Source organism: Streptomyces sp. NPDC017890 (genome assembly GCF_044328675.1).
In the GTDB taxonomy this organism is placed as follows: domain Bacteria; phylum Actinomycetota; class Actinomycetes; order Streptomycetales; family Streptomycetaceae; genus Streptomyces.
The window spans coordinates 7410-62914 of record NZ_JBIRHU010000025.1 but is presented as its reverse complement, the minus strand read 5'-3'; the positions used below and the strand labels follow the sequence as shown (position 1 = coordinate 62914).

51 protein-coding genes, 4 pseudogenes and 1 CRISPR repeat array are annotated in these 55505 nt (G+C 68.4%); of the genes and pseudogenes, 26 read left to right on the top strand and 29 right to left on the bottom strand.

The window, feature by feature from the left end; translation table 11 throughout:
• The first annotated feature begins 189 nt into the window (after positions 1–189).
• The 9 genes and pseudogenes from ACH4F2_RS28930 (at position 190) to ACH4F2_RS28890 (ending at position 5951) form a co-directional block, all read left to right on the top strand.
• Positions 190–1059, top strand: coding sequence for an acetaldehyde dehydrogenase (acetylating) (locus ACH4F2_RS28930; protein ID WP_398135695.1), 870 nt, complete (start codon positions 190–192; stop codon positions 1057–1059).
• A 14-nt stretch (positions 1060–1073) separates the two neighbouring features.
• Positions 1074–2099: a 4-hydroxy-2-oxovalerate aldolase gene (dmpG, locus tag ACH4F2_RS28925; protein WP_398135694.1), complete on the top strand. Its 1026-nt coding sequence runs from the start codon at positions 1074–1076 to the stop codon at positions 2097–2099.
• Positions 2096–3166, top strand: a complete 1071-nt coding sequence (locus ACH4F2_RS28920; RefSeq protein ID WP_398135693.1) for a beta-ketoacyl-ACP synthase III — start codon at positions 2096–2098, stop codon at positions 3164–3166. Before dmpG ends, ACH4F2_RS28920 begins: the two co-directional genes overlap by 4 nt.
• Positions 3163–3393 carry an acyl carrier protein gene (locus ACH4F2_RS28915; RefSeq protein WP_398135692.1) on the top strand — a complete coding sequence of 77 codons (231 nt, stop codon included), beginning with the start codon at positions 3163–3165 and terminating at the stop codon, positions 3391–3393. The genes ACH4F2_RS28920 and ACH4F2_RS28915 overlap by 4 nt, the downstream gene beginning before the upstream one ends.
• 7 nt (positions 3394–3400) lie before the next feature.
• On the top strand, positions 3401–4246 hold the full coding sequence (locus tag ACH4F2_RS28910) for an HpcH/HpaI aldolase/citrate lyase family protein (protein WP_398135691.1): 846 nt from the start codon (positions 3401–3403) through the stop codon (positions 4244–4246).
• The gene (locus ACH4F2_RS28905) at positions 4243–4773 is read left to right on the top strand and encodes a MaoC family dehydratase (RefSeq protein WP_398135690.1); all 531 of its coding nucleotides are present in this window, start codon (positions 4243–4245) and stop codon (positions 4771–4773) included. Before ACH4F2_RS28910 ends, ACH4F2_RS28905 begins: the two co-directional genes overlap by 4 nt.
• Before the next feature lie 9 nt (positions 4774–4782).
• Positions 4783–5433 (top strand): GNAT family N-acetyltransferase, encoded by a 651-nt coding sequence (locus tag ACH4F2_RS28900; protein WP_398135689.1) that lies wholly within the window; start codon positions 4783–4785, stop codon positions 5431–5433.
• A pseudogene (locus ACH4F2_RS28895) lies at positions 5367–5570 on the top strand (spore coat protein); the annotation flags it as partial. The gene ACH4F2_RS28900 and the pseudogene ACH4F2_RS28895, both read left to right, overlap by 67 nt.
• 48 nt (positions 5571–5618) lie before the next feature.
• The gene (locus ACH4F2_RS28890; protein WP_398135742.1) at positions 5619–5951 is read left to right on the top strand and encodes a sterol carrier protein domain-containing protein; all 333 of its coding nucleotides are present in this window, start codon (positions 5619–5621) and stop codon (positions 5949–5951) included.
• Between the two features lie 109 nt (positions 5952–6060).
• A CRISPR array of direct repeats spans positions 6061–6577; the repeat unit is 29 nt; unit sequence GGGACCATCCCCGCGGGTGCGGGGAGCAG.
• Positions 6578–6851: 274 nt separating this feature from the next.
• Here the strand turns inward: ACH4F2_RS28890 and ACH4F2_RS28885 are convergent.
• From ACH4F2_RS28885 to ACH4F2_RS28870, 4 genes are all read right to left on the bottom strand, one after another.
• Positions 6852–8678, bottom strand: a complete 1827-nt coding sequence (locus tag ACH4F2_RS28885; RefSeq protein ID WP_398135688.1) for a hypothetical protein — start codon at positions 8676–8678, stop codon at positions 6852–6854.
• Positions 8675–10249: a hypothetical protein gene (locus ACH4F2_RS28880; protein ID WP_398135687.1), complete on the bottom strand. Its 1575-nt coding sequence runs from the start codon at positions 10247–10249 to the stop codon at positions 8675–8677. Before ACH4F2_RS28880 ends, ACH4F2_RS28885 begins: the two co-directional genes overlap by 4 nt.
• Positions 10246–10668, bottom strand: coding sequence for a hypothetical protein (locus ACH4F2_RS28875; protein ID WP_398135686.1), 423 nt, complete (start codon positions 10666–10668; stop codon positions 10246–10248). The genes ACH4F2_RS28880 and ACH4F2_RS28875 overlap by 4 nt, the downstream gene beginning before the upstream one ends.
• Before the next feature lie 304 nt (positions 10669–10972).
• Positions 10973–11155 (bottom strand): hypothetical protein, encoded by a 183-nt coding sequence (locus ACH4F2_RS28870; protein WP_398135685.1) that lies wholly within the window; start codon positions 11153–11155, stop codon positions 10973–10975.
• Between the two features lie 958 nt (positions 11156–12113).
• Between ACH4F2_RS28870 and ACH4F2_RS28865 the strand changes: the two genes are divergently transcribed.
• Together ACH4F2_RS28865 and ACH4F2_RS28860 are read left to right on the top strand one after the other, a co-directional pair.
• Positions 12114–13007, top strand: coding sequence for a DUF1963 domain-containing protein (locus ACH4F2_RS28865; protein ID WP_398135684.1), 894 nt, complete (start codon positions 12114–12116; stop codon positions 13005–13007).
• Between the two features lie 139 nt (positions 13008–13146).
• Positions 13147–13899 (top strand): transposase family protein, encoded by a 753-nt coding sequence (locus ACH4F2_RS28860; RefSeq protein WP_398135683.1) that lies wholly within the window; start codon positions 13147–13149, stop codon positions 13897–13899.
• A gap of 516 nt (positions 13900–14415) precedes the next feature.
• Here the strand turns inward: ACH4F2_RS28860 and ACH4F2_RS28855 are convergent.
• The 5 genes from ACH4F2_RS28855 to ACH4F2_RS28835 form a co-directional block, all read right to left on the bottom strand.
• A complete protein-coding gene (locus ACH4F2_RS28855) occupies positions 14416–15003 on the bottom strand; it encodes an AAA family ATPase (protein WP_398135682.1) in 588 nt (195 codons plus the stop codon).
• A 699-nt stretch (positions 15004–15702) separates the two neighbouring features.
• Positions 15703–16149 (bottom strand): DoxX family membrane protein, encoded by a 447-nt coding sequence (locus ACH4F2_RS28850; protein ID WP_398135681.1) that lies wholly within the window; start codon positions 16147–16149, stop codon positions 15703–15705.
• A 128-nt stretch (positions 16150–16277) separates the two neighbouring features.
• A complete protein-coding gene (locus ACH4F2_RS28845; protein WP_398135680.1) occupies positions 16278–16934 on the bottom strand; it encodes a lytic polysaccharide monooxygenase in 657 nt (218 codons plus the stop codon).
• A gap of 84 nt (positions 16935–17018) precedes the next feature.
• Complete coding sequence (locus tag ACH4F2_RS28840; protein ID WP_398135679.1) at positions 17019–17465, bottom strand: DoxX family protein; 447 nt, start codon at positions 17463–17465, stop codon at positions 17019–17021.
• Between the two features lie 108 nt (positions 17466–17573).
• Positions 17574–19916 (bottom strand): family 49 glycosyl hydrolase, encoded by a 2343-nt coding sequence (locus ACH4F2_RS28835; protein ID WP_398135678.1) that lies wholly within the window; start codon positions 19914–19916, stop codon positions 17574–17576.
• An 856-nt stretch (positions 19917–20772) separates the two neighbouring features.
• Here ACH4F2_RS28835 and ACH4F2_RS28830 point away from each other — a divergent pair.
• From ACH4F2_RS28830 to ACH4F2_RS28810, 5 genes are all read left to right on the top strand, one after another.
• A complete protein-coding gene (locus ACH4F2_RS28830) occupies positions 20773–21957 on the top strand; it encodes an ROK family protein (RefSeq protein ID WP_398135677.1) in 1185 nt (394 codons plus the stop codon).
• 83 nt (positions 21958–22040) lie between these two features.
• Positions 22041–23780, top strand: a complete 1740-nt coding sequence (locus tag ACH4F2_RS28825; protein WP_398135676.1) for an alpha-glucosidase — start codon at positions 22041–22043, stop codon at positions 23778–23780.
• A 43-nt stretch (positions 23781–23823) separates the two neighbouring features.
• Positions 23824–25140 (top strand): extracellular solute-binding protein, encoded by a 1317-nt coding sequence (locus tag ACH4F2_RS28820; RefSeq protein ID WP_398135675.1) that lies wholly within the window; start codon positions 23824–23826, stop codon positions 25138–25140.
• Positions 25141–25249: 109 nt separating this feature from the next.
• Positions 25250–26143 carry a carbohydrate ABC transporter permease gene (locus ACH4F2_RS28815; RefSeq protein WP_398135674.1) on the top strand — a complete coding sequence of 298 codons (894 nt, stop codon included), beginning with the start codon at positions 25250–25252 and terminating at the stop codon, positions 26141–26143.
• Positions 26144–26145: 2 nt separating this feature from the next.
• Entirely contained in the window at positions 26146–27069 is a 924-nt protein-coding gene (locus ACH4F2_RS28810; protein ID WP_398135673.1) for a carbohydrate ABC transporter permease, read from the top strand.
• A gap of 106 nt (positions 27070–27175) precedes the next feature.
• Here ACH4F2_RS28810 and ACH4F2_RS28805 read toward each other — a convergent pair whose 3' ends face one another.
• Positions 27176–27448 carry a hypothetical protein gene (locus ACH4F2_RS28805; protein ID WP_398135672.1) on the bottom strand — a complete coding sequence of 91 codons (273 nt, stop codon included), beginning with the start codon at positions 27446–27448 and terminating at the stop codon, positions 27176–27178.
• Between the two features lie 822 nt (positions 27449–28270).
• On the opposite strand from ACH4F2_RS28805, the pseudogene ACH4F2_RS28800 reads away from it, so the two are divergent.
• Both ACH4F2_RS28800 and ACH4F2_RS28795 read left to right on the top strand, forming a co-directional pair.
• Positions 28271–28764 (top strand): annotated as a pseudogene (locus ACH4F2_RS28800) (IS5 family transposase); the annotation flags it as partial.
• 103 nt (positions 28765–28867) lie between these two features.
• Positions 28868–29632: an SAM-dependent methyltransferase gene (locus tag ACH4F2_RS28795; RefSeq protein WP_398135671.1), complete on the top strand. Its 765-nt coding sequence runs from the start codon at positions 28868–28870 to the stop codon at positions 29630–29632.
• 97 nt (positions 29633–29729) lie between these two features.
• Here the strand turns inward: ACH4F2_RS28795 and ACH4F2_RS28790 are convergent, their stop codons facing one another.
• The 3 genes from ACH4F2_RS28790 to ACH4F2_RS28780 all read right to left on the bottom strand — a co-directional run bounded on the left by ACH4F2_RS28790 (position 29730) and on the right by ACH4F2_RS28780 (position 33485).
• Positions 29730–30488, bottom strand: a complete 759-nt coding sequence (locus tag ACH4F2_RS28790) for a MerR family transcriptional regulator (RefSeq protein ID WP_398135670.1) — start codon at positions 30486–30488, stop codon at positions 29730–29732.
• Between the two features lie 697 nt (positions 30489–31185).
• Positions 31186–32325: a ParB/RepB/Spo0J family partition protein gene (locus ACH4F2_RS28785; protein ID WP_398135669.1), complete on the bottom strand. Its 1140-nt coding sequence runs from the start codon at positions 32323–32325 to the stop codon at positions 31186–31188.
• Positions 32322–33485: a ParA family protein gene (locus tag ACH4F2_RS28780; RefSeq protein WP_398135668.1), complete on the bottom strand. Its 1164-nt coding sequence runs from the start codon at positions 33483–33485 to the stop codon at positions 32322–32324. Before ACH4F2_RS28780 ends, ACH4F2_RS28785 begins: the two co-directional genes overlap by 4 nt.
• Before the next feature lie 672 nt (positions 33486–34157).
• Between ACH4F2_RS28780 and ACH4F2_RS28775 the strand changes: the two genes are divergently transcribed.
• Positions 34158–34613: a DUF6228 family protein gene (locus ACH4F2_RS28775; protein ID WP_398135667.1), complete on the top strand. Its 456-nt coding sequence runs from the start codon at positions 34158–34160 to the stop codon at positions 34611–34613.
• Entirely contained in the window at positions 34610–35110 is a 501-nt protein-coding gene (locus ACH4F2_RS28770; RefSeq protein ID WP_398135666.1) for a hypothetical protein, read from the top strand. Before ACH4F2_RS28775 ends, ACH4F2_RS28770 begins: the two co-directional genes overlap by 4 nt.
• 328 nt (positions 35111–35438) lie before the next feature.
• Here the strand turns inward: ACH4F2_RS28770 and ACH4F2_RS28765 are convergent, their stop codons facing one another.
• Complete coding sequence (locus ACH4F2_RS28765) at positions 35439–35756, bottom strand: hypothetical protein (protein WP_398135665.1); 318 nt, start codon at positions 35754–35756, stop codon at positions 35439–35441.
• A gap of 2 nt (positions 35757–35758) precedes the next feature.
• The gene (locus tag ACH4F2_RS28760) at positions 35759–36244 is read right to left on the bottom strand and encodes a MarR family transcriptional regulator (protein WP_398135664.1); all 486 of its coding nucleotides are present in this window, start codon (positions 36242–36244) and stop codon (positions 35759–35761) included.
• Between the two features lie 1384 nt (positions 36245–37628).
• Here ACH4F2_RS28760 and ACH4F2_RS28755 point away from each other — a divergent pair.
• Together ACH4F2_RS28755 and ACH4F2_RS28750 are read left to right on the top strand one after the other, a co-directional pair.
• Positions 37629–37786 (top strand): annotated as a pseudogene (locus ACH4F2_RS28755) (ISL3 family transposase); the annotation flags it as partial.
• Positions 37734–38606, top strand: coding sequence for an alpha/beta fold hydrolase (locus tag ACH4F2_RS28750; RefSeq protein WP_398135663.1), 873 nt, complete (start codon positions 37734–37736; stop codon positions 38604–38606). The pseudogene ACH4F2_RS28755 and the gene ACH4F2_RS28750, both read left to right, overlap by 53 nt.
• Positions 38607–38838: 232 nt before the next feature.
• Here the strand turns inward: ACH4F2_RS28750 and ACH4F2_RS28745 are convergent, their stop codons facing one another.
• The 3 genes from ACH4F2_RS28745 to ACH4F2_RS28735 all read right to left on the bottom strand — a co-directional run bounded on the left by ACH4F2_RS28745 (position 38839) and on the right by ACH4F2_RS28735 (position 40972).
• Positions 38839–39198, bottom strand: coding sequence for a hypothetical protein (locus tag ACH4F2_RS28745; protein WP_398135662.1), 360 nt, complete (start codon positions 39196–39198; stop codon positions 38839–38841).
• Between the two features lie 971 nt (positions 39199–40169).
• Positions 40170–40493, bottom strand: coding sequence for a replication initiation protein, RepL2 (locus ACH4F2_RS28740; RefSeq protein ID WP_398135661.1), 324 nt, complete (start codon positions 40491–40493; stop codon positions 40170–40172).
• A complete protein-coding gene (locus ACH4F2_RS28735; protein ID WP_398135660.1) occupies positions 40493–40972 on the bottom strand; it encodes a MarR family transcriptional regulator in 480 nt (159 codons plus the stop codon). Before ACH4F2_RS28735 ends, ACH4F2_RS28740 begins: the two co-directional genes overlap by 1 nt.
• A gap of 697 nt (positions 40973–41669) precedes the next feature.
• Between ACH4F2_RS28735 and ACH4F2_RS28730 the strand changes: the two are divergent.
• Positions 41670–42116, top strand: a pseudogene (locus ACH4F2_RS28730) (IS5 family transposase); the annotation flags it as partial.
• A gap of 34 nt (positions 42117–42150) precedes the next feature.
• Here the strand turns inward: ACH4F2_RS28730 and ACH4F2_RS28725 are convergent.
• Both ACH4F2_RS28725 and ACH4F2_RS28720 read right to left on the bottom strand, forming a co-directional pair.
• Positions 42151–42666, bottom strand: coding sequence for a DinB family protein (locus ACH4F2_RS28725; RefSeq protein WP_398135659.1), 516 nt, complete (start codon positions 42664–42666; stop codon positions 42151–42153).
• A gap of 323 nt (positions 42667–42989) precedes the next feature.
• Positions 42990–44285 (bottom strand): helix-turn-helix domain-containing protein, encoded by a 1296-nt coding sequence (locus ACH4F2_RS28720; protein ID WP_398135658.1) that lies wholly within the window; start codon positions 44283–44285, stop codon positions 42990–42992.
• Between the two features lie 186 nt (positions 44286–44471).
• Here ACH4F2_RS28720 and ACH4F2_RS28715 point away from each other — a divergent pair, with 186 nt between their 5' ends.
• Both ACH4F2_RS28715 and ACH4F2_RS28710 read left to right on the top strand, forming a co-directional pair.
• Positions 44472–44936, top strand: a complete 465-nt coding sequence (locus tag ACH4F2_RS28715; protein ID WP_398135741.1) for a hypothetical protein — start codon at positions 44472–44474, stop codon at positions 44934–44936.
• A gap of 105 nt (positions 44937–45041) precedes the next feature.
• Complete coding sequence (locus ACH4F2_RS28710; protein WP_398135657.1) at positions 45042–45752, top strand: class I SAM-dependent methyltransferase; 711 nt, start codon at positions 45042–45044, stop codon at positions 45750–45752.
• A 434-nt stretch (positions 45753–46186) separates the two neighbouring features.
• On the opposite strand, the gene ACH4F2_RS28705 is transcribed toward ACH4F2_RS28710, so the two are convergent.
• On the bottom strand, positions 46187–46657 hold the full coding sequence (locus ACH4F2_RS28705) for a hypothetical protein (protein WP_398135656.1): 471 nt from the start codon (positions 46655–46657) through the stop codon (positions 46187–46189).
• Positions 46658–47476: 819 nt separating this feature from the next.
• Here ACH4F2_RS28705 and ACH4F2_RS28700 point away from each other — a divergent pair.
• On the top strand, positions 47477–47725 hold the full coding sequence (locus ACH4F2_RS28700) for a hypothetical protein (protein ID WP_365424050.1): 249 nt from the start codon (positions 47477–47479) through the stop codon (positions 47723–47725).
• Between the two features lie 128 nt (positions 47726–47853).
• Here ACH4F2_RS28700 and ACH4F2_RS28695 read toward each other — a convergent pair whose 3' ends face one another.
• The 8 genes from ACH4F2_RS28695 to ACH4F2_RS28660 all read right to left on the bottom strand — a co-directional run bounded on the left by ACH4F2_RS28695 (position 47854) and on the right by ACH4F2_RS28660 (position 55376).
• On the bottom strand, positions 47854–48327 hold the full coding sequence (locus ACH4F2_RS28695) for a DUF4158 domain-containing protein (RefSeq protein ID WP_398135655.1): 474 nt from the start codon (positions 48325–48327) through the stop codon (positions 47854–47856).
• A 265-nt stretch (positions 48328–48592) separates the two neighbouring features.
• A complete protein-coding gene (locus ACH4F2_RS28690) occupies positions 48593–49177 on the bottom strand; it encodes an NADPH-dependent FMN reductase (protein WP_398135654.1) in 585 nt (194 codons plus the stop codon).
• 700 nt (positions 49178–49877) lie between these two features.
• A complete protein-coding gene (locus tag ACH4F2_RS28685; RefSeq protein ID WP_398135653.1) occupies positions 49878–50339 on the bottom strand; it encodes a hypothetical protein in 462 nt (153 codons plus the stop codon).
• 107 nt (positions 50340–50446) lie between these two features.
• Entirely contained in the window at positions 50447–51484 is a 1038-nt protein-coding gene (locus ACH4F2_RS28680; protein WP_398135652.1) for a hypothetical protein, read from the bottom strand.
• A 44-nt stretch (positions 51485–51528) separates the two neighbouring features.
• A complete protein-coding gene (locus tag ACH4F2_RS28675; protein WP_398135651.1) occupies positions 51529–52545 on the bottom strand; it encodes an NAD-dependent epimerase/dehydratase family protein in 1017 nt (338 codons plus the stop codon).
• Complete coding sequence (locus tag ACH4F2_RS28670; protein ID WP_398135650.1) at positions 52542–52991, bottom strand: type II toxin-antitoxin system RatA family toxin; 450 nt, start codon at positions 52989–52991, stop codon at positions 52542–52544. Before ACH4F2_RS28670 ends, ACH4F2_RS28675 begins: the two co-directional genes overlap by 4 nt.
• Before the next feature lie 57 nt (positions 52992–53048).
• Positions 53049–54218 (bottom strand): acyl-CoA dehydrogenase family protein, encoded by a 1170-nt coding sequence (locus tag ACH4F2_RS28665; protein ID WP_398135649.1) that lies wholly within the window; start codon positions 54216–54218, stop codon positions 53049–53051.
• Positions 54219–54590: 372 nt separating this feature from the next.
• Positions 54591–55376, bottom strand: a complete 786-nt coding sequence (locus ACH4F2_RS28660) for an ABC transporter permease (RefSeq protein ID WP_398135648.1) — start codon at positions 55374–55376, stop codon at positions 54591–54593.
• Positions 55377–55505: the final 129 nt, after the last annotated feature.

The window sequence follows — 55505 nt, the reverse complement described above, 5'->3', positions numbered from 1 at the left end:
GGCCTCACCTCTCCACGTGCATCACCTCTCCACGTGCATCACCTCTCCACGTGCATCACCTCTCCATGTGCCTCACCTCTCCACGTGCATCACCTCTCCACGTGCATCACCTCTCCACGTGCATCACCTCTCCATGTGCCTCACCTCTCCACGTGCATCACCTCCCCACCCGAACGAAGGAGCGGGCCGATGGCTGCTGATGAACAGCGTCTGCGTGTCGCCGTGCTCGGCGCGGGCCTGATCGGGATCGACCTCGTCGACAGGATCCGTCGGTCGAGGAAGCTGGAACTGGCCCTGGTGGCGGGCCGCGACCGGGACAGCCTGGGCCTGCGCCGGGCGGCCGAGAAGGGCCATCCGACCACGGCCGGCGGGATCCGCACCGTGGTGGAGGCGGGGCCCTTCGACGTGGTCTTCGACGCCACCAACGCCGAGAGCCACGCCGAGCACTGGGTGGCGCTGCACCCCACCGGAGCGACCCTGATCGACCTGACCCCGACGGGTCTCGGCGCGGCCTTCGTGCCTGGCGTCGACAGCGGCCCGCCGGCGGTCCACCGGCACCTGAACCTCGTCAGCTGCGGCGGGCAGGCTGCCATCCCGGTCCTGCACGCCGTCTCCCGTCACTGCGCCCCCACGTACATCGAAGTGGTCTCCACGGCGGCGAGCGCAAGCGCCGGCCGGGCCACCCGCCTGAACCTCGACCAGTACATCTCCACCACCGCTGCCGCGATCCGGACCTTCACCGGCACCCGGGACGCGAAGGTGATGGTCAATCTCAGCCCCGCCCGGCCCGCCCCGCCTTTCCGGGTGGCCATGACCGTCCTCGCGGACGGCATCCGTCCCGCACCGGTCCGCACGAGGATCGCGGCCGCGGCCCGGGCCGTGCGTACCTACACGCCCGGGTTCAAGGTGACCTCGCTCGCCGTGGACCCGGGCCGGATCTCGGTCGCCGTGGAGGTGACCGCCTCCGGCGGCCGCCTGCCCCGCCACGCCGGAAGCGTCGACATCATCAACGCCGCCGCCGTCCTGCTCGCCGAGCAGTCGGCCGCCGCCTCCCGATGAAGGGAACCCCGCCCATGGACACCAGCTCGCGCCAGCGGCCCCGGATCCTCCTGCACGACCCGACCCTGCGCGACGGCCACCACGCGGTCGGCCACCGGCTCGACGCCGACCAGCTGCGTGTCTACGCCGCCGCCGCGAACGCCGCCGGAGTGCCGGTGGTGGAGGTCGGCCACGGCAACGGCCTGGGCGCCTCCAGCCTCCAGATCGGCCGCGCCGCCCTCGACGACGCCACGATGCTCACCACCGTCCGTGAGGCTCTCACCTCGTCGCGGATGGGCGTCTTCATGGCCCCCGGCTGGGGCACCTCCGACGATCTGGCGGCGGCCGTCCACCACGGCGCCGACGTCGTACGCATCGCCGCGCACTGCACCGAGGCCGATGTCACCGAACGCCACCTCGGTGTCGTCCGCGACCTCGGAGCCGAAGCCCAGGGCGTCCTGCTCATGAGCCACATGACCGGTCCCGGCGAGCTCGCCGAACAGTGCGCTTCGATGGTGAGGTTCGGCGCCCAGGCCGTCGGCGTCATGGACTCCGCCGGCCACTACCTCCCGACCGACGTCACCGAGCGCGTGCACGCCATCGCCGACGCCGTCGACGTGCCGGTGATCTTCCACGGCCACAACAACCTGGGCCTGGCCGTGGCGAACAGCCTTGCCGCCGTGGACGCCGGGGCGTCAGTCATCGACGCGACCGCCCGCGGGTTCGGCGCCGGGGCCGGGAACACTCAGCTCGAAGTCCTCGTGGCCGTCCTCGAGCGCCGTGGCGTCGAGACCGGCATCGGCCTGCGCGAAGTCCTGGCCGCCGCCGACATCGTCGCCGACCGCCTCATGAAGGACCCGCCGTCCATCGACTCGATCGCCGTGGCCGGCGGGCTGGCCGGGGTGTTCTCCGGCTTCAGGCGGCCCGTCCTCCAGACCGCCCGTGCCGAAGGGGTCGACCCCGTCGACCTGCTCATCGCCCTCGGCGAGCGACAGGTCGTCGCCGGGCAGGAAGACCTGATCGGCGACGTCGCCCGGCAGCTCAAGGCGGCCACCCGATGACCGCCGTCCCCGGAGGTGCGGGGTGCGCGGCCGTCATCTGCGGAGTCGGCGCAGCGCTGCCCCCGCACGTCGTCTCCAATGCCGACCTGACCGCGCGTCTGGACACCACGGACGAGTGGATCCGCTCGCGGACCGGCATCATCCGGCGGCACGTCGCCGGGGCGGACCTGTCCACGACCGACCTCGCCGTCCGGGCCGCCGCCCAGGCTCTCGCCGTCCGAGCCGCCGCCCAGGCCCTCCCCGTCCGAGCCGCCGCCCAGGCCCTCGCCGACGGCGAACCGGACACGGTGGACGCCCTGGTGGTGGCCACGACCACCCCGGACCGCTGCTGTCCGGCCACCGCCCCCGTCGTCGCCGCCCGGCTCGGGTTCACCGGCATCCCCGCCCACGACCTCGCGGCAGGCTGCACCGGCTTCCTCTACGCCCTCGCCACCGCGGCGGGGTTCATCGCCGCCGGCACCGCCCGGACCGCCCTGGTCGTCGGCGCCGACCGCCTCGCCACCCTTCCCGCCCCCGAGGACCGCACGACCGTCCCGCTGTTCGGCGACGGCGCCGGAGCCGTGCTGCTGCGCCGCGGAAGCCCGGACGAGTACGGGGCGCTCGGGCCTGTGGTGCTGGGCAGCGACGGCACCGGAGCAGAGCTGATCCGGGCTTCCCGCCCTGGCACCCTGCGCATGGAGGGAGCCGATGTCTTCCGGCACGCGGTCGACCGCATGTCCACCGCCTCCCGCGAGGCCGCCACCGCCGCCGGCTGGGAACTCGGCGACGTCGACCGCCTGGCCCCGCACCAGGCCAACGGCCGCATCACGTCGTTCGTCGCCCGCCGACTCGGCGTCCCCGACGACCACCGGCTCGGCAACGTGGGCGAGGTCGGCAACACCGGCGCCGCGTCCGTCCCCCTGCTCCTCACCCACTCCACCGCCGACGGCCGCCTCAAGCCTGGCCACCGCACCCTGCTCACCGCGTTCGGCGCCGGACTGGCCTGGGGCGCCGTCGCCCTCACCTGGCCCGACCTCTCCCCAACACGTCCTCCGGGCTACGCGTCCTCCGGATGGAGCCGAACATGACCGGTGACCTCATCAGTCTCCTGATCCACGACCTCGGGCTGCCCGCCGACCGGCTCACCGACGACGCCGGCCTCGACCACGCGGGGTTCGACTCCCTCGCCGTCGTCGAGCTGTCCGTCCTCCTGGCCGACCGCTTCGGAATCGACGTCAGCGACAGCGACATCAGAAACGCCGCGACCCTCGGCCGGCTCGACCTCCTCATCACCAGCAGGCGCAGCGGAAGGTGACCACCCCATGACCAGCACCAGCCATCGGCCCGGACGGGCCTGGCTCATCACCCCCGGACTGCGCGACGACCGTTTCGCCGGCGCGCAGGAGTCCGGCGCCGCGGTCGCCGTCGTCGACATCGAGGACTCCGTCGCCCCGGCCGACAAGCAGATCGCCCGCACCGCCTGCGAAGCGTTCTTCACCCTCCCCGACCCGCCGTGCACCCTCGGCATCCGGATGAACAGCCTCACGACGCTCGACGGCATCAAGGACCTCGCCGCCCTCGCCGCCTACACCGACCGGCCCGACCTCGTCGTGGTCCCCAAGGTGGAATCCCCCCGCGACATCGACATCGTCGCCGCCGCACTCGACACCGACGGCTACACCCCCGACATCTGGGCGCTGATCGAGAGCCCCCGGGCCTTCGACACCCTTTCCGCGATCACGCGCGCGCCCCGGCTCGGCGGTGTCATCTTCGGCTCCGCCGACTACGCCGCCTCCGTCCACTGCGGTCTGGGCTGGGACGCCCTCCACTACGCCCGCTCGGCCCTCGTCAACGCGGCCACCGCCGCGAACATCCCCGCCATCGACGCCCCCACCTGGGAACTCGACAACCCCGATGCTCTACGCCGTGACGCCGAGCGGGCCAAGGAACTCGGCTTCCACGGCAAGGGCTGCGTCCACCCCCGCCACGTCGAGGTGATCAACGACGTCTTCACCCCCTCTGCCGAGGAGCTCGCCCAAGCCCGCGCCGTCATCGCGGCCGCCGACGCCGGCGGCGGAACGGTGACCAGCGTGAACGGACAGATGCGCGGCACCCCCTTCTTCAACGCCGCCCGCGCGCTCGTCGCCGAAGCGGACCGTACGACATGACCTCCGACCCGCCCCACGGCTACCGCCGGATCGGCACCGACCGGATCCGCGAAAACGTCGGCCTCTCCTATCCCGAGCTCGCCCCCGGCCTGGTCATCGAGCACCGGCCCGGCCGGACCGTCACCGAACTCGACAGCCTCCTCGGCGCCGCCCTGAGCGGCAATGTCGCTCCCCTCCACACCGATGCCCACTACAGCAGCCAGACCCGGTGGGGCCGCCTCCTGGTCTGCTCCGGCGTCACCCTCAACCTCGTGGCCGGTATGACCGTCCGCAGCGTCAGCGGCCTGACCATCGCCAACCTCGCCGTGGACCAGGTGCACTTCACCGCACCGGTCCACATCGGCGACACCCTGTACGCCGAGACACAGATCCTCGCCCGCCGGGCATCCGAAAGCCGCCCCGACACCGGGGTCATCACCTGCCGCACCACCGCCCACAACCAGGTCGACACCAGCGTCCTGGCCTTCGACCGCACCTTCCTCGTCCCCCTGGACGCCGACGCCGCCCGCGACGCCACCCACTACTGAAGGCGGACCATGAACCAGCAGCTGACCTTCGCCCCGGCCGACGACGGCCTGTGGGAGCAGTACGACCGGCTCGCCACCCGCGCCTACGGCCACCCCGTCGGCGACATCACCCACCTGCGCGAACACGCCGACCTCCAGGTCGCCGTCCGCGGCGGCCGGGTCGTCGCCGGCGGCCTCGGCCTCCTCGTCGACCAGTTCTTCGGCGGCGCCCCCGTCCCCAGCGCCTGCCTCGGCGACGGATGTGTCGCCCCCGAGGAACGCGGCGACCGCCTGGCCACCGACATGGCCACCGAACGACTGCGCCCCCTGATCGAGCGCGGAGCGGTGATCTCCGCGATCGTGACCTCTTCCACCGGCTACGCCCGCCGCCTCGGCTGGGAAGCCCCCACCGGCGTCCTCGCCTGGACGGTGGCCACCGACGACCTCAAACGAAGCTTCACCAGTGGCGACTTCCAGGTCGAACACGGACCGGCCGACGAAGCCGAAGCCCTCCAACGCGACCTCGCCCGCCAGTGGAACGGCCCCGTCTGCCGGCCCCCTGGTGGACCCGGTGGAAGCAGGCCAAAAGCAACCTCACCACCTACCGTTTCACCCGGCCCGGCCACCCCACCACCGGCCTGCTCAGCCTCACCACCGAACGCCACGAACGCCACGGCATGAACCTGACCGTCCACGACTTCTGGGCCGCCGACCGGCCCACCGCCGCCGCCGTTCTCGCCTTCCTGGGCCGCCACAACACCCGCACCCGCACCACCCACTTCCGGCGCGGCGCCCTCCCGCCCTACCCCACCCTCCTCCACGGACTGCGCCACCACCGAACAACCGCCGAAGCCTGGCACCCCTGGATGCTCCGCATCCTCGACGTCCCTGAGGCCATCCGGCTCCGCGGCTGGCCGGGCGACCTCACCACCGCCGTACCGGTCGAGATCGAGAACGAGACAGGCGACTGGGACCGGTGGATGCTCCGAATCAAAACCGGAGCGGCAGAGATCGTCCCCACCCACGTCGAGGGACAGGTGACCTTCACACGGCGCCAGCTCGCGGTCTGGTACGCCGGCGGCTACCGGTCCACCACCTCGGCCCGAATGGCCGGAGTCCACGCCGTATCGGAGAAGGCACTCGCGACCCTCCTCCGCAGCACGACACAGCTCGAGCCCTGGCTACCCGACCACTTCTAACCGATCCCCCTGCAGATCGCGGACCGAGATGACGAACCCGGGAGATGACCAGCCACGGCACCGGACACTGCTGGAATTCTCCGCCGAGGAGTCCGCCACCCAGCGCACGAGGCCCATCCCCGCGGGTACGAAAAGCAGACGGGCCACAGGCCGACCGGACGGCCACCGTTGGGACCATCCCCGCGGGTGCGGGGAGCAGTCCAGGCCGAGCGCGAGCTTCGCCTGAACCTCGGCACCATCCCCGCGGGTGCGGGGAGCAGGCCGGGGACGTCCTCGGCCTGGTCCTCGTGGAGGGACCATCCCCGCGGGTGCGGGGAGCAGTCGGGCGGCACGAAGGCGCCCCCCGTGGTCCCGGGACCATCCCCGCGGGTGCGGGGAGCAGGCGTTGTCGCCGAGCGCGCCGAAGTCGCGGACGGGACCATCCCCGCGGGTGCGGGGAGCAGAGCCAGCAGGTTCCCCCGCGGAAGTTGCCGCTGGGACCATCCCCGCGGGTGCGGGGAGCAGGTCACCGGCATCCCCGGGGTGCGGTCGCGCTCGGGACCATCCCTGCGGGTGCGGGGAGCAGGGTGGCCGCAGTGCTGCGCGCGACAACCGCGAGGGACCATCCCCGCGGGTGCGGGGAGCAGACTGTTTGACCTGCGAGTTTATAACCGCAGAGGCGTGTTTTCAGTTACTTTTACAGATTCCGACAAATAGAGCATAAGGCGATGTGAACCCGTAGGCCTGAACGAGGAGATGTGGTGACAGGAGGACAACGGAGTACCGCAGCGGCGGCGGAGCGTGGCCATCCCCGAACTCCGCTCGCCCTGTTCAACGGGCCATGGCCGCCGTCCCGCAGCGAGACCGGCTCGCGCGGCCTGCAACCGGTCTCACGGTGATGGGCCGCTGCCCTGTCCGTGGTCATTGCGGGCATCGAAGCGCGGGCGCCGGACGTGCTGCTGTCGCGGACCACATTGCCGACGCCGTCGGAGCGATGGCTTCGGGGGACGGCGCGGCCGTCTGCGGGCCGCGCATCCGATGGAGTGCGTGGCCGGTGAGTCCGGGCGGCAGGGTGACCGCGAGCCGTCCGCCGTGGTGCTCGGCCAGCGTGGCGACGGACCGCAGGGCGTCCACATCTGCTGTGGCGAAGCGGGCGGGCTGCCCGGCCATGGCCCGCTGGGCGTTCGCGGCCTCGGCCCGCTCCACCAGGATCTGTGCGTTGCGGCCGACGTCGCCGTAGGGGCCGGCCGCCGTGCCGGGGCCGTCGGGCAGGTCTGCGGCGGGCAGCCGCTGCCATGCCTGCCGGAAAGCAGCCACCCTGGGGTGCTCCGAGGACGCGGTCAGTTCCCGGCCCATGGGCGTTTCCCGCCACGCCTGGAAGGCCTCGGCAACCTCCCGGGAGGCGTGCGCGGCCTCCCCCTGCGTCGAGTACGGGACCGGTGCACCGGTCCGCAGGGTGGTGTGCAACTGCCGCACTTCGGAGGCGATGCCGTCGACGGCGGCGTCGGAAGCCGGGTGGTCGGGGCGCGGGATGCCGGGGTTGCTGTAGGCGAGGGCTGCGTCGCCGAGTTTGAGCAGGGCCTCGGCGGTGGGCAGGTCGCCGCCGCGGGGGCCGCGGTGTACCCGGTCGGCGAGAGCCAGCGCGCAGTTGCCGATCGCTGTGGCGGTGCGGAGGGAGACCGTACGCCAGAAGCCCTGTACGCGAAGGTCGGTGCGCAGTTGGCCGAAGTACTCGCCCGCCTGTTCGCAAAGCACGTTCCACAGGTGGGTGGTGGCGCCCCGGACGTTCTGCAGTCGCTGCCATTCCGGGAAGTCCCGCAGAGCGGCGGCGTGGGTGTCGGCCTGTCGCAGGGCCGCGTCGACCGGCCCCGGATCGCGCCGGGAGTGCACGGGGCCGTCGAGGCCGGCCGGGGCGGGCGCCGTCTGCCGTTCGCCGTCGGCTCGGGGAGCGGGCACGGCCCGCCGCCATTGTTCCTCCAGCTCGCGCAGCGGCACGTCGACGGCTTCGAGCAGATCCTCGACCGTGCCGTGTTCGGGCGGGACGGTGTCGACCCAGGCGTTCGCAACGGTGGAGGTGAAGGCCTGCCGGAGATCGACGGGTTCGTAGGCGTCGGCTCCCGGGACGGCCGGGCCGCTCTCGGAGGGAACTTTCGCGGGCGTCTGTGTCCCAGGGGCCGGGGCCGGGGACGTCTTGAGCCGCCACTGCGGGACACCGTAGGCGTCGTGGAGGATTCCGCCCTCCTTGCTCCAGCTACCGGTCGGCAGGTCGGTGCCGGCCCACAGCGGCAGGTCCCGCTCTTCCCGGGAGGGCGCGGCCGCGGCCCGGGCCAGTGCGCGGTCCCGCAGCGAGTTGCTCCGTTCCGCCGGTGTCGGCGGCTTCGCCCGGTCTCCGGGCCGATTCTCCGGCCGTGCCCGGAGCAAGGCGGCCTCGGCGATGTCCCGCAGGTGTTCGCCACCGGTGGCGACGGGGTCGGGAACCGCCTCTTCGCCGGACGGCTCCGGCGCCGCCTCGGCGTCGGGCGTGGCGAGTTGCCGGGCTTCCTCTTTCGTGGGTGCCGGGGCGCGCTCGGCGCTCCCCTCCTCGACGGTGGCCTCGATCCGCTGCCGTACGTGCACGGACTCGTCGGCCGGGTCGGCCGGCGGGTGCGGCGGCTGCTGCCGTTCGTCACGGAGCAGGACGGCGGAGCCGAGCCGGGAGGCGGGAGAACCGTTGGCCCCCGCAGCGAAGTGGCGCGGACTTCGGCTCACAGGCGGGCACCCCTCCCGAGCGCGGCCGGCGCAGGCATGGCGGGCCCTCGCTCGATCACGCCCCGCGCCGCGGGGGCCGCGGCGGGGACCGGGGCCCAGGTCCGGGCGGTGATGTGGCGGTGAGCCGCCGCGTCGAGGACGGCGCGGCGGGTGTCCATGCCGATGGCCGGAGCGGTGGACAGCAGGCTCTGCGCTGCGGCCTGTTGGGCGGCGCAGACTTGCTGGAACGGAGTGCGGAGGCGATCCAGTTGATGGTCGTGGAGCTGGTAGAAGCGGTACGGGTGGCCGACGGGATGGTGTTCGGGGGCGTCGGTGAGCAGGCGGTGTTCGATGGCCGTCACGGCCTGGGGTGCGGCCACCGCGATCCGCCAGTCGGCGACGGTGAGGCGGTACACGGTCTGAGCCAGTTCGGCGACGCCTCCAGCGTCGGCCACGATCTCGGGTGCCGGCCGTGTCCGGGGCGGGCCGCTCGCGGAGGCGGGGTCCCAGTCGGCGCCGAAGAGGAGCCGTCCCGCGCGGAGGACTGATGCGCGTGCGATCTCCACAGCCGGGTGCGGAGCCGTTCCCCGCGGCATGCGGGAGATCTGGCCTCGGCGCACCATCTCGTAGCTCGGCCGGGGCAGCGGGGGACGGATCCGGGGGTCGTCCACGTCCACGACGCGGTCCCAGCGCTCCTGGACCTCTCTCCATGCTCGGCCGGCGCTGCGGAAGGCGTCCGCGCATCTTCTGAGCGACGTGCCCTCCTCCTTCGGTGCCTCGGTGGCGGCCTGCATCAGGAGCCGCCCGGCGAGCATGGTGCCCAGGGACCGCCACCGGATGATCGACTGCAGGTCGGATCCGCTGAGGGGCTGACCGGAACGGCCGTGGAGAGTCTCGTAGGCAGCGCGGGAGAGCTGCTCGCAGTCGTCCCGGATCCGGTCGGCGGCCTGGGTGAGCGGGTCGGTGGGGAGGGCGGGGACCGGAATGACCGGGAGAGCCTGAGGGAAGGCGGCCAGCGCCGGATCCGCGTCGGCGCTGTGGTGCCGGGCCTGAACCGACGCGTACTGCAGGGAGGCGTGAGCGGTCTGGAGCCTGACCGAGGCGTTGCGGTGGTCGAGTCCCTGGTTGACGGTGTGCAGGATCCGGCTCGTGGAATGGAGAATCCTGGAGGCGTGGCGCAGGTGGTACGCCTGTGCGGAGCGTGTGGTGAAGGCGAGCGCGTACGGGGTGACCGGAGCACCGGTGCCGTCGCGGTGTCCGCGGATCAGGTCGATGACCGCTCCGCCGGCCTGCACCGCGGTACCGAGCATGCCGTCGTTCGCCGCGCTGTCCGGGGTGACCGGCGGCAGCCAGCGGGCGGCACCGGCGAGCGCGCGTCGGGCGTGGCGGAGGTGGAGGAAGGTGTCGCCGGCGGCTGCGTCGAGAGGGTCCCCCGGCTGGCCGAGTAAAAGGTGTACGTGCCCGACCAGAGTGTCGAGCTGTCTGATCGCGAGGGCGTGTGCGAAGACGTCGTCTCCGGGCAGAGTCTCGGACGTGACTCGTTCGAGGCGGTGGTGAAGGACGTCGTAGAGCTCTCCGAGCGTGACGGTCATGAGGTCCCGTCACCGTCCTGCCGGACGGTCATGAGGAGATTCGCGGCGGCTGCCGCGTGACCGGCCGTGAGGTTGAGCTGCTCCGCGTCGTCCGCGCATTCCGGTACGGAAGCCAGCCGGCGCAGGGCCACGTCGACGTGGCGCAGCAGCGCCCCGTACGGCTCGAGCCCGGTTCTGCCGGGGGACGCGGCCGGAGTCTGTAGAGGCCGGCCGTCCTCGGGCGGCGGCAACAGGCGGCGGCCGTCCGCACACTTGATGCCGGCGAGCATGGCCTGCATCTCGTCGCTGTCCTCATCGAGGGCGAGGGCGTCCGCCAGTCGGCCCACGACGTCGAACGCGTCCCAGGCGGCGCAGAGCACGGCGTCGGCCTGGTCGGCGTCCAGGGCAGTGACGAGGTCGGTGATGGTCGGTTGCGTCATCGCTGTGATTCCTCCTGTCGGCCTCGCCGCACACCGCCGGCGCGGCTGCTGCGGCTTCCCGCGAGGGTCCCACCTTGACCCAACGACGGCCGTGGGCTGTGGATGACCAGCGGATCGAGAATCCACGCGGACGGGGGCGCGGCTCGGGGCCGCACACGGATGAGCAGGCGTTCACCAGTAGGGGCGATACGTCAGTGGCCACGCGTAGCGAGATCCACATCTGTGTCCCCGGTCTCTCCCGTGTTCGACACCCTCTCCCGCGTCGCTGCACCACCCGGTCGCCGGCCGCCGGGCACGCGCCCCGTTACAGCGGCGGGTCCCGCTCGGCGGCCATCCGCCGTACCTCCGCCTCGGCCGGGTGCGTCGCCGGGTCGGTGGTGTCGGCGGAGGTGGCCAGGTACAGCTCCCACTCATCGTCGGCTCCCGGGTCCGGCGGCGGAGGCAGGGGAGGCTCCTGGTGGCCCCCGACACAGGCGGGGAGTCTCATGTGCGGCCTGAAGGCGTGCAGTGTGTTGATCCACTCCGCCTCGGCGAGCTCGCGCCTTGGCGGCGACGCCGAGGAGGCCGAGGGCGTCGGCCGGGTGGCCGAGGTAGATCATCTGATGGGACATGCGGGTGACTATCTCCACCCCGCGATCCGGGTGTCCGGACTCGTCGGCGGCGTACGTGCCGTAACTCCAGTACCACTGTGCCTGCGGGTAGCGTCGCAGTCGTGGCTGACTCACCGGCCAGCGCCACGAGGTCGACGGTCGCTGCGAAGACCCGAACCTTGAGTGAGGGCGGGATACCGTCCTGGATGCGGCGGGCGACCTCGGCGAGCTGGGCGACGATCGCCGAGCGGTACAGGCCGCCGCCCTTGGAGGCGTCCACCTTCGTGAAGAAGGCGGACACCTCCTCCAGCGCGGTAACGGCGTCCGTGTCGAAGCCCTTGGTGTCGCGGTTCAGCGCGTGGGCGGTGCCGCCGAGCATCCGTTCGGCGGCGAAGATCAGCGGGACGTCCCAGTGGAGGGACCATCCCCGCGGGTGCGGGGAGCAGCGAAGGCACTGAGCCTTTTCCAACCTCACTCCCGGCGACGACGGGGGGCGGTGATGGACTCGATGTGTTTTCGGCAGAGCCGGCGGAAGACTTTCGTGGGTGGAACGGTGCCCCGAGCCTGGTGTTCCTTGGAACGAGATCTGACGGTCTCGGCCAAGACGTGGAACCTCATGTCCAACTGACAGGGGCTGCACCATCCATTCCCTGACGGCGGGTGACACTTCGAAGTCAGGACTGATCACGCTCCCGGAGAGGACATGCGTAACCTCGCCTTGGAGATGCGCGGCTTCCTGGAGGCGGATCCGCTGGGATGATCCAAGGTGACCAACCGCTCGCTCCACCACGTACAGCCAATGCCCACCAACACCCCGATGGTACAGCCGCGTTGGAAAGGGTTATCTTCTCGGGCATGGATCATCAGGGAGAGTTTCGTCGGGCAGCGCTTGAGTTGGGCATCCCGGACGACGAGGTCAGCAGATTCAGCCAGCACCTTCGTTTGTCGATCGGGTTGTCCGGGGTGGGCGGTGGTTCTCCGGTCGGGCAGTTCGGTGGGTTGCCCCGGCTGCCGGTGGGCATGAAGTGGCCGTCCGCCGGGGACAGTCCGTTGCCGTTGCTCTTTTCCGTCGATTGTGGGGCGCTTCCGAGAGTCGACGGATTCGAACTGCCAGAGGACGGGACGCTGCTCTTCTTCGTGGACCAAAAGATGGACCATGAGGACAGTTCCGGGAGGTACGCGCGAGTCGTGTATGTACCAGACGGCACCGAAACCGCGGTCGCGGAAGCCCCCGGCTCCGTGTGTGTCCGCGAGCAGCTCGACGTCAGCGCCGAGCTCAGAGCCGAACTGCCCCTTTGGCTCCAGGAGGGCGACGAGGACGATGACTGGCACGAGTACTGGGAGGATCTCGATTGGGAGGACATGTCGCCCTTCCAGCAGCAGTTGGTCCGATACATGGAGCGTGACCTGCCGCACCTGGACGAACTTCGGGACCTGGCCCATGGCCTCTGGCCATCGGGCGCCGGCGTTGTCATCGGCGGGTATGCCGGTGACGAGGTGATCAACAGCATTGCGGAGCAGACCCTCGCGGGACGCGAGAAGGCAGGCGAGATCCCAGCCGCCCCGATCGCGAAATGGTATTCCCACCTGGAGAAGGAGAAGCACCGGCTGACGAGCGAATGGATATCGCTCGCCAGTGAAGCCCGGGTCTACGAGGAGTACTACACGAGTTTTGTGATCCGCCACGACGACTTGGCCGCCGCCAGGGTGGACAAGGCGCTAGCCGTGACCAATTTCGAGGCCCCGTGACCAGGTTCGACGCACCTCTCACACTGAACCTCTTCCAACCTGACGGGTGGTTGGGCTGGCAGCCCCGGCGGCGGGCATGAAGAAAGCTCCTGGTAGACGGATTCACGAGCAAGATCACCAGTCCGCCAGGAGCTTCCGCGTGCTTGCCTACCCGTCCGGCATCGATCTGTCCAGCCGCACTCTGCGGCATCTCTCCGGTCTCCTCGCAGGTCACCGCCGTCGGATCGATTCGCGCTGGCGCCGCCTGACCTGCGGCCGACAGACCCTGCTCGTCCTGGCCCACCTGCGCTGCGGCGACACCTACGCCCGCCTTGCCGCGGGCTTCCGCATCGGGATCGCCACGGCCTACCGCTACATACGCGAGGCCGTCGACCTACTGGCCGCCCTCGTGCCCACGCTGGAACAGGCCATGACGACCGTCCGGAAGAAGGCGTACGTGTTCCTCGACGGCACCGTGCTACCCATCGACCGCATCACCGCCGACCAGCCGTACTACTCCGGGAAGAAGAAGCACCACGGGATGAACGTGCAAGTCCTCGCCGATCCCGTCGGACGCCTGATCTGGCCCTCGGACGCACTGCCGGGAGCCACACACGACCTGACCGCGGCCCGGACCCACGGCATACCCGCAGCCCTCGCCGCAGACGACATCAAGTGCTGGGCCGACATGGCGTACCAGGGCTCCGGCCCTGCCATCCGTGTCCCGATCCGTGGCAAGTACCTGCGCGGCTGGCGCCGACGTCACAACCGCGATCACGCCAAGATCCGCAGCCTCGGCGAACGCGCCATGGCCATCCTCAAGTCCTGGCGGCTCCTGCGGAAGCTCCGCTGCAGCACCACCCGGATCACCGCCGCCGTCCGTGCCGTCGTCGCCCTCGAACTCGCCATCTGATCAAGATGGAAAGGCTCACTGCACCTGACTCGGGGCCAGGATGGGACCATCCCCGCGGGTGCGGGGAGCAGTCGTGGACCAGGAAGCACTCCCCCGCGGCGATGGGACCATCCCCGCACCCGCGGGGATGGTCCCTCACCATGACGGTGAGCTCGCGCGACCCGCAGCTGCTCCCCGCACCCGCGGGGATGGTCCCTCATCCAGTCGCTCTTGTGACCGAGCGGTGTAGTTGGCCCCATCGCCAAGTAACTCGCTCGGTGCCCCGCAAGAGTGCTGTGACTCTTACGGGGCCGGTGTGCCGCGGCACTTGTTCATCTGTGTCCGGCTGGCGTCAAGTGAAGGTGACGCCGCTGCACAGGGCGTACTTTTGATCCAAGTTGCCAACGTCTACGCCAGATTGCGCTTGCCGGGAGGAGTCCGTGTATCCCGAGGCGCGGACAGTGGGCTGGGCTGTCGTCGACCAACACCATCCACCACTCAAGATCGGCGAGTTCGGCCGTCGGAAGCCGGCTTCATTCAGTTGGCTGGTGAGCCGAGGCCGCCTTCGTCCACCACAGTGCCCCGGACGAAGGCGGCGATGTCCTCGATGCCAGGGTCGTAGTCACGGGAGGTATCCACGGCCTGGGTGGGGGCGTCAAACGAGACGGGCACGAAGGACTCCAGTGAATGCTCCCCGGCGGCGATCGATTCAAGCAGGTCTTGGTCGCCGTGTGCGGCACGGTGAGCGTTCTCTGTGACCCGCTGAATGATGCGGGCGTGGGCGACGGCGGCAGGCACGGTGCAGTGGATGATGCGGATCTGGGCGATGTGCGCCAGCGGTTCCAGGTTCGGCCGCCAGAGCCGGTTTTGGAAGGCGGCCTCGGCCACGACCGTGACCCTCGACTGCAGGAGAACTTTCAGGACCTCGAAGAAGGCGTCCAGCGTCGGGTAGTTAAGGGGGTCGTCTCCACCGCTTCGGTAGCCGGGCGTGGACATGACCATGCCTTGCTTGATCTCATCACGGATGATCGCGGGGCATCCGAGTTCGTGGGCGAGGCTGTGGGCGAGGGTGGTCTTCCCTGCACCAGGGCCTCCGCTCACGACGGCGAGCGTGGGCAGGGTCATGGCGTTTTCTCGTGAGTCAGCATGGTGCGGTGCCTGTTCATGTCGGTCGTCGGTCGGCAATGAGCTGAGGGCTTCTTGGCCAGGCGAAAGGCGATGGACCCCGGCTTACGTGATAGCCGGGACGAGGGTGCGGTGGAATTCTCGCAGCGTCGCCACGCCGTCGCGGAAAGGGTGAATGACCAGCGTGGCGAGCACGATCTTGAAAGCGGTATCAGCCAGTCGAGGCGGTCGTCGAGATCAAGACTTGGACACCCATGCCGAGGCGTACACGGGTGCGATACACCATGTAGCCGCCCTGGTCGAAACCGGTGGCCTGCCCCCTGCGAGCGACCAGTTCGGAGGTGGAGGCCAGGACCGCAGTCGGCGTCCAGGGTGCGTCTGACGCGGACCTTGCCGAGGGGGGGAGAGAGGGCGGTGGTGCAGTGGCAGACGGCGTTGTAAGCGCTGCCGGACGCCTCAGCCGCGAAGGTGTCGGCGAAGCGGGGCGGATGTCCAGGCGGTCGGCCACGACGTTTGCGGCGTGGACGGTGACGTAGTCGTCGTTCCTGCGTGCGGCGGGAGAAACGGCGATGTTCTCGGCGCGGTCATGGTGAGGTACAGAGCGATGGTGCATGGTGATAGTGCTTCCTACGAGTGGATCCTGGAGGGTGGTGCGGACCCGCAGGATCGGGCGGGTTGTCCAGCGGGCCAGAGAGCTCGTCAGCTGCGACGGCCAGGCAGGCGCAACCCCCTACCCAGCTGCCACATCTGGCCGGGCAGCAGCGCGAGGGTGGCGAAGACCCCGGTCATGTGCCCGAAGAACAGCATCAAGGCGGGCCGGAGCAATAGGCCGGTGACCAGAGCGACTCCGATCAAGGTCTCCGCGGTGCCCAGCAGCGGCATGGACACGGTCGTGGGCAGCTGCCCGCCGGTGAGCTTCGTCATGGCGGCGGCCGCGATCTCCTCGGCCGGGCTCCCGGCAGGGAAGAGCTTGAGCACCCCGAACCAGCAGTAAAGGACACCGACGCTGATGCGCAGAACCGCGGTGCTGCGCGCCCGGTAGTGCTCGGCCACGCGCTGTGTGGCTGTCCTTCGGGCCGATGGGGTGCGCACGGCGGGAAGGAGCCGGTCGCGCAGCAGGCGGCGAGGGTGGCTGGTCTGGAGCATGGGTCCTCCGTGAGGCGACCGGTCCGGCCTCGGCAACCGACCGGTGAGAGGGAGGGGGAAGGCCCCGCGAGGTGTGCGCCTCGCGAGGCCGGTACGCCGTGGTGTGGTTCAGCTGTGTCCCGCTGGTGTCACTTGAAGTTGACGTCGCTGCACAGGAAGTACTTCTGGTCCATGTGGGACGCCTTCCAGACGGTCACCACGACGTGCCGTCCGCTGTAGCCGGAGGTGCTGACGTCGGTGACGTAGTGCGCCTGGTAGGGGTAGCGGCCGGTCTTCTTCACCAGTTCGAGGTCGTCCCACCCGATGAGCTCGTACTCGGGGTTGAAGCCCTGCTTGGTGACGTAGACCTCGAGCCAGTCGGCGCCGTGCCGGGCCTCGTCGTAGAGGTCGACGGTGAAGTTGGAGCCGATGTCGGTCATCTTCCACGGGCCGGGACGGTCGAGAGGCCGGTAGTTCGTCTCGCCCTGGCCGCCGGCGCTGCAGATCTGGCCGTCGGGGATGACCTGCTTGTAGTTGTCGCCGGTGTTGTTGGCGTAGACGGCCTTCCACGCGCCGATGGCGTTGGCGTTCTCGTGGTAGGTGCGGTAGCACATGGGGTCCTGGGACTCGTTGGGCTCGGTGTAGCCCCAGCGCTGCAGGCAGCCGTAGTTGCGGGTCTCGGGAGTGATGACCGTGCCGTGTGCTGCGGCGGTCGGCGCTTGGGCGAGCATGCCGAGCAGGCTGGTGGCCAGGACTGCGGCGCCCAGTGCGGTGCGGCCGGCCGCGGTTGCGGGTACGCGGTTCATGATGCTTCTCCTCCGTGTCCTTCGGGAATCACAGGCCGAGCGTGGGCTCGGATTTACGTGCTCATGACAGGCTGTTGTGTGGCGTCAGATGCTGTGCGTGTCGCTCACCTCCCTTCGTGGGTGCTGCTTGCGGTGGGTGGAGTGGGTGAGCAGCTCGGTCGCGGACCATCGGCCGGGGCCCAGGACGGCGATGAGTAGGAAGGCCCAGCAGAACAGGGCCGCCTGCTCGCCGCCGTTCTCCAGCGGGAACAGTCCGTCGCTCTGGTGGTGGACGAAGTAGGCGTAGGCCATGGAGCCCGAGCACACGGTGGCGGCGGGCCGGGTGCCCAGGCCGAGCAGGACGAGGGCGCCGCCGACCAGCTGGATCACCGCCGCCCACCATCCAGGCCACTGGCCGGTGCTGGGGGGCTGCCCGTGCGGTCCGCCGAGTACGTCGAAGAGCGTTGCTGCCCCGTGGCAGGCGAACAGCAGGCCGAGCACGATCCGGAACAGGCCGAGCACCGGTCCCTGGTACCTGGTGGGTGTCTCCACGGTGATGCCCTTTCTGATCGGCGAGCGCTTCTTTTAGAGAGGAGCGGGGTGCGGGGGGGGGGTGGCCGCCGGCAGCGATGGGTCGCCGGCGGCGGCCACCGGGGTGGGTCAGGAGGTGAGAGTCCACCTCTGGCTGGCCCAGGTGCCGCAGTCCCACAGGTGCAGGCGGGCGCCGTCGGCGGTGCTCTGGCCTTCGATGTCGAGGCAGCGTCCGGACTTGACGTTCGTCAGGGTGCCGTTGGACTGGAAGGTCCACTTCTGGCTGTCCCAGCTGCCGCAGTCCCACAGGTGCGCCTTGGTGCCGTTGGCGGTGGCGCCGCCTTCGACGTCCAGGCACTTGCCGCCGGACTTCAGCTGCTGGCCGTCGAGCGCCCAGCTCATCGAGGCCACGTTGGCGCAGGCCCACTGCCGGACGGCGGTGCCGTTGGCGGTGGATCCGCCGGCACGGTCGATGCACTTGTTCGTCGCACCGTTGACGATCTTGCCGCCGGCGACCGGGTCGGGGTCGGGGTTGTTGCCGCCGGGGCCCCAGGCGTTCCAGTTGTCCCAGGTCTCGGCGTCGAAGCCGATCCGGCCGAGCTGGTCGGCTGCCCAGTTGTTGCCGGACTTGCTGATGACGGTGCCGCCGACGGTGTAGTTCTCCAGCTTCAGGCCGCGGCTGTCACGCGTTTCGTTGCCGAGGGTCACCTTCTGCCCGGCGCTGTTGGAGTACCGCTTGAGGAGGCTGACCTGGGAGGAGGGGTCGAGCTGGTTCCATGCGCCGATCTTGAGGTTCTTGACGTGGATGTTCTCGGTGCTGGACAGGGCGAAGACGCGGATGGCGCAGTTGGTCATGCCCTCGACGGTGATGTTCTCGAAGGTCATGTTCTTCACCCATGCGCCCGGGACGGCCGTGGTGGTCGAGCCGGTGTTCTCCCAGTGCGAGGAGGAGTTGATGATGCAGGTGTTGTACTTGACGTCCTTCCAGTACATCCGGTTGTGGATGACGTGCGTGTTGTTCACCCGGACGTTGTCGATGTTGCGCGGGGTCCAGCCCCACTGGATGACGGGGCCGTTCTCGTTCTTCCAGATGACGGTGTTATCGATGCTGACGTCGCTGTGGTACATCTTCAGCACGTCGTCGTTGGCGTTGAAGAACGTGTTCTTCATGGTGCTGCCGCGGTAGAGCTCGATGCCGTCGGTCTGCCAGTACCAGGACCCGACCTGCTTGTAGTTGTTGACCCGCATGCTGAAGGTCTGCTCGTCGCCGTAGACGACGAAGGAGTGGTAGGGCGGCTCGTTGATGGTCACGCCCTGCAGGTCCAGGTGCTGCTGGCGGCCCTGTGCCGACTGGAACTGAAGCATCTTCACGCAGCTGGAGTGGCAGTTGGACGCGCCGGAGAGGTGGTCGTAGTTGTTGTTGGTGTCCGCCTCGTAGACGTACTGCTCACCGGAGAGGACGCCCTGGCCGGTCACCTTGTACAGGCCCTGGCTGTCGTCGGGGAACCGAATGGCGCCCTTCACGTACGCGCCGGGGGCCAGGTAGACCCACTTGACCTGCTTGGGCAGCAGCGCGTGGTACTTGGAGGTCATGTAGTAGGTGCCGGGCCGGAAGTACACGATCTCCTCGCTGATCGTGTTGAGGTTGGTGACCTGGCCCTGCTGCGGGTAGTGGATGCTGCCGGAGGCCGCAGTGGGGACCAGCCGGTCCTTCTCCGCGCCGGCCGGGGCCGGTTCGGCGAAGATCATCATGGAGTTGCGGGGCTCGGTGTGGATGGCCCGGTTGCCGCCGCCGCCCTGGGTGGTCAGTTTGCCGGCGTCGGTCGCGGGGCCGGACATGTCGTTGTAGGCCGTGTACAGCTGCGGGTCGAATTCGACGGAGAACCGGTAGCCGGCCTCGCTGTAGGGCACCTTGACGCGCACGGTCTTGCTGTCGACGAGTTCCTTGGCGAAGTTCAGGCTGCTCGGCTTGATCTTGACCTGGTCGGCGGAGGAGATCGTCTGACCGGTGCGCAGGGAGACGTCGACCCACACGTCGGTCGTGTACTGGAAGGACGACCAGCTCATGGTGAGGTTCACGGACGAGGAGAACTCGGCCCCGTCCTCCTTGCTGTAGCCGATCTTGCCCTTGCCGCTGCGCGGGATGCTCATGTACGCGAACGAGTCGTACTTGGCCGTCGGGGCCGCCGCGGTGGCGACCTTCACGTCGTAGAACGACGACCGCCGGACCTTGTCGTTGGCCACCGGGCTGGTGGTGTTGAACTCGTAGTTGTCGTGCCACCAGGTCTTCAGGGCGGTGCTGTCCGCGGGTGTCGGCTCTGCAGCCGATGTGGCCCGGGCGTCAGGGGCGGGCCGGAGCGGGGGCGTTCCGGCCGCGGCCGTGCTGACGGGCACGATGACCGAGGCCAGTGCCAGTGCCAGCGCCAGACCGACGGCGAGCGCCGCCAGTCGTCTCAGTGCTGCTGCGGGCATGCTGATTGTCCTTCTCCTTGGCATGAGGGGGACCACCGCGGCTGTGCACCGCGGTCTGTTCGGGCGGCTCGGCCAGCGCGCAGGCCGGCGAGACCGCACGCATCAGAGGGAAGCGCGGCCGAGGCGGCCAACGGCGGGTTCCTACAGGTGTGCTTGGGGGCGGCAAACTGGGTGTCCCCGGCCGGTCCGGGCTACGTACACATGGTTGGCCGGATGCCCGGCGGATCGGCCGGCCACGGCCGCATCGCGGACCGGTGACCGGGCCAGCGCAGGAGACCTCCCTTCGGCAGGCAAGTTCGGGGTGGCGCGTGCGTCCGTGGTTCATCCGAGGGCACCAGGACACTCCGGTTCTCCGCCCTACCCGGGCCGGTGGACGCAGCACGCACTCCGCTGAGCGCGCCAACGGCGCAGACAACGGACCCCTGGGGTGCCGCCCAGGAGCCGGCTCTCGAGCCAGCGCCGTGCGGTCGCCAGATAACGTCCCGTCATTTCTTCCCCATGTCAACGAAATGAACAAGATTCACAGCCGCTCACCCCTCCCCGTGGCCGAACCAAGACCCCAGACCGGGACTTCTTACGCAGAAAGCAGGCGCCCGAGGCGCGATCACGGTTACGTAACACGCTGTTTTCTTTCTTGACGCACGAAAACTGGGGGGACAGACTCCCGTCATGTCCAGCCGGCCCGGACACCGGGTCGGCACCCGGAGCAAGGCGGGAGGAGATCACGGTGATCTTCCTGGCTCTGGTTGTGCCACGGTTTCGGCGTCATGGACGACGGCACGCACCGCATCGGGTTCGATGGAGGCGGACCGGACCGACCAGCCCTTGACCGACTACACCTTTGGAGGCGCGCGTGATGAGCCCGTCCAAGATCCGCTTTTCGGAGCTTGTCGGTGAACAGACCCGGGCGGAGATCTTCGCGACCGTCCTCACCTCGGGCCCCATCTCGCGCACCCAGCTCGCCCAGCGCCTCGGTCTCGTCCCCTCGAGCGTGACCCGGATGCTTCCCCCGCTCCTGGAGCACGACTACCTGCGCGAATCGGACGCCGCTCCCCAGGGGCGGGGCCGGCCGCAGAAGATGCTCCACGTCAATCCGGACAAGCACATCGTCGTCGGCACGAAGATCGGTCCCGCGCAGGTCTCCGGAGTGGTCACCGACATGGCGGCCAACGTCCTGGCCCGCGCCGAGGAACCGATCGCCGACTGCACACCCGAGACCGCCCTGTCCGCCGCTGCAGCCCTGACCAGTAGGCTCCTCTCCGAGGCGCCCGAAGCGGCGGACAGGGTACTGGGGCTGGGAGTCGGAGTCAGCGGACACGTCGACTCCGACTCCGGCATCTGCCGCTACTCGGCCCTGCTCGACTGGGACAAGGTCGACGTGGCCGGCCCGCTGCGCGAGGCGACCGGTCTGCCGGTCGTCGTGAACAACGACGTCAACACCCTGGTCGTCGCCGAGCGCTGGTTCGGGCAAGGGCGCGACGTCGACTCCTTCGCCGTCGTCACCGTCGGTCCCGGCATCGGCTGCGGCCTGCTGCTCGACGGAACCCTGTTCTCCGGCGCCACCGGCCTGGCCGGGGAGCTAGGCCACCTGCCGCTCGACCCCGCGGGCCCGATGTGCAGCTGCGGCCGCCGCGGCTGCCTGGAAGCTCTCGCCGGGGACCGGGCGGTCCTGCGCCACCTGCAGGATGCCGGTATCCCCTGCACCACGATCTCCGAAGCCATTGACCTTGCCCGCTCGCCCGCAGGCGGGTCCGCCCAGGCGGTCGCCCGCTCCGCGTTCGCCGAAGCAGGAGCCGCCCTGGGGCGAGGACTGGCCGGCATGTGCAACCTGCTGAACCTGCAAAAGGTCATCATCGCCGGAGAGGGAGCGGTCGCTCACGACCTCTTCGGCCCGGCAGCGACACAGGCGCTGGAGGCGCACGCGTTCTCCACGGCTGCCCGCGACTGCGACATCCACGTCGACCCTGTCCGCCACGACCTGTGGGCCCGAGGCGCCGCTTGCCTCGTCATCCGTGACGCGGTGGGCGCGGCCATCTCCTGACCCACGCCGCCGGCCATCACCACGGCCTGCCCAGCCCCTCCCTCTTCACTTTGAGTAACCGATTACACACGATGAGGTTTGACGTGCCGGAAAACGTAGCCAGCCCTGCCGACTCCTGGTGGAGCAACGCGGTGGTCTACCAGATCTATCCGCGCTCCTTCGCCGACTCCAACGCGGACGGCATAGGCGACCTCCAGGGCATCATCGAGCGCCTGGACTACCTGTCCGAGCTCGGCGTGGACGTGCTGTGGCTCTCCCCCGTCTACCCCTCGCCGCACGACGACAACGGCTACGACATCAGCGACTACCAGGACATCGACCCGCTCTTCGGCACACTCGCCGACTTCGACCGGCTCCTGACCTCGGTGCACGAGCGCGGCATGAAACTGGTGATGGACCTGGTCGTCAACCACACCAGCGACGAGCACGCCTGGTTCACCGCCTCCCGCGACGGCGGACCAGGCGGAGCGCATCGTGACTGGTACATCTGGCGCCCGCCGCGTGAGGGCATGGAGCCCGGAACGCCGGGAGCGGAACCGAACAACTGGGAGTCGTGGTTCTCAGGTCCCGCATGGACGTACGACATCGCCAGCGGCGAGTACTACCTGCACACCTTCTCCCGCAAGCAGCCCGACCTGAACTGGGACAACCCCGAAGTCCGCCAGGCCGTGTACGCGATGATGCGCTGGTGGCTGGAGCGCGGGGTCGACGGCTTCCGCATGGACGTCATCAACCTGATCTCCAAGGACCCGGCCCTGCCCGACGGAATCGTCCCCGAAGGCGCCCGCTACGGTTTCGGCCACCCCTACTACGTGTGCGGCCCTCGCATCCACGACTACATCGCCGAGATGCACCGCGAGGTCTTCGACCGCCACCCCCGCCGGCTGCTCACCGTCGGTGAAATGCCCGGCGTCACGGTGGAGGAGGCCAAGCTCTTCACCGACCCCGCCCGGCGCGAGCTCGACATGGTCTTCCAGTTCGAGCACGTCGGGCTCGACCAGGGACCCGGCGGCAAGTTCGACGTCCGTGCCCTGAAGCTGACCGAGCTCAAGGCCAGCCTCGGCCGCTGGCAGACCGGCCTGGGCGAGACCGGCTGGAACAGCCTGTACTGGAACAACCACGACCAGCCCCGGGTGGTCTCCCGCTTCGGCGATGACACCCCCGCCTACCGGGACCGCTCCGCCAAGCTGCTGGCCACCGTCCTGCACCTGCACCGAGGCACGCCCTTCGTCTACCAGGGTGAAGAACTGGGCATGGCCAACGCCCCGTTCACCTCCGTCGACGACCTGCGGGACATCGAGTCTCTCAACCACTACCGCGAGCAGACCGCGCAGGGAACCGATTCCGACGCCGTCATGCGGGGGCTGCGGCACCGCAGCCGGGACAACGCCCGCACCCCCATGCAGTGGGACGCCACCGAACACGCCGGCTTCACCGCCGGCACTCCGTGGATCGCCGTCAACCCCGATCACACGGACGTGAACGCCAAGGCCCAGCTCGCCGACCCGGAATCGGTCTTCCACTACTACCGGCGCCTGATCGCCCTGCGGCACACCGAGCCCGCCCTCACCCACGGCGACTTCCACATGCTCCACCCCGACCACGAACAGCTCTACGCCTTCACCCGCCACGACGCGGACCGGGGCACCGAACTGCTCGTCCTGGCCAACTTCAGCGGCACCGACCTCACCGTCGACCTGCCCGACGGCTGGGAGCACAGCGAAACCCTGATCGCCAACGTTCCCGCCACCAACCCGCTCACGCAGCCGCACACCCTGCAGCCGTGGGAAGCCCGCGTCCACCGCCGCCGCACCACCAGCTGACACCGCCCGCCCTTGTCGCAACGACGCACACCAAGGAACAGCCATGAACATCCCGCGCACCCGCTCCGCCCTTCGCAGAAAGCCGCTCCTCCTCGCGGTCACCGCCCTGGCCCTGCTGGCACCGCTGACCGCCTGCGGCGGCTCCGACGCCGCCGAGGGCGACGGCAAGACCCTTCGCCTGTGGCACTACGAGCAGGAGGACGGCGCCCTGAGCAAGGCATGGGACGCGGCCATCGCCGAATTCAAGAAGACCCACCCTGACGTCAAGGTCGTCTTCGAGCGCAAGACGTTCGAGCAGATCCAGCAGAACGCCGGCATGATCCTCAACTCCGACAAGGCGCCCGACGTCATGGAGTACAACAAGGGCAACGCCACCACCGGACAGCTCGCCAAGCAGGGCCTGCTCACCGACCTCACCCCCCTCGTGAAGGAACACGGCTGGGACAGGAAGATCAGCGAAAGCGCCTCCGTCACCGCCCGCTACAACGACAAGGGCGAGATGGGCGGCGAGAAGTGGTACGGCATACCCAACTACGGTGAGTTCGTCCTCACCTATTACAACGACGACCTGTTCAAGAAGCACGGTGTCGACAAGCCCACCGACTTCGAGAGCTTCGAAGCCGCGCTCGCGAAGTTCAAGGCCGCCGGCATCACCCCGCTCGCCAACGCCGGCAACGACCACCCCGCCAGCCACTGGCTCTACCTGCTCGCCCTGTCCAAGGCGAACAACACCTGGGTCGACAACTACCAGCGCTACCTGGGCAAGGTCGACTTCCACGGCCCTGAGATGACCTACGCCGTCGACAAGTACCAGGAGTGGCTCGACAAGGGCTACTTCGACAAGAAGGACGTCGGCCTCAAGGGCAGCGACATGGTGGAGCAGTTCGTCTCGCAGAAGCGGCCCATCATGGTCGGCGGCAACTGGTGGTTCGGCAGCCTGACCACCGACATCAAGAACTTCCAGTGGTCCACCGCCCCCTACCCGGGCAGCGAGAGGACCCTCGGCTCCGGCGGCAACAACTGGGTCATCCCCACCAAGGCCAAGAACAAGAAGCTCGCCGGGGACTTCATCGACATCACCATGTCCGACAAGATCCAGAAGCTGATCGGTGAGGAAGGCAACGTCCCGCTCGCCGCCAAGCCGGCCGACATCACCAACCCCAAGTCCCGCCAGCTCACCGAAGCCTTCGCGCAGACCCAGGAGAACGACGGCCTGGCCTTCTACCCCGACTGGCCCGTCGCCGGCTACTACGACACCTGGGTCGCCGCCACGCAGAACCTCATGAACGGCGGCAAGGCCGACTCCGTCCTCGACGAGCTCGCGGCTCCCTACGAGAAGTACCGCGCGACCAGGCCGTGACGTTCCCGACCCGGCCGTCGCCTCATCGCGCCGCCGGCCGGTAACCACGCGTTCCGGGGACGGCTGCCCGGGCCCCCGCGGCAGCCGTCCCGCCCAACCAGGAGCAACAGTGAAAACCAAACGTCACCCGCGGTCCACGGGCTATGCCGTCTTCCTCGCGCCGGGCCTGCTGCTGAGTCTGCTCTTCCTCGTCGTCCCGCTGGTGATGACCTTCTACTACAGCCTGACGGCGTGGCAGGGCATCGGCGATCCCGCCTTCATCGGCCTGGACAACTACACCCGCCTCTTCCAGGACGCCGACTTCTGGGCTTCCTTCCGCAACATCGCCTTCGTCATCATCGGCATCGCCGTCGTCCCCACCCTGCTCGGCCTGTTCCTGGCCGCGCTGCTGTTCGACTACATCGGCAAGAAGCACGGCGACGGCATCGTGGGCATCTTCCGCTCCGGCCTCTACCTGCCCCAGGTCATCCCCGTCGCCGTCACCGGCCTGATGTGGGGATGGATCCTCGCACCCGAAGGCGCCGTCAACAGCATCCTGGACACCATTGGCCTCGGCTCCCTCGCCGAGAACTGGCTCGGCGACCCCGACCTCGCCCTCTGGGTCGTCCTGTGCGTCCTCGTATGGATGCAGCTCGGCTACCCGCTCGTCCTCTTCATGTCCGGCCTGCAGCGCATCGACCCCGAACTCTACGAGGCCGCCGCACTCGACGGCGCCTCCTGGTGGCAGCGCTTCACCCGCATCACCGTGCCCATCCTGCGGCCCGAGGTCTACGTCGTCCTGGTCACCACCACCATCGCCGGCCTGAAGGTCTTCGCCCAGATCTTCGTCCTCACCGGCGGTGGCCCCGGAAACTCCACCCTCGTCCCCGCCTACTTCGCCTACCAGAACTTCTTCGAACGCGCCGACGTCGGCTACGGATCCGCGATCTCCAGCACCATCACCCTGCTCGTGCTGATCATCGCCGGAACGATGCTCACCCGCCAGGCCCGCGAGGACGGATGACCATGACCACCGACACCACCACCCCCGTCACGTCCCGGGCCAAGAAGACAGACATCCCCGGCCCTGCCGCCCCCACGGGCTGGCGCAGGAACAAGGCACCCCGCAAGCGCAGTGCAGGCTCCTACGCCGTCCTTGCCGCGGTCACCGTCTTCGTCCTGGCCTTCCTCGCCCCGTTCGCGATCATCCTGCTCAACTCCTTCAAGACCAGCGCCGACTACCGGACCAACGGGTCACTGTCCTGGCCCGAGCACTGGAACTGGGACATCATCGGCGACGTCTGGGAACGCGTCGACTTCACCCAGAAGCTCGTCAACAGCATCCAGATCAGCCTCGGCGTCGTTCTCATCGCCGTCGTCCTCGCCCTCTTCAACGCTTACGCCATCGGAATCGGCCGCGTCCGCTGGCGCACAGCCTTCCTCGTCTTCTTCCTCGGCGTCAACGTCCTGCCACAGGAAGGACTGGTCTACCCCATCTACTACCTGTTCAAGGAGATGGGCCTGTACGACGGAAAGCTCGGCTACACCATCCTCGTCGGCATCACCTACAGCGCCTTCGGCACCTACCTGCTCTCCTCCGTCTTCAGCAGCTTCCCCCGAGAGCTCATCGAGGCCGCATCCCTCGACGGCGCCGGCCGCTGGACCATCCTGTGGCGCATCATCCTGCCCATGAGCTGGCCGACCCTGTCGGTGATGTGCGTGTTCTTCTTCGTCTGGAGCTGGAACGAGTTCCTCTACCCACTCGTCCTGCTGATCTCCAACGACAACCAGACCGTCCCCCTCGGCCTGTCCGTCATGCAGGGCCAGTACACCAGCGACCCCACCGCCCTGAGCGCCGCCGCCCTCCTCGGCGTCATCCCCATGGTCGTCTTCTTCCTCATCTTCCAACGCACCCTCACCCGCGGCGTCACCGCCGGCGCCGTCAAGTAGTCCTCCCACAGGGGTCCCATACCACCCCGGATCCGGCTCGCACCTGCCCCGCCGCCGGATCCGGGGTTCATCTGTGCCACTTCGTCCGTCGGGACGGAGACGGACATCACTGGTTGTCTGGCTGGGTCTCGGTGGCTGCGATCTCGGCGACGTGATGGAGAGCAATCTGATACGCCTCAGCGTTCCCTGGTTGCTTCTGCCACGTGCGGATGCTGGCGGTGGCGGACTGCAGTGAGCCGAGCGGTATCCCGAGGTAGAGGGCGGCGGAGCGGCGGGAACGGCCGGTGGCCATCTGCACGAGGCGGATGGCCGCGTCCCTGCGCAGTTGCCGCTGCGGAGCGTCGAGTGCGTCGAGCGGAGCAGCCCAGTGCTCGGGCAAGGGTGCTGAGACGGTGTCAGGGTCGAGCCGGCCGCGGGGGGTGGCGGGCTGTGGGAAGAGGGAGGGCGGGCCGGCGGCCTTGCGGGGGGAATCGGACGCTCCTGCGGATCACCGTGGTCATGGAGGGTGAGCAGTGCTGGGCGTGATGCCGCAAGCGGATGCGGGCGGTGCTGGTCGAAGGCAGGGAAGACAGAAGGCGCGCAAGGGTGTGGCGTCCGGACGGGTCGTCGAGGATGGCCACGGTGACGTCCATCAGGTCGGCAGCCGCGAGCGGGTCTGCGGGCGGGTGTCCGAAGGTCCGGGCCACCCGCCCGTCGCCCAGCGCGGTCGTACGTTCCGGGTGCGGGCGGCGCAGAACCTCAACGTGCGCGGCGACCGTATCCATCGGCCCGAGTTCAAGATGAGGTCGCCGACCAGGGGGCAGGTTCCGCGTATGGCTGAGACGGTCGCGCGGACATCGTTGAAGAACTGCTGGCCGACACCTTTTGTCCCAGACTCGTCACCCCTTGATCGGCCCCGGTGGCGGCACTGGCAAGCCGCTCAGGGGCGTGTGCCATGGCCGATGTAGGCCGTACGAGCGGTCCGGTGTCCTGGTCGAGCGCCTGGCCGCATACAGCAGCTCGGCCGGTGCTGTGGCGATGGCGACACCGGATGGGGTGCAGGCGCTGTGCAGGGGCGGGGCGGTCGGCACGCGGGGAAGGCCGCCGGTGCCCTCAAGAAGCCGCCGCCTGCCCCCACCGACTCATCAGAAAGGGCGCCACAGAAATCAGTTCACCTGCGTGCGCACATCACCCTGCGGCTCCGGCCGGAGGAGGCGGTGCGCCGGGCGAAGCTCTCGGCCGTTCCCGCGGCGGGCTGACCACCAAGATCCACGTAGCTGCGGAGGGCCGCTGCCGCCCGTTGTCCCTGCTCATCCCGTCGGGGCAGCAGGCGGACTGCACTCAGTTCGAACCGATCATGGACAAGATCCGCATTCCCCGCACAGAACTCGGGCGACCCCGCCGCACCCCGGACAGCGTCTCCGCCGACAAGGCTTACAGCAACCGCAAGATCCGTGCTTACCTCCGCAAGCGCGGCATCCGGCACGTGATCCCCGAGAAGAAGGACCACAAGGCCGCCCGCCTGCGACGGGGGTCGCGCGGCGGGCGCCCGCCGGGCTTCGACAAGGCGCGATACAAAGATCGCAACACGGTGGAGCGGACGATCAGCAAGCTGAAGCAGTTCAGAGCGGTCGCCCCCCCGGCTATGACAAGCGCGGATACGTCTTCCTCGGCACTGTCACCGCCGCCGCACTCCTCATCTGGCTCCGCTCGTGACCACAGCGACGAACTGATTGTTGCTGCATCGTGCCCCGCCGCCGGGCCGAGGTGAGCGAAAACGGGTTGTGCCTGGGTAGATGATCAGCTTGGGTTCGTGCTCGTGACTGACTTGAACGATCTCGTGCGTCCGGACCGCTATCCGCGCTCCTCTCGCTATGACCCCGCCTGGTTGCTCAACCTCGACATGGGACCGAACCCGCTGTGGCTGCTGGAAGACCTCACCCGGGATCTTGATCTGCGTCCGGGGATGCGGATTCTCGACCTCGGCTCCGGCAAGGGCGCCACGTCGGTGTTCCTGGCCCGCGAGTACGGCGCCCAGGTCGTTGCGGCCGACCTGTGGATCGCCCCCGAGGACGCGGCAGCCGTCTTCGCCGAGGCGGGCGTCGGCGACCAGGTGAATGCCGTGCGAGCTGAGGCGCACACTCTGCCGTTCGAGGAGGAGAGCTTCGACGCCATCGTGAGCGTGGACGCGTTCGAGTACTTCGGAACGGCGGACAGCTACCTGCCCTACCTGACACGGTTCCTCCGCCCTGGCGGACATCTGGCGATGGCGACTCCCGCCATGACCCGGGAGGTCCGTGAGCTCGGAGTCATCCCACCTCACATCAAGAAGGTGGTCGGCTGGGAGGCGATCGCCTGGCACACGGCGGAGTGGTGGCGCTTTCAGTGGGCGATCACCGAGCTCGTGGAAGTCACCTCCGCGTGGTTGCCGCAAGACGCCTGGCGGGACTGGCTGCTGTGGGCCCGGGCAGCGGCCGAGCACACGCCCGACGGCCGGAGCGCGAACCAGCCCGTCATCGACATGCTCACCACAGACGGCGGAGAATTCCTCTCCTTCGCTCTGATAACTGCACGTAAGAACTGAGCAGACTTCACGCCGTCGGCAATTCTGTATCTCCGATCGTGATCGGAGATACAGAACCATAGGGCCTGTCTGACAAAGTTCGGTCTCCGGAAAGCAGTCAGCTGAGCCGGGTGGTGGCGTACGCCTCGATGGCGTCGCGCTGGTAGGCGGCCAGGCCCGGTGCGATCGCCTCGTACGCGGCGCGCCAGGCGCTGTTGTCCACGCAGGACCGCCCGATGGTCCGGTACTCCTCGGCGGAGACGGGCCGCAGTTCGGTCATGGCCTGGTACTGGGCGTCGATCTGGGCCTGCACGGGCGCGGCGTCGGCCGGGTGGCCGGCGGCCATCAGGTCGGCCAGCAGGATCATCTGTGTCGTGCGCTCGCGCTGTCCGGCCTCGATGTCCTGTGGGGTCATCGCGGCGACCGTGCGGGCGACTTCCTCGGCGTGCTCGGGGAAGTCGCGCAGGCTCTCCTGGTACTGAAAGGGCTGGATGCCCTCGAACAGGTTCTCCGGTCGGTTGATGGTCATGGGATTGCCGTCCTTCCTGGAATGTTCCAGTTCGGCGATCGTGCGGGAGACGGTGCCGGCGAGGGCGTCGAGCCGGTCCCGCTCGGCGAGCAGCCGCCGGTGGTGGCCGCGCAGGGCGTCCACCTCGTCGACCTGCTCGGCCAGGATCCGGCCGACCTCGGGAAGCCCCACGCCCAGTGCCCGCAGTACGAGAATCTGCTGCAGCCGCAGCAGCTGGTGCTCCTCGTAGTAGCGGTGGCCGTTCGCCCCGATCCGGGCGGGCGGCAGCAGGCCGACCTCGTCGTAGTGCCGCAGGGTGCGGGCGGTCACACCCGACATCCGAGCGACCTCCGCGATGGGCCAGTCCATCGTCCGCTCCCTCACGATCGCGTCACCGGGCCGGTTTCTCCGGCCCTGTCAAGGACGGTAGAAGCTGCCGCAGCGGCAACCGCAAGCCCGCACCCTCACGATCTGGATGGCCGCCCGCGACTGTCCCCGACGACCCAGCCAGCACACCAGTGACTTCCAGAGCACGGCCTAGCGCCGCATCAAGCTCAGCCCGTTGCCACCGGAGCGGTTGGCAGGGTTGTCGCTGCCCTGCGGCCAGGTCGCCACCATGGCGACATCCCCAGTTGAGGTCGCCATCGTTGGTCCAGCCGTTGAAGGTACGCCTCTGTGCGGCGACGCAGATGCCACAGGGCTTGTCGCCATCGTCGTACCGGCTGGGTGTCCAGCTCCGCGCCGACGCGTGAGGCCACGTGGGCGCGACCATGCCTCGGGCGGAGAGTCCATGGCCGGCTACGCGGTCGGATGCGCGAGTCCGCGCGATGAGGGGCCGGAATGACCGACTCACCGTCGGCCGAGGTGGACATGGGCGTCGGAGCGAGCAGCCGTGGTGCCAGACGTTCAGACCGGGTCACTTCCTATGGAGCGGGTGGACGCTTGACGCAGCGGCCTGGTCGCTCCCCGACGCCGACAGGTTCCGGCCGTGCGCTTCGTGGCAGTTGCCCCATGTCCCCGCTCCCTGTCACGGAGGAAGGCGAGCGGGGCCATGGGGCGGCTCTGACTACCGGGCTCCCAGCTCGGCCAGCAGGTTCCTGTATGCGTCCGGGTGCTGCTCCCGCATGACGTCCATCCACACCCGGGCTCCTTGAGCGAACGTCTCGGGACTCATCTTCTGGTGAAGGTGGTGAACGCAGTAGAAGGCGTCGTCGTAGGGGAGCCGCTTCGGCTGCTTCGGCTGCGCCGCTTCCGCGTTCGCCGTGCCGGGTTCGACTGGGCTGGTGCGCGGTTCCGGGAAGATGGACTCGGGAGCCTGATCACGCTCCGCGGGCGGCGTGACGGCCTCGGAGCGAAGCGGCGAGGCAGGCGAAGCGACCGGGGAAGCAGTCGGCGAAGTGGGCGGTCCGGTGGGCGCCTGCGGGATTATCACGCCGTGATAATCCGCGGGGCCCGACGAACGCTCGACGGCCTCGTGCGGCTGAGTCTCCGCCTTGATGCGGGCCGCTTCCGCTCGTTCGTCCGCTTTGGCCCTCTGTTCCTCGGGGGACAGTTTGCCGAGGTTGCGGACGTGCTCCACCTTCCGCGTTCCGGTCACCAGATCCTTCTGGAGCTCGGGAGTGAGCTTCAGAAGGGACAGCTTGCTGGAGATGGTGTTCTGCGGGATGCCCAGCCGTTTGGCCGCTCTGGTCTGGGAGCCGTAGTAGTCGACCAGGGTCTTGAGGGCGTGGGCCTCCTCCAGGTCCGTCATGTCGTCGCGGTGGTAGTTCGCGACGAACGCGGCCTCGAGGAGGGTTTCGTCGGTGGCGACCCGTCCGTTGTCGACGCGGACCGGGATGGTGGCCATGCCGACGCGGCGAGCGGCCTCGAGGCGGCGGTGGCCGTCGACGACGATGTACTTCGCTCCGTCGTCGAGGTCGTCAGCGCGGTCCGGCCGGTTGCGCAGGTAGGCGTCGACCGTGGCAACGGCGATGGGGATGATGATGCCGACCTCGCGGACGCTCTGTACCGTCTCGTCGAGGTTGCGCAGGTGGTTGCGCGGGTTGTCGGGGTTGTCGCTGATGCGGGTGACCGGCAGCTCGGTGATGGCCGCCGTGGTCGACTCCTCGCCCGCGATGGTCTGGTCGATGAGGTTGCGTCGGGAGGACCGGGCGCCGCGGGCTGCGCCGAACGCGGGTGCCGATCCCAGGGTGTCGGCCTTGCTCACCGGGTGGCTCCCCTCGCTACCTGCCGCATGGCTTCCGCCTGATCGCTGTGTGGCGCGTAACTCAGCAGCGGCATCCGCTTGCGGACCGCTTCCCGTTGCTCCTTCAGGTCGCCGATGACGGCGAGGACCTTCGGGTCGCCGAGCGACTTCCAGTTGTCCAAGGAGGAGGTGGCGACGTAACCGCGGCGGGAGTCGTAGAGGTTGACGACCAGGCCGAGGTAGTCGATCTCGAGGGAGAGGTCCTCGCAGAGGTCTTCGATCTGCTGGGCGAGCATGCCGTAGGCGGTGGCGGAGGAGTCCTCGGCGAGTACGGGGATGACCACCCCGGAGCCGCCGGCGGCTTCGCCACGGCGTCGGCGCCCGTAGTAGAGGGCGGCGTCCATGGCGATGCCGAGGCTGGGCGGGCAGTCGACGATGATGACGTCGTAGTCGGATTCCAGGGGGCGCAGGGCCAGTTCGAGCGCGGCCTCCTTCTGGAAGCCGCGCTTCTGCATCGCCACAACGGCGATCTTCGCGTCGAGAAGGAAACCGTCGAAGCAGGCGGGCAGTACGTGCAGGCGCTTCTCGAACCGCGGGTCCTCTATCACCACGACGAGATCGCGCAGATCTCCTCCGCCGTCACCGCACATGTGCGAGACCAGGCTGTCGTGATCGGGCTCGATCTGGGGGACTCCGAGCTGTTCGCTGAGGTGTCCCTGCGGGTCGAAGTCGACGACCAGGACGCGTTTGCCCGCCTCGGCGTAGGCCTCGCCGATGCCGGCGGAGATGGCGGTCTTACCGACCCCGCCCTTCTGGTTGCCGACGATCTTCCGTTCGGGTTCGGTCCCGCGGGCACCGTGCTGGGGGGAGGGGTTCGCGTCGAGCCAGCCACGGATCGACTGGGCAAGACCCTGGGTGTAGGAGACACCGCGATCGGCACAGGTCTCTTTGAACCGCTCGTACAGCCCTGGCGGAAGCCAAGTGGAGAACGACCTCGCGCCGGCGGTGTCCACTTCGGCCGCACCGCTCGTGCTGTCACGCCAGTCGTTGATGGCCGCCTCGACGGCATCCTGGATGTCCAGGCTGAGTTCGGCAGCGCGGACCTTGAGTGCTTGCTGGAGCGCGGAGGGCAGCTTGGACGCTACCTTTTCCCGGTCTCCGTCGGGGTAGGGGGAAGCCATGACGTCAGCATACTGACTTCTATGGGCGTGATGACACCCGCTTTGCAAGTTCTGACGCGGTTTCACCCAATGGGCGTCTGACCAGACTCACTGAAGGTGGGCCAGTCTCAGTCGATCTGTGCCGTCCGGCCTTGCGTCCCGGTCGATCTGGCCCCATCTTCCGATCCGTCTCGCTCCGTCTGAGCCAGTGTCGTGCCAGGCTTCCTATGGTCGTCGTACGTGGTCAGCGCCGGGTGGAGGCGGCTGGTGAAGACTGAGGACTTCTCGCTGGAGCAAAGTCGACGGACGTGGTGAACCGAGCTGCACAGCGGGCCGCTTGAGGCGATGTGGCCGGCGCGTTTCGAGGCTGCCAGGCAGGAGCGGACGTTCCCGTCGTACCGGGGGCAGCGCGACTTGCCCAGCTGGTACTGGCTGCTACCAGTGGCGAGTTGATGAGCTTCGAGTCGTGGAGGGAGCGCGGTCACCTGATGCGGCTGGACGCCGGGCTGAACGTGGTGGCCGTCGCGTCACAGCCGATTCGGCGTAGCTGGAGCCCACCGACCACCCTCTCGCAGCCGAACAGCGGGCCGGCATCACCATGCATCGCGTGCGTGAATCGCCGAAGCCGTTCTCCACCCCACCGACAGCGAATCCAAGTGACGTCGCACCTGCTGCTGACCTAGCTTTCCGCCCATGACCACCCCGGACGTCGGCACTGCCGACAAGGCCGGCGTGACGATCCGCTGCCAGGACAACGTGTCGGTCGGTGTGAGGTTCGCCGATCGGTTCAGCTTCGACGAAGACTCCGTGCACTACGCCGTCGAACTGCAGGCACCAGGCCTGGCCGCCCGAGTCGATGAGGTCGTCGCCTGGATCTGGGACAGCGACCTGGCCCCTTTCCTGGAAGAGCTCGCCGCTGACTACCGGGGATGGGACGGCGAACGGAGCTGGCAGACCAACGACCGTGACCTCGCGGTGTCAGCCGTCTTCCGGTCCGGCGGATACGTCGGACTGACCTGGACCTTGCGTCCATGGCCGCAGGCCGCCGGCGGCTGGAGCGCCTCGGTAACCACCTGGCTGGAGGCCGGTGAGCAGATGGCTTCCCTGGCGGCCGATGTCCGGCACTTCCTCGCCGGTGAGCCACGGTGACAACTGGCATACGCATCACCTGGACGCTGGGGGAACATGGGTGGGCCGACTGCGCCGTTGAGGACCACCAGGCGAAAGCAGAGCTGACCGCTTCCTGCATCAGCAACGCACCCGAAGAGTTCCTGACGGCGGTGGCCCGGATCGTCACGGGCGAGACAGAGACCCGCGCCCAGTTCGAGGCCGAGCCGACGGCTTACCGATGGATCTTCTACCGCGAGGCCGCGGATGTCTGGATCCGCTTGCTCGAACTACGTCACGGCAGCGACCACGACAACAGGGGCACCGAGATCTGGTCATCCCAACTCCCCATCGACGCACTCGCCCAGGCTGTGGTCCGCTGCTTCGACGAGGTGGCCCGGACCAACGGCGAGAGCGGCTACCGAGGCAAACGGTGCGAGCACTTCCCTCGAGCCGAACTCGAAGCCCTCAGACGCCTCTGGCACGCTCACCGCCACGACGATTGGCACATCGCCACAGACCCCAACTGCTCAGGTTGAGTGAGACAGACCAGCCTTCGCCGTCTCACTCAAGCTGAACCACCCCAGGTCACGGCTTCACGATGGCCCACGCCCACTGAGACGGGTCATCACCCAACGGGCGTCCGGCCTGGATTATCACGCCGTGATAATTGCCTGCCTCAGCCGGTGCGTGATGCTCCCGCTGGTTCGCTCGCGGAGAAGCGATCCGACTCTGGAGTCGGATCGCTTCAGTCCTGGCCTGGCTGCTGTACTCGGGCAGACGATGAACAGTCCCTATGACGAGAGCATGACGAGAGAGGCGCAGAGACCGTTGAGTCTCTGCGCCTCTCTCAACTGGTGTGCTTGCTCAGCCGGTCGGCCGGCTCAGCAGGGGGACCACGACTTGACGCGCGGTTGCTGCTTCGCCCAGACGGAAGAACTTCACCTGACCCATGGTGTGCGTGCACTCCAGGTAGCCGGCCGCCTCAAGCTCACGTCGTGCCCGGGAGAAGTGCGGTGCGGGTACGCCGATCAGCTCAGCCAGCTCGGCCGCGGTGCGCTCGACGCTCGTGTCCAAGCCGCCCAGGATCGCGTAGGTCATCAGCATGTTCTGCTTGAGGTGAGAGAGATCGCTTATACGCGCCTGCAGGGCTTCGAGCTCTGGGTATGGACTGTTGCGTGCCATGGTCAGGCCCTTCGTCGCTGCGCCGGACGGCCCGGCAGGGTCGGCAGGTGGTAGGAAGCTGCCTCTTCGGACTGTTCCCGTCCGGAGAGACTGGAGACGATGTGCGGAGTCACCCGGTACTTGATGGTCCGGCCGATCACATCGGCCACCAGGAGCATCTTGTGCTCGGCGAGCTTCTTCGCCATCCTCCTCGTCGCTTGCGGGGTCAGTCCGAGGAAGTCGGCGGCCTCCACTGCCGTGGCGCCACCCTTCCCGTTGTACGTCATGATCCCGCAGTAGAAGAACAGCCGAAACTCGTTACCGGTGATTCCTGAATCAGCCGCGAGCATGGCGAGGACTCGTTCGAAGCTGAACTGCCCGTGCCGTCCGCCGAAGGCGTAGGACCGGCGTGGGGCGCTCTCGTCTTCTGGTTCCAGCAGCTCGTGGACCTCACCAGTCGCGGTGTTGACCAGCGCGCGGCTGCGTCCACTGCGCCCCTGATTTGGCACTTGCGACCCCTGACCTGGGCTTGTCTCTGACAACCGGGACATTACCACTGGCGACATGTCGTGTGGGGTAACCGAAGGAACGTGGCGTTTCCTTGACGTACCCGTCCCGACAGGTCGCTGAGGGTCATCGAAGGAATCCTGAGGTTCCTTCGATGACCTACTGCGTCATGTCGCCATGGGTCATCGAAGGAACTGCTCGGTTCCCTCGATGACCACTGACGACATGACCACTGACGACATGTATCGGCATCCTAGGATGCCTATATCGGCACTCTGAGATGCCGATATAGGCATCCCTGGGTACCAATCAAGCAAGCGTTTCCGCAGGTCAAAGCCATGCGACGGCTACGCACTCTCCATGCAAGGGAAGGTCTTTCAAGGAACCCGCCGTGGGGGAGGCCCTGCGGTACTCGCGCAAGCGCTCCGTTCCTCGGGGTGCCCCTCAGGCCATCGGCTCACCTCACCTTGTGTTACTTACCGATCTCAGCAGTTACACAACGTGGCGGAGGTCCGATGTGGGTGAGGAGGCATACGCGCGCCAGCCCGGGAGTCTGCAGGTATGGCTTTGGCGGGCTTTCGCTGGCTGAGGATCGAACTCTGGTTGTAGTGCGTACCAGCATCGTCCTCGTTTGTGCTGGGGACGAGTTGGTCCCGTTGCGTACCCACTTCCTGAGGGGTGAGCAGGGGATGCACTCCCCTGGGAGCCACCGACGTCTGCGGGTAACGGGGGACAGGACCTCACCCTCCACGGAGGTCCGGCCTGGATTATCACGCCGTGATAATCGTCGGTCTCGCCATCGACCACCGCACCCGTCGGCCCCGGCCTCCAGGGAGCTGCGACGATGCTCCTCGTTTCAGGGGAGGGCATGTGGTCGTCGTCTTCGTGTGTGCGGGGTGCGACGCAGAGTTGCCCACATTGCTGCCCCAGGTCGTCCTGCCGGTTCAAGCGCGTCAGAGATACGGCAACGGGGGCCGGCTTCCTGTGCTCATGGAGCCGGGCGGGTTCGCCGAGGAGCTGGAACCGCGGGGCCGCTGTGGCACAGGCGGGAGGAGTTCGGTCCGAACGGAGCGGTCGCCCGCGGCATTCACGCGTCGGTTGACGAGCTGTCGGCCGGCGCACCCGGCGCGATCGTCATCGCCCCCGGAGACACCCGTGGCACGTGCTGATCCCGGGAAGAGCAGCGGCCATTGCTGCGTGGCTTTGTTCATGAGGTTGGGTTATGGCCCGAAGTCCGTCCTGGCCCACTGTCCCGAGTTGGACGCTCTCGCCGGGCGCGTCCGTTCCTTCGGGCAGATGCTCACCCAGCTTCGGGGAGAACGGCTCCCCGAGTGGATCGCGGCGGTCCGGGCCGACGACCTGCCCAGCATGCGCACCTTCATCAGCGGCCTCGAACGTGACCTCGCGGCCGCCACTGCCGGCCTGACTCTGCCCTGGAGCTCAGGCGTCGTGGAAGGCCATGTCAACCGCATCAAAATGATCAAACGGCAGATGGACGCGTCGGCTCCAAGCTCCTGCGCAAGCGAGTACTGCTCGCTTCGTGACCTTGGACCATGGGATCCCCGCATACTGACGACCATGACGTCAACGATCCCGCCCGAGCCGAAGCGCGCGTCCTTGACGGTGGCCGGGCGTCGCCTGTCCTTCCTCGACTTCGGCGGTCTGGGTCGTCCTCTACTCGCCCTGCACGGGCACTTCGGGGAAGGCCGCACCTTCGCGCACCTGGCCCGGGAGCTGAGGAACTCCTGGCGAATCATCGCGCTCGATCAGCGTGGACACGGCCTCTCCGACAGGTCTTCCGATTTCTCCCGCACCGGCTACGTCGAGGACGCAGCGACGGTGCTGCAATATCTGGAGATCCACCGGGCGGCCGTACTCGGCCACTCCCTGGGCGGCGTCAACGCCTACCAGCTCGCGGCCCGGTTCCCCGGACTTGTGGACGCACTCATCGTCGAGGACATCGGCGCCGAGGTCGATGACGACTTGTCCTTCAGCCTGACCTGGCCGCACCGGGCACCGACCCGGGCCGAACTGTTGGAAGACCTCGGGGCCTCGGCGCGATACCTCATAGGCGCCGTCCGTGAGTATCCCGATGGATGGGGCCTTGCCTTTGACCCGAAAGATATGAATGCCTCGCAGCAGGAGCTCAACGGGGACCACTGGAACGACTGGATCTCCAGCGACTGCCCAGCCTTGCTTGTCCGCGGCAGCCGGAGCACAGTGCTCAGCGCGGAGCACGCGAAGGACATGGCGACGCGGCGCCCCCATACCCAGCTCATGGAACTTCCCGCCGGACACACCGTCCACGAGACCGTCCCAGACGAGTTCGCCGCAGCTGTCAACGAGTTCCTCGGTTCGCTGTGAACCTACCGAATGAGAGCTTCAGCCGGTAACCCACCGTAACGGGCCACAAAACCTGAGCCAGAACCGCACTTCGCGAAGCACCTCGACGGGCACGACTCGAACAGGCAGCAGTACTAACGGAGCGTGGTAGTCGGCGCTGGCACTGGAGCTTCGTCGAGTGGCAGGCCTCTCGTTGACAGGCCAGTGGGTTCCCAGTCCCGAATGGGGACTGGGACCCCAGTGAGGATGCCGGTCAGACCTCCGATTCGAGCAACCAGCTGAGCGGGGTGTCCTCGTTGCGGTCACCGGCGGAGGTCTTCATCCGGCCCACGCTCACCTTCGCGGTGTCGTTCTCGAGATGGAAGCCGACCCTGTAGCCGGCGGCGGTCACGTCATACGTCTGGACGGTCCAGGCGCCGTTCCTGTTCACGCCGACGCGCACCTTGGCGTCGCTGAAGTCCGCGCCGAAGGACAGGTAGAACTTCTTCCAGCCGAACGTCACTCCGTTCGGGGGAGGCGGCACGATGAGGCGGACGTACCGGGGATGGATGAGCTTGCCACCCTCGTCGAAGGCGAAGCCGTGGGGGAGGTCCTCGGTCTGGAACGAAGGCACGAAACTGTTCCTTCCGTCAGCGTCGGCCGTCCGCAAGCTGCGGACGAACCCAACCACCGGAACAATCAGCCACCCCGAGCGCTCCACACCACCTTTGGCCCGAGCGCATCAACGGCCTCCGGTCATTGGCGTCAACCGGCGTTTACCGCAGGCCCGACTGGCGCCAAGCGCCTGGGCCCTTGACGTTGTGGATCCGTCACTCTCATAAACCACCGCCTGCCGCACGTTGGTATACGCAAGCTGACGCGAAAGCACTCTGCCCGCCTTCACCCACACAGGTGGTCTTCCGGGCGCCGCATACGGCGGTCGACAGCTGCTGATGATCGAACAACGCCAGGACACATGCTGCCGAAGTGCTGAACAACTGCTGAGCAGCCTCGTGCACAAAGCCAGCTGCGGTCTCGACGGAGCCGACGGACCCAACATGGCTTGCGAGGCGTGCGGGCTGCCTGTGGTGAGCCGGATCGATGACTGCTCGCTCTGGCAAGCGGTGTGGTTCACCCCGAACGCCGTACGTCATCGGTCCGTGGCCAGCGCGTGTCCTCGTTGGATGAGTTGCAGGCCCTGCTTGGCGAGCCCGCCCGCCAGCGATCCACCTCAGATGACTGGAGCGAAGTCGAGCACATCACGCCCGCGAGTGCCGCTCGGTCGGGGACGCGTAGCCGTCCGGGAAAGCGGTGGCGTCACCCTGGCGGCTGCCGACCGCCCGCGACCGGGGCTGCGGGAGATCCTCGAGAATCTCCCGGCGTACGTACGCACCGGCCCTCTTCTGAGTACCGGCTGGAAGCACCGAAGCACACCTTCCCCGGCGTCTCCGGTGACCGTGCCCCACCTCGGTCGAGCAGAGCCGGTGCACCGAATTATCACGCCGTGATAATTGCCTGCCTCAGCAGATCCGTGACGCTCCCGCTGCTTCACTCGTGGAGAAACGATCCGACTCCAGAGTCGGATCGCTTCACGGCACCGCCCCTTCAGCTGCCGACGGCTCGCAGGTGACGTCCGGCCTGACCTCGGTCCTCGAAGAGTGCGGGGGCAAGGCGGTAGTGCTTGACGCTTCCCACGCTGCCGGTCACCTCCAGCCAACCCGCCTCGAGCAGCTCCTTGCGGGTGCGAGAGAGCACCGGCGGCGTCATCCCCGCTGTGGCAGCCAGTGTGCTGGCCTTGATCATCACTGTTCCGTCGGGACGTTGCTCCGAGGACGCGTAGAGCATGACGACGATGCGCTGGTTCGGGCTGAGGATGCGCCCGGTCTTCTTCAGCAGGTACTGCACGTCTGCCGCGTCATGAATCCTCATCAGGCCTCGCCCTTCTTCCCACGCCGACGAACACGGGGCTCACGCACCTTCGTCTCCGGAGGGTTCCAGTCCTTCACGGCTTCGCGGTGCGCGAAGCCGGTACCGATAAATGCAAGGTAAGGCGTGCACCTGTAGAAGGTGGTCCGCCCCAGCCCGCCCGCCTCGACAAGCAGCCGAGCCTGCTTGAGAACTTTCACTGCCCTGGACAAGGCATCCGCGCTCATGCCCAGTTCTTCAGCGATGGCAGAGCCCGTACGCATGATGGCCTCTTCGCTCGTCTCCGTGGCGAACCAGTACCAGACGAGGACGCGAAACTCCCGGTCGGTCAGGCCCGAGGCCGCCGAGGCGAGTTCCCGGCCCTTGCGGATGCCCACGTTGATGTGAGCTCCGTCGAACGCGTAGTTGGCGCGGTGTACCTCCTCGACCTCTCCTGTGTCCTGATCGACCAGGGCGAGGATCTTTCGCGCCTGCTCTGTCATGTGGGGGCCGTCCCTGCAAGTTGGTATGGGGCCGGCAAGCGATCGGACTCGGGAACGGATCACTTACCAGGAAGAGCATTACCACATTGCTAAGCGAACCCGCTGCACAGTCGGATCGGCGTGCGATGAGCGAAGAGGGACGGAGTGTGCACATAGCTAAGTGACCCGACTCCAGAGTCGGGTCAATCCGATCCTGGAGTCGGGTTGATCCGACTCCAGGATCGGGTAACCCGACTCCAGGATCGGGTATGCCGATCCTGGAGTCGGATCACCTCACACGTTTCCGCAGGTCAGAGGCGCTTTCGGGGTTACGCTCTCTTAATACATCAAAGTGCCCAAGGTTCCGCATCCTCGGGGAGGCCCTCCGGGCCGTCGCAAGCGACGGTCCTCGGGCGTGTCGTGCGTGGGCCGCTGTTGACCCGCGGTTTGACCGGGGCTCAGGTGACGTAGCAGCAGGAAGGCGTGGCTGGTCGGGTCTGTGGCTGAGGTGGCACACGCGCGCCTGTACGGTCGGCTCACTCGCCGTCGTGGCTGACTGGTTTGTGGCTCAGGACGTACACGTGGTTCTGGGTCAGGCGAGTTGCGACGGTTGGCGCTGGTACGTGATCAGCGGGTGATCAAGGGACACTAGGGGCTGTCCGGCGGAGCATGTGACCTCCGGGGGACCTGTTCGTTGGCGTGTTCATGCTGCGGGAAGATCGAGGAGTGGGCCCGGCTGAAACCGCATCTGCTGAAGTCCGGGGAGCGCGTCAGCCGTTGGGCTGGCCACCGCAGGGTCATCAACGGGATCCTCTACCGTCATCGGACCGGGGTGCCGTGGCGGGATCTGCTTATGCGCTTTGGGAAGTGGAAGACCGTGTACGAACGGCACAGACGCTGGTCGGCGGAGGGCACGTGGGACAAGCTCTTCGCGTCCGTCCTGGCCGACGCCGACGCGGAAGGCGGCATCGACGGGTCCATGGTGAGCGTGGATTCCACCACTTGCCGGGCTCAGCAACACGCTGCCGGAGCGCGAAGAAGACCTCCGCGAGTGCCGGGGAAAAGACGCACGCCACGGCAGCACCGCCACGACGAGGGCCTCGGACGCTCCCGGGGCGGAGCGGGCCTACGTCCTCCACGGCACGGTCACCGTGGCAGCGATCCGACTGTGGCTCCGCTCATGACCTGCACGACAGGTCTTAGCTGCCGGTCCGCCCGTCGACGAGCTCACGCACGACGTCGAGGTGGCCGTTGTGGCGGGACGTCTCCTCAATGAGGTGGAGGATCACCCACCGGAGGTCGACGTGGCGGCCGTCGCTGATGGGACGCTTGGCCGTCGAGTCCAGGTCGTGTTCGGACACCAGGCGACGGTAGCGGGCGCTCTGCTCCTCGTACTCGGCGAGAAGCTGGGGCAACGGGATGTCGACTGCTGTCCGCATCTCAGGGTCGGGATCATCGTCGGTCGCCTCGGTGAGCGGCCCCGCGAGCTCCTCGCCCAGAAACATCACTTGGAACCAGTAGTACTCGACCCAACGCAGATGGCTGATCAACCCGCACAACGTCATCAGCGGCGAACTCGGGAGCGGGGCCTTGCAGGCGTCTTCGGCGGACACGCCCGCACACTTGGCGCGCGCGGTGTCACGGGCGTAATCGAGGAAGGTGACCAGCTGCGCACGCTCGTCCCACGCAGGGGGCGTGTCGGTTCGTTGAGTCATCGCCAGGAGTTTCCCGCAGTTCGGAACGAGTGTCGACCCAATTGATCGGAAGCACCGTCAAGTGCCACAGCACCGGCCGTGCTCGAGGAGAGCCTGGCAAGATCCGCCGTCAGGCCACTACCCGTCCTCATTCCCCCTACCGTGGGCGGGTCTTGAACGGCAACGACGAGGCCGAGCATGTTGCCGTCGGGGTCGCCGAACCTCGGTCCGCTTCCGGCCGGCGGTCCCGACCAGGGCGCCTGCGAACACCTCCGGGTGTGCCTTCGGTGACGCGGGGGCAGGGTCCTGGCGGCGTCGTGGGGCCGTCGCGGTCGGGGTGGTGGTCAGCCGGCCGACACCACGGCGGCGTGGAGCTCGCGTACGCCCGTGGTGCGCGGGTGCCGTTCAGCCAGCGCGTTGACGATGCTGCGGATCGCGGGCCGGTCGCGGACCTCACCCGGGCTGGCCCGGTGTGCGTCCAAGAGCGCGCGGGCCGTCTGCTCGGGCCGGTTCCACGCCCACCAGGCCCGTGCCATGTCCGTGCCCAGTCTCGCCTTGCGCTCGGCGGTCGGGAACTGGTCGGGCCGCAGGTCCTTTCCCGCCTCCAGGGCAGCGCCGGCGTCGCCGAGTGCCCAGTGCACACCGACCGCGTACAGGTCGACGGCGGCCGGGCTGATGGGGAACAGGCGGCCCGGCGGGGGCGACCCGGGCAGTTGGCGTGCGGAGTGACGGGCCTCTTCGACCATGGCCAGCGCCTCGGCTCGCTGTCCGCCCCGCGCGGCCGTGTATGCCAGCGTGCACAGCATCTGTGCGTACGCGGCCGCCGCAGCGTCCGTACGCAGGCCCGTCGCCTCCACATCGGTGGCCGCCGAGGACATCAGGCGCTGTGCCTCGCCGTGGCGGTCCTGGTGGCGCAGGACGATCGCCAGCTCCCGGGCGGCGGCGGCCGCCGCGAGCGGGGAGCCGGACACCTCGGACCAGGTGCGGGCGCGGTCCGCGGTGAGCCGTGCCCGCTCGTAGGCGCCGACCTTGCTGAGGACCGAGGATGCCAGGGAGTAGACCGAGGACAACCGCGCCTGGTCGAGATTCCGACGGGAGGCGGCGGCACGGTGGCCGTCCGCGATGAGACCGGGCAGCACGGCCAGGAGTCGGCTGTGGGCGCCCTTGTCGTACAGCTCCCGGGCGGCGGCGAGGCGGCCGTCCAGCGGCCCCAGGCCCCTCGTCGGTGCCGGCGTGGCGGCAAGCGCTTCGTCCAGTCCCATCAGCAGGGCAGCCGGTCCGGCGGCCGCCGTGGCGGTGAGCAGCGTGCGGCGGCGCATGGGGTCCTCCTCGGCGTCACGCGGACTGGCCGTCACTCTAGTGCCGGCCGGTGCTGCCGTGGACGGTGGCGCCAAAGAAGACATCAGGGTGTGTCGGGGTACGCCGACCTCGGCCGCCGCCAGGTGTACGAGCGTCAAGTCGACTACCCGTGAACGCCGTTCGAGCCGGGACACCGTTGCCGCGGAGCAGCCGATCCGCTCCCCGAGGTCGGCCAGCGTCCACGCCCGGTGCTCGCGCCCGAGCCGGATCAGGGCACCGGGACGTCGCTGTTCGGACAACTGGCGTGCTGTCGTGCTGTTCCAGAGCGGGTCTACGGGCACTGGACCCTCCCACGCCGCACCACCGGGGGCGTCTCACGGTACGGGTGTCGCGGACCGGCGTCGAGACCGCTTGCACACCGTGCAAAGGCCTTGCACCGCACGACAGATGACCACAGAGCGACCCGGCCGCCGCGGTGTGCTGGTCGCGTCGCCCCGAGCCGCGGGGCACCGTCCATCGGAGGCATGATGGCAACCTTCGCCGCACTCCCTCTGACCACCGGCCCGACGACCGGCACGGCCCGTTCCGCCCGCGAGGTCGTGCCGGCCGCCCTGTGGGACAAGCAGGTCGGACTCCTCATGCGGGACCACCCCTACGACTCCGTCATGGCGGCCCGGGTCCTCGGCCAGGGCTACGCCTACCTGCTGACCGCGATGCGGCACCGGAGCGAAGGTCTCGGGCTGGCACCGAGCACGCTCGTCGACATCGGCGTCCACACCGTCATCCTCGACACCGTCGGCTACGTCGAGCTGTGCGAGCGCTTCAACGACGGTCACTTCCTCCACCACGTCCCCGAGATCGACTTCAAGGACGACGGCTCGGTGCTGCGGACGGCGGACCTGATCGCCGCCGACGGCTGGGAGGTCGACCTGCCGCTGTGGGCGGACGCCGCCCAGTGCGGCCCCTGTCACCCGGGCAACGACTCGCACTGACCTCGCGGGGTGCCCACAGGCCCCGGTCGCCCGGCCGGGGCCTGTGGGCACGCCCCCGGGTGAGATTCCGTCGACGCGCCCCGCACGCTGTCGACGCCCGCCAGGATGGGCCGGGTGACCATCACCCCCGCAGACCTCTGGCATCACTACGGCCGCACCCGTCACGCCACCGACCGCACCGTGCCCGACCGCTTCTTCTGGAGCTGGAGCCAGGACGGCGGCCCCGGAGCCGAGGCCCTCGGCGACATCACCGGGCGCCGTATCGGCGACCTCGGCGCAGGCGCCGCCCGGCACGCCGCGCACCTGGCCGTCCACCACCGTCCCGCCCGCATCGTCGCCGTCGACGCCTCGCCCTCCCAGCACGCGATGGCCGGCGACCTGTACGGCCATCTCTCGTCGAGGCTGCGGCTGGTTCACTCCGACGTGGTCCGGCATCTGCACGCCGTGACCGACAACTACGACGTGCTCTACAGCGTCTTCGGCGCCGTCGACTTCACCGAGCCGCGCGAGCTGCTGCCGGCGGCGGCCTCCGCGCTGCGCCCAGGTGGCCGGCTGGCGTTCTCCACCCTCGCCCATCACCTCGGCGGCCGGCCCGCGCATGCCGACGTGCAGCACACCCGGATCGGCGCCAAGACCCCGGACGGCGAGGCGGCCACCATGCACCGCTGGGTGCTCCAGGAGCAGGTATGGACCAAGCTCCTCGACGAGGCGGGGTTCACCCGGATCAGCACCGAAAGGCTGCCCGGCGGAACTGGGCCGCGCGCCGCCGACACACTCCTGGTGACCGCGTTCCGCACGGACCGGCCCGCCGCGTAACGACCCGGTCGCCCACCCGGTCCGGGTGCTCACCGCGTCCCCTGGATGCGTTCGACCACGGGCTCGGGGAGGCGGACGGCGCGTTCGCAGGCCCTCGTCCGCAGTCGAGGACGGGGATGCCCTCGAGGTCGTACTCGTCCGCGGCATGCAGCCGCGAGTTCCCGCACCTCACCGGTGCGGGCACCTCGACGTGTGAACCGCCGCCGATCAAACCGGCCGCCGGGGTTCGAAGCCGTTACCTGCCCGGGGCCGAGTGCCGCGTCGCTTCGGCCGGGACAGTACGCCGTGGGCGGTCCGATGCCGTGCTCGTCAGAGGGGCTGTACGGGAAAAACTGCAACGCAGCGGGCTCGGCCCGTTCGCGTTTCCGCAGATGTCTCTGCGGCGGTGTGTCCGGTCGCCGATCCGATTGTCCCGGGCAGGCGTGCCGTCTGGGTCACGGGGCGGGCATCTCGCGTGGCGGTTGTTCCGACCTGGTAGTCCGTCCGGGGAACTCGATCTCGATGATGGTCCCGGATGCCTCGTCGGCGAGTTCCGGTTCGCCGCGGTTCAGCTTTGATTTGAGGGTCGCGAAGCCCTTCTTGACGTACGGGGCGGCTTTGACCGCCGCGGTGGTCACCGCGATGCCCACCGCGGCGGCGCCAGCCATGGCCAGCTTGAGCTTCGCCTCCGCCTCAGCCTGCGTGAGCCTGGCCCTGTCGTCGGCGAGGGCGTCGGCCTCTGCCCGGGTGAGCAGGTCGTCGTCGGCCGGGAAGAGCACGCTGTGGCCGGCGAGGTGGTTATCTTCGTCGCGCAGGAGGCTGCTGCGCCCGCCCGGCGTGGTGCTCGACTGCGAGAGGCGGGTGTCGGCCGGGTACTCGACGATCATCTTCTCCCGGACCATCCCGGGCCCGTCTTCAGTGGTCATGGGGCAACTGTAAGGACGGGGGCGGCCGTCGAGAGGCGTAACGCCTGAGACTCCCACTCCAGCTGTGAAGGTGACGCGCCCCGGTGGGCCTCGCCCCACGAGAGCGGGAAGTCATGTCTCCCCGGCGGGCGCCAACCCGAGCAGGCTTGACAGAACAGAGCGCCCTTCCCCCTCCCGGATCGGGTCGACGCCTCGTCAGCCGCCCACCAGGGCTGACGAACGCTCAGCGCACGATCTGACACGGATGTTCCTCAGACCCCGGTCCGCCGCAGGTCGCGACGATCACGGCCGGGACTCCGTCGCAGTGAATCTGGTATTTACCGCGACAGAGCCTCGGAAGGCCGTCAAGCGAACACACGTCCCATCGGCAGCTCCCGGAGCGGCACCGTCGCTACCGACGCCTGCCGTACCGCTGGCCTTCATGTCCGTGCGCCGTAGCTACACGAGGACAGGGCCGTTCCACATGGCAGGTTCTATGGGACTGGGGCGGCAGTGCCTTCAGAAGATCGCGGATGACGGGAGGGGTTACGCACTTGCCAGCTCAAGATATGTGACGGGCGCTTACAGTGCGCGACCATCGGGGAACGGGGTCGCGTTCCGGGCCGCGCGATGCGCGCCGACTCGTGGCGCGTCAACTCGTGGCGTGGTGAGGCGAGTTGTAGGATCTTCAGGTTGTTGCTGTGTTAGCGTGATCATGTCGAGTCGATAAATGTGCGACTTTGGTGGAGGGTGCGCCCGAGGGTAGGTGTGGACCGACACCTTTTGACGGCGTCCTGCGGGGTCGGACCACTCGCACTCAACCTTCCGGGAATCACATGTGTGAAATGGGGAAAATTGAAGTCTTCTCGCTTCCGTAAGATCACCGCTGCGGCCGGTGTCACCGCGGCTGCCGTGATGATGTCCATCGCCGGTACATCGAGCGCGTCGGCCGTGGTCATTCACAAGGAAGAAATCCTCACCGCCGAGGTGTGCGTCATCCGTGGCAACGGAATGGTCGCCAACGGGACCGCCATCGGGTTCACCTGCAACCCGAAGCGCGAGCCGGTCTGGGTTCTGACCTGGTGGTAGGGCGCGTCGGAGGCGGGCTGTCCGTCCGGCAGGGAAGAATCAGGGGGCGCGCCTGACGCGGCTGCATTTCCTTCAGCCGTGGTGAACGGTCCATCGACTCGGTCGGTGGACCGTTATGCCCTGGCAGATCAAGGCGTTCGCCTCGGTGCGGATCTTCGAGGCCATCTTGTCGAAGTGGAGAACCCCGGCAGCTCCAGCCCGGCCTCCACGACCTTCTCCAGCGCGATGTTGATCAGGTCCGCCGGCCGGTTTTTCGCCGCGGCTTCCTTGCGGATCGACTGCTCGGCGATCCGCCGGGCCTCCGCCTGGTCGTACACCACGCCGACCCGCTTGCGGACCAGGCCCCGGTGGTGCTTGGCGGTCCGCTCGGCCCGGTACACCGGGTTGGCGGTCCGCTCGGCCCGGTACACCGGGTTGGCGGTCCGCTCGGCCCGGTACACCGGCAGCGTGCCATCCGGCAGCTCCACCTGCCGCCGGACGAACTCCACCACCTGCTCCGGCACCTCCTCCAGTGCCGGGAAGCACCCCATGCGCTGATACGACTTCAGCATCAGCAGCAGGGCCAGCAGATGCTCATCCCCGTCCGTCGCCCGGCCGCCCACTCCAGCTCCTCGCGAGTCGACGAGAAGAACAGATGCAGTTCATGGCGCGGTGATCAGCCGCTGGAACCGCGGATACGCGGTCCGCTCGATCGATGTCACAACCCACCCCCGGCCCCAAGACGATGGTCAACATCACCACCAACGACGCTGAGCCGATCGGGTGGCGGGCCGGAGGCTCAGGGCTTCAAGATCAATTCAGGTGACCTGCGAGGTCGTACGCCAGGCTGAGAGATCCGCAACGGGGTCCTTCAGGCCGGGGAGCGCGTCAAAGTCCCGTCATCGCCGTGGCCCGCGGCACAGTGGCCGCACCGAACTCAACGATCTGATGGGCGAGTTGGGTGAGCCGTTCGCTGGTGGGGGTGTCGGTGCAGTGGCCGTCGCGGTGGAAGAGGGGGGTGCCACCGGTGTTGAGGGTGACTCCGAGGGGTGTGGGCCAGCCGCGCATGGCGTGGACGACGGAGCGCAGTGAGGTGAGAGTGGTTCCGCATGCCTGCCAGCCGGCCGCGGTGACGACACAGCCGACGGCGCGGTCCTGGAAGTAGGGGCGGGTGTCCTCGCGGAGGTCTTCGAGGAGGTCAAGGGCGTTCTTGACGAGGGCCGAGATGCCGCCGTGGTAGCCGGGGGTCCCGATGATGATGCCGTCGGCCCGGCGGACGGTGTCGACGAAGTCGAGCTGGGCGTCGGTGCGCTCCGGATGCTCGGGTGCGTAGTGGGGCAGAGAGGCGAGGAACGTACCGCCGAAGTGCCGGGTCTCGGCGCCCTGCGCGGCAGCGGCGCGCAGGGCCGTGGCGACGGCGAGTTCGCTGGAGGAGTGACGGCGGGTGGTGCCGCCTATTCCGACGACGAGCATGTGGATCACGTGTCCTTGCGGAGGCTCAGGATGTTGCGCGGGGGGCGTTGCGGCTGGAGTGCTGAGCGCCGACGAGCCGGATTCGGCTCTGTCCGCGGGTGTGGAGTCGCCGGCACGCGGACGGTGTCGTCGGGGAAGGTTCTGCCTCGCCGGCGGTGATGCCCTCCTGAACGTGTCCGGCCGGTCCCGTCGGGTCATGGCAGCTCGTGCGCCACTGGTGAGGCTGGGGCTCGTGCCGGCTCCTTCGGCGGTTTGTCAGCAGGCGACGGTGATCCGCTGCCGAAGGGCAGTCGGGCGCTCGACTTCGTCGGCGAGCGCGAGGGGAGAGGGCGAGGGCGAGGGCGAAGCCCGGGACGGAGATGGCACTGTTGCCGTCGTTGTCGGTCAGGACCTGGTCCCCGCCGAGCCCGGTGGCGCGTGCGAGCCCCCGCATCCGGCGGGCTCACCACGGGGCCCGCATCAGCTGATGTCGGTCTCCGCAGCGGGGCCCATGCGGTGAGGATCGTGCCGCCTCGGCACCGGTAGCGAGTGATCGCTGTCCGGCTGGAGGTCTGATCTCTGCTCCGCCCGCCTCCGGCCACCACCTCCCACCGGGGTAGTAGCGCCGAAGGACACTTCTTGCTTCGCTTCGGATGCTTTTCTGCCGGCCACACCGGGACAGCTGTAGATCAAGCCGACCGCTCCCCGGGGCGCCGGGACTCTACACCGGCTGTGTCCAGTCTCCCGGAAGAAGGGGCGGAAGGCCGAGGCGGTCGACTGTTTCCGTCCACTGCCTGACCAGCTTGAGTCCTCCGAACATCCCTGACGGAGAACGCAGTTCGGGTAGGTTCTCACCGAGGCCAAGCCCCTCCTGCACCGACGTCACCCACTCCTCGAGTCGTGCCAGCCAGGGCTCGGCCGCCGAGGGATCACTCACAAGTCCATTCGCCTCGTGGACAAGCCGGAGGCCTTCGGTGCGAAGCGACTCCGGCGCACAGGTGATCTGGTCGAGGGCCCCTCCCTGTTCCTGCCAGTACGGCTCTCCGCCGTTCCGCAGACCGCTCACCTGGAGACCCGCCAGAACCAGATGGCGACTTTGCGCGGCCACCATCCGCCACTGGCCGGCACGTATTCCGCCACCGATGTCCTCCAGTGCTCCCTGGATGACCAGCAGCGTGATCACGGATCCGTGACTGACAGATGAAACGTAGGACTGCAATCCACTCACGCTTCGAACGCTCACGCAAAACCTCTTCAGTGAAATAGAATCAGGCAGGACGGGATCGCCGCTCACATGTGACCGGCGGAAAATCCGGCCTCCTTTTCATCCACCCGCTGCATGCCGAGCCAAAGCATGTCCTCACTGAAAAGCGCCTCGACATCGGGGTCCCACTTCTCCGACAGAGCGTAGGTCCAGGTACCGGGTTCACCGACGGTGCTCTTTTTTGAAACCAGCGACGCCCGCAACCCCCACCGGGACACGATGTGCTCCTTACCGAACGACTCCCACGAGGTACCGACAGCCGGCTGCAGGCTCAGCCGCCATGAACCGGTGTCGACATCGGCGAGGTAGGAGTGGAGCGAATCTTCCACGCGCTCCATGTAGTGAGGTACGTCGCGCGCGCACGGCGGAGGGCTGATCGCCAGCTCGTACGCCGCCAGTGCTCTGGAATCCTCCAGGCGCTCCAGCTTCTCCCCCAGCCATTTCCATTTGAAGTAGCACTCCCCACGGGCCGCCGCGTGACGCTCGAGTGCCGCCATGAGCGCCTCACCCGCTCGTACCCCGGCCACCAGGGGCTTGTGGGCCTGCAGAGCCTTGGCCGCCGCCCACATGCGGTGCGCGTCCACCGCATGCCAGTCGCTTATCCACTCGTATGCTTCGGCCTCCAATTGCTGCTGCCAGGCAATCCACTGATCGGTGCCGGAAAGCGGAATACCCAGACCGTACCTGGTGATGACATCGATCGCCTTGCGTTTCTTCCCGATATCTCCTGGATTCATCTCCTGCGGAGGCCACGTAGTCGAGCTCATTTCGTGGCGCCTGTCCAGGAGCTGTCGAGAGCCGCAGGTTATTCCGTCGACCCGCGCGCCGTTCGGGTATGACATCAGCGGAAGGGTACTGGCCACGTCATTTTCCACGACGGCGTAAATGTCCAAGTCGCTGGTGTCGTTACCGAATCCGGCAATGACCGACCCGGCGGCGACCACTAGAAGTGGCTCCCCGAATGCTTTGTCTACCTGATCCAGCACCTGCTTTTCCGTGAGGTCATACCGTTTGATGTAATCGCGATACCTGTCGAGCCGAGTATCATCCATCGGTCGGTCCATTCTGATTCGGTGCATGTGAGTGCGCGGTACCGGTCCGGCTCCCGTCAGGCGCGCCAGGGGCGCGGGACGCGGCGGGCCGACGTCTCGTGGGTCTTTGCCCAGCGCCGGATCGACCGGTACAACACGTCCCGCGTGTCCGGGACCCGGACGGTGACGTCGAAGGGGTCGGTCACCGACAGATAGCCCTGATAGGCACGGAAGGCGGTCACCTTCAGCAGCTGCATCCGATCCAGGTACTCCTCGGCGAACGGCAGGTAGAAGCGGTTCCACTGCTGAGGTGTCACGTAGGGCAGGCGGTCCAGCGGGGTGACACCGTTCTCGGCGCGCCAGTCGTTCAGAGCGTCGAGTACGGTGTCGAAGGCCTCACCTACGCGCTGGGCGTCATCGCCCCGGCCGAGAACGGACAGCCGGTGCCCGCGTGGTGGGCCGGAGTCGAGCAGCCGGGTGACATGAGCGGCGATGTCGTCGGTGCTGACCATGTCCAGCAGGCCCTTCTCCTCCGCGACGAGCGCGGGCACAGCGCCGTTGCACATCGCGGCGGGCAGCCAGAAGAAGCCGCTGTAACGGTCGAGACTGCCATCCGCCCTGGCTCCTACGACGATGGGGAAGCGCACGATGTCGGCGTTGTCCCGTTCGGCGTGGACCAGACGTTCGGCGGTTGCCTTGGACCACTCGTAGGAGTTGCGGTAGGCGTCACGGGAGGGTGAGGTGATGTCCCCCTCCAAGCCCGTGACGAACGAGGAGGACAGGTGGACGAAGTGGGTGTCGGGGCCGGCCAGGGAGAGCGCCGCACGCAGCGGACGGACGTTGGCCTCCTCGGCGTCCCCGTCCGGCAGACCGAAGCGGGTGTCGGCCACGCAATGGACGATGGCGTCCCAGGAACCGCGCAGTTCCGCCGGGGGCTCCTCCTCCCCCATGCGCCAGACGAAATGGTGCGTGCCCTCGGTACCGCCGCGGCTGACGCTGTACGTCGGGCGGCCGGCCGCCCGCAGCGCGCGGACGACGGTGCTGCCGACGGTGCCGGTAGCACCGGTGACCAGGGTACGGGTGGACGCGGTCACGAGAGCGGCGCCGTGACACGTCGCTCGATGGCCCGCAGCATGTCCTCGGCGTTCTCCTGCAGCGCCTTGGTGGCGACCGGATTGAGCATGTCGGCGAGCAGCGGGATACCGATCTCGAAGTCCACGGAGAAGGTGACGACCGATGTGTCGTCCGTGGCCTCTTCGACCCGCCAGTAGCCCGTGAACATGTCGAGGTCGCCGGAGACCTGGTCGAAGGACATGAGCCTGGAGCCGTGGTCGAGGGTGTCGGCCTCGATCCACTCCAGGACCGATCCCTTCAGGAGTACGGACCACTCGCTGGTACGGGCCCCGCCTTCGGTCTCCCCGATCACGGTGACCGACTCGACGTTCTCCATGTAGGTGGCGTAGTCCTCCAAGCGGATGACAGCCGCCCAGGCTTCGGCGGCCGGAGCCTTGATCGGCAGGTTGACCTCGACATTCGGCATGGTGGTGTGTCTCCTTGTGTGGTCCGTGAGGGGGGTGCGCTAGGGCTGGCGTATGGGTCAGTCGGCCGGGTCGAAGGTGATGTCGCGAGCCGTGCAGAAACGACCGACGACCTCGTCGCAGACCAGGAGGGACGGCGGGTGGTGGTGGACGGCCAGTGAGTCGAGGGCGAGCCCGGCCGCTTCCTGTCCGCGCCCGTAGAGGCGGCTGCCGACGACCGGGGTGAGGGCGGCGAGCACCCGGTCGCGGGTGTCGCTGAGGGTGGCGCGCAGACCCACCGCCGAGGCCATGGCCGCCTCTCCGGTGATGGCACCGGCGTCGATGTCCGCGGCGAGTTGGCGGCAGGAGCCGCCGAGGGTCAGCAGTTCGCGGGTGGCCCGGCCGAGGAGGGCGGTGCGCGGGCCGAACCGCCCCGACGCGGTCACCCCCTGGCAGGCGGCGTCCAGCAGACCGCTGAGGACACCGTGGTAGGTGGCGGTCAGCAGTACGGAGAACCAGGCCATGCCGGAGGTGACGTTCTCGTCGATGACATCGGCGGGTCCGCGGTGGAAGACGAGCCGGTCGTCGACCTCGACATCCCGCAGGACCAGCCGGGCGGTGTCGGAGTCCCGCATGCCGAGCGAAGGCCACTCCCCTTCGACCGTCAGACCGTGCGAGGTACTCGGGATCAGGGCGAGGATGGTCTCGTCGGTGCCGGTGACGCGGGCCGTCAGACACACCAGGGTGGCGGTGGTGGCCAGCGAGCAGGGATATTTGACACCGCTGACGCGGTAACCCTTCTCGATCGGGACGGCCTCGGAGCGGCTGGTCATGAAGTTGGGGCTGCCACCCGGCTCGGCGAACGCGGACGCCACGAGAGCGCCCGAAGCCGCGATGCCCTCCAGCAGCATCCACGTGCTGTCGCGGTGCCGCTTCCAGTATTCGACCATCAGACCGACGGTGAAGGCGTGCATGTTCAGGGCGACGGCCGCGGAGGGGTCGATGCGACCGAGTGCGCGCTGTGCGGCGGCCATCTCGACCAGGCTCGCGCCGGCGCCGCCGAACTCCTCGGCGATCGGCAGCGCGGCGTACCCGCCGGCGGCGAGGTCCCGGATACGTTCCGTGCCGGTGGCTCCCTCGCGCGGTCGCGGCGGCGTCCACGCCGTGCTCCAGCCGGCGTCCAGCAGAGCACGGTGCGGCGGTGCGCCGTCCTCCGGTTGTTCTGTCGCGTCCACGGCAAAGCTGCCCATGGTTCTCCCTTCACTGGTCACAGAGCGGCCGGCCCGGTTCTCGGAGTGCTCGGCGCGGTGTGACGGACCGACTCTAGGCAGCGAGGACGGCCCAGTTCAGTGAGTGTTCCTTTGTGCGGAACGCGAGATCGCGCGGGCGCCGCCTGACCGGTCGTCACGGATCCACGACGGTGGGGAACGGCATCGAAGCGCGGGCAGCGGGGACGAGGCCACGCTCCGGCGGCTCCCGGGCCGGGAGGTGCCCGAGTACGTCATGACGTCGGGCAGAGAACCGCCCACTGCGTGCCCGACCGCGCGCCGACGGCTTCGGTGTCCGATTCGCGTGCCGCGGCGAGAGGGCCGTGGACCACGTGGAGCCCGGCGGCGTACCGCTCAGGAATAGGAGAGTTTGCGGCTCTCGGCTCGGAAGAAGGCGAGAGCGACGACGGCGAGACCGGCCGCGAAGGCGCACAGGACTGCGGCGGGGAGCAGGACGTCCGCGACACCGCCGCCGCGGAGGATGACCTCGTTGAAGCCGCGCATCGCCCAGTAGCTGGGCGCGGCGGGGGCGAAGGGACCTGCCCAGTCCGGCATCGCCGACTGCGGGGTCAGGGCTCCGCCGAGCCCCGCGAAGACCAGGGCCAGAATGTTGGCGATGACGAGGAGCTGGGAGAGCGTGCGGCACAGCGCGACAAGCGCCATGCCCAGCATGACCACGCAGAGCGCCAGCGGCAGCGCCACCACCACCAGGCCGAGGTAGGAACCCGAGACCTGCAGGCCGAACAGCAGCCCGCCGACGACGAAGATGACGGCGAGCTGGAACACGGCTGCGGCCAACGGGACGACCAAGCGCGCGGCCAACAACTCGACCGGGCGGGCGGTGCTCGCGCGCAGCCGGTCCCAGGTGTTCCAGCCGTGCTCGCGGAACATGGAAAGGCCGATGATGTTCACCATGAAGAAGAGGAACATCACCGCCATGCCGGGGACGCCCTGTTCGGCTCCGTTGGCGTCGGCGGCCTCACCGCCGGCCCGCAGGGCGGCACGGAATAGGGGCTGCATGAAGCCCATGATGAGCAGCGGCATGACCGTGCGGACCAGCAGAGGCGTGTAGTCGCGCATCAACAGCCGGACATCCTGCCGGACCAGGGCGGTGATCCGGACCAGCGCACCGTCACCCATGGCGTACCACCTCGACCCTGCCGTCGCTGTCCGACCTGCCGTCGCTGTCCGACCTGCCGTCGCTGTCCGACCTGCCGTCGCTGTCCGACCTGCCGTCGCTGTCCGACCTGCCGTCGCTGTCCGACCTGC

Bases quoted from the DNA above. Each gene is read 5' to 3' on its own strand.
- ACH4F2_RS28780 (WP_398135668.1), bottom strand. From the start codon at position 33,485: ATGGCTTCCCCCTACCCCGACGGAGACCGGGAAAAGGTAGCGTCCAAG.
- ACH4F2_RS28835 (WP_398135678.1), bottom strand. From the start codon at position 19,916: ATGCCCGCAGCAGCACTGAGACGACTGGCGGCGCTCGCCGTCGGTCTG.
- ACH4F2_RS28705 (WP_398135656.1), bottom strand. From the start codon at position 46,657: ATGACCACTGAAGACGGGCCCGGGATGGTCCGGGAGAAGATGATCGTC.
- ACH4F2_RS28930 (WP_398135695.1), top strand. From the start codon at position 190: ATGGCTGCTGATGAACAGCGTCTGCGTGTCGCCGTGCTCGGCGCGGGC.
- ACH4F2_RS28915 (WP_398135692.1), top strand. From the start codon at position 3,163: ATGACCGGTGACCTCATCAGTCTCCTGATCCACGACCTCGGGCTGCCC.
- ACH4F2_RS28665 (WP_398135649.1), bottom strand. From the start codon at position 54,218: ATGGGCAGCTTTGCCGTGGACGCGACAGAACAACCGGAGGACGGCGCA.
- ACH4F2_RS28775 (WP_398135667.1), top strand. From the start codon at position 34,158: ATGACCACCCCGGACGTCGGCACTGCCGACAAGGCCGGCGTGACGATC.
- ACH4F2_RS28725 (WP_398135659.1), bottom strand. From the start codon at position 42,666: ATGACTCAACGAACCGACACGCCCCCTGCGTGGGACGAGCGTGCGCAG.
- ACH4F2_RS28850 (WP_398135681.1), bottom strand. From the start codon at position 16,149: ATGCTCCAGACCAGCCACCCTCGCCGCCTGCTGCGCGACCGGCTCCTT.
- ACH4F2_RS28900 (WP_398135689.1), top strand. From the start codon at position 4,783: ATGAACCAGCAGCTGACCTTCGCCCCGGCCGACGACGGCCTGTGGGAG.
- ACH4F2_RS28790 (WP_398135670.1), bottom strand. From the start codon at position 30,488: ATGGACTGGCCCATCGCGGAGGTCGCTCGGATGTCGGGTGTGACCGCC.
- ACH4F2_RS28875 (WP_398135686.1), bottom strand. From the start codon at position 10,668: ATGACGCAACCGACCATCACCGACCTCGTCACTGCCCTGGACGCCGAC.
- ACH4F2_RS28670 (WP_398135650.1), bottom strand. From the start codon at position 52,991: ATGCCGAATGTCGAGGTCAACCTGCCGATCAAGGCTCCGGCCGCCGAA.
- dmpG (WP_398135694.1), top strand. From the start codon at position 1,074: ATGGACACCAGCTCGCGCCAGCGGCCCCGGATCCTCCTGCACGACCCG.
- ACH4F2_RS28810 (WP_398135673.1), top strand. From the start codon at position 26,146: ATGACCACCGACACCACCACCCCCGTCACGTCCCGGGCCAAGAAGACA.
- ACH4F2_RS28680 (WP_398135652.1), bottom strand. From the start codon at position 51,484: ATGGACCGACCGATGGATGATACTCGGCTCGACAGGTATCGCGATTAC.
- ACH4F2_RS28865 (WP_398135684.1), top strand. From the start codon at position 12,114: ATGGATCATCAGGGAGAGTTTCGTCGGGCAGCGCTTGAGTTGGGCATC.
- ACH4F2_RS28905 (WP_398135690.1), top strand. From the start codon at position 4,243: ATGACCTCCGACCCGCCCCACGGCTACCGCCGGATCGGCACCGACCGG.
- ACH4F2_RS28710 (WP_398135657.1), top strand. From the start codon at position 45,042: ATGGGCCGGGTGACCATCACCCCCGCAGACCTCTGGCATCACTACGGC.
- ACH4F2_RS28880 (WP_398135687.1), bottom strand. From the start codon at position 10,249: ATGACCGTCACGCTCGGAGAGCTCTACGACGTCCTTCACCACCGCCTC.
- ACH4F2_RS28690 (WP_398135654.1), bottom strand. From the start codon at position 49,177: ATGCTCGTCGTCGGAATAGGCGGCACCACCCGCCGTCACTCCTCCAGC.
- ACH4F2_RS28890 (WP_398135742.1), top strand. From the start codon at position 5,619: ATGCTCCGCATCCTCGACGTCCCTGAGGCCATCCGGCTCCGCGGCTGG.
- ACH4F2_RS28765 (WP_398135665.1), bottom strand. From the start codon at position 35,756: ATGGCACGCAACAGTCCATACCCAGAGCTCGAAGCCCTGCAGGCGCGT.
- ACH4F2_RS28740 (WP_398135661.1), bottom strand. From the start codon at position 40,493: ATGAGGATTCATGACGCGGCAGACGTGCAGTACCTGCTGAAGAAGACC.
- ACH4F2_RS28870 (WP_398135685.1), bottom strand. From the start codon at position 11,155: ATGAGACTCCCCGCCTGTGTCGGGGGCCACCAGGAGCCTCCCCTGCCT.
- ACH4F2_RS28660 (WP_398135648.1), bottom strand. From the start codon at position 55,376: ATGGGTGACGGTGCGCTGGTCCGGATCACCGCCCTGGTCCGGCAGGAT.
- ACH4F2_RS28830 (WP_398135677.1), top strand. From the start codon at position 20,773: ATGAGCCCGTCCAAGATCCGCTTTTCGGAGCTTGTCGGTGAACAGACC.
- ACH4F2_RS28750 (WP_398135663.1), top strand. From the start codon at position 37,734: ATGGACGCGTCGGCTCCAAGCTCCTGCGCAAGCGAGTACTGCTCGCTT.
- ACH4F2_RS28735 (WP_398135660.1), bottom strand. From the start codon at position 40,972: ATGACAGAGCAGGCGCGAAAGATCCTCGCCCTGGTCGATCAGGACACA.
- ACH4F2_RS28845 (WP_398135680.1), bottom strand. From the start codon at position 16,934: ATGAACCGCGTACCCGCAACCGCGGCCGGCCGCACCGCACTGGGCGCC.
- ACH4F2_RS28820 (WP_398135675.1), top strand. From the start codon at position 23,824: ATGAACATCCCGCGCACCCGCTCCGCCCTTCGCAGAAAGCCGCTCCTC.
- ACH4F2_RS28910 (WP_398135691.1), top strand. From the start codon at position 3,401: ATGACCAGCACCAGCCATCGGCCCGGACGGGCCTGGCTCATCACCCCC.
- ACH4F2_RS28715 (WP_398135741.1), top strand. From the start codon at position 44,472: ATGGCAACCTTCGCCGCACTCCCTCTGACCACCGGCCCGACGACCGGC.
- ACH4F2_RS28920 (WP_398135693.1), top strand. From the start codon at position 2,096: ATGACCGCCGTCCCCGGAGGTGCGGGGTGCGCGGCCGTCATCTGCGGA.
- ACH4F2_RS28855 (WP_398135682.1), bottom strand. From the start codon at position 15,003: ATGACCCTGCCCACGCTCGCCGTCGTGAGCGGAGGCCCTGGTGCAGGG.